Origin of the sequence: Enterobacter sp. WP_7_1 (assembly GCF_003688535.1) — a bacterium.
Classification (GTDB): Bacteria; Pseudomonadota; Gammaproteobacteria; order Enterobacterales; family Enterobacteriaceae; genus Enterobacter; species Enterobacter asburiae.
In genome coordinates this window covers 1-55,996 of record NZ_REFK01000002.1, presented here as the reverse complement: position 1 = coordinate 55,996, position 55,996 = coordinate 1, and the positions used below count along the sequence as shown (strand labels likewise).

Sequence of the window (55,996 nt, the reverse complement as noted above, 5' to 3'; positions counted from 1 at the left end):
ATCAGATGGCTGATTTCACGTGGCGTAAACTCTTTCCCGGTCGGCAGCTTCGCGTTAAGGAACAGCGTCTGGCCCAGCGTCATTTCGAACAGGGTACGCACCGGCATCACCACGAACGCCTGTTCGTCTTCTACCGCTTCCTGCAGGGCTTCCAGCGAGGTGAAGAACGGGATCACCGACGTGCCGTCGTCTTTCTCCCAGTGCAGCAGATCCAGCGCGCTGTCTTCTACGACCTGCTCACCTTCCGCCGCGGTGCCCGGCACCCAGACGGTGGATTCCAGCAGCGTGCGGAAAAATGCCGGACGATGGGCGGGCTCGGTCGCCGCCTGCTCCAGCAGGGTTTCTAATTCGTTTTTGGTTTCGGACATAACAATTCCAGATGTCGAATTTCCCCCTCCCCCCTGCCCTCTCCCCATGGGAGAGGGTTAGGGTGAGGGCAAAGAGCATTACTCAGCCGTCAGCAGGTTCGCCACGGTACGCACGCCCAGACCTGTCGCGCCCGCGGACCACTGCTCAACCGCCGCTTTACGGTAGGTTGCGGAGCAGTCGATGTGCAGCCAGCCTTCGTGGTAGTTCTCAACGAAGTGGGACAGGAAGCCTGCCGCCGTGCTTGCACCCGCCGGGTACGCCGCGCTCGCGGTGTTGTTCAGCTCGGCAAAGTTGGACGGCAGCTGGCTGCGGTGGAACTCGGCTAGCGGCAGACGCCAGAACGGCTCGTTTTCCGCAGCGGCGCTTGCCAGCAGGCGAGCGGCCAGCTTGTCGTCGAAGCTGAACAGCGCATGGTAATCGTTGCCCAGGGCGGTTTTCGCCGCGCCGGTCAGGGTTGCCATGTCGATAATCAGCTCCGGCTTCTGCGCAGACGCGTCGATCAGGCCATCGGCAAGCACCAGGCGGCCTTCGGCGTCGGTGTTCATCACTTCGACGTTTTTGCCGTTGCGATAGCGAATGATGTCGCCCAGCTTGAAGGCGTTACCGCTCACCATGTTGTCCGCGCAGCAGAGATACAGCTTCACGCGCTTGTTCAGACCGCGGGTGATGGCAAACGCCAGCGCGCCGGTGATAGTTGCCGCGCCGCCCATATCGGACTTCATGGAGTCCATGAACGCGCTCTGCTTCAGGCTGTAGCCACCGGTATCGAAGGTGATGCCTTTACCCACCAGGCAGGCAAATACTGGCGCCGCTTTATCGCCGGTTGGGTTGTAATCCAGCGCCAGCAGGACCGGAGGACGCTCAGAACCACGGCCCACGGTGTGGATGCCCATGTAATTCTGCTCGCGCAGATCTTCACCTTTGGTGATGCGGTAGGACATTTTCTCGCCCGCCACGCCGCACAGCAGATCAACCGCGCGCTGCGCCAGCTGTTCCGGACCAAGCTCTTCCGCCGGGGCGTTGATGGTGTCGCGGACCCAGTCGATAATTTGCAGGCGGCTTTCCAGCTCTTTTTGACTGGCAGCGTCAAGGTTCGCCCACTCAATTTTGCGGGTGCCTTTCGGCCCTTTGTAGCCAGCCCAGAATGCCCAGCTGCGGTCGGTATCCCAGCCTTCGCCTTCCAGGGATACATGCTTAATGCCCAGGCCATCAATTTTACGCGCGGCGCGCTGGATCAGGCCCAGATCGTCTTTGCCCGTCAGGTGCAGGGTAATACCGTCGTTGTTAATGCTGTAGGTGGCTTTTTCGCCCCAGCGTGCGTCAGCAGGCTGATTCGAGAGCGTAATCTTCATCGCTTCGGTCATTTTATTTATCCTTATTAGCAACTAGCAAACGGGCCGCCTGAAGGCAGCCCGTTATGTTATTTATTCTGCTTCATCTAACCAGACTAACAGAATCGCCTCCAGAATTTTTTCATTGGATGCGTTTGGATCGTCGTCGAAATCCTCTAAATCGCAGATCCACTGATGCATGTCGGTGAATCGTACGGTCTTAGGATCGAGATCCGGGTTCGCGTCGTAGAGCGCTTCGCCGATTTCACGGCTGTCTGTCCACTTAAGTCCCATATCAATGCTCGCGTGCGTGGTTGATGGTGTAGCGTGGGAATTCCACGACCAGATCTTCATCGGTCACCGCGGCCTGGCAGCTCAGGCGGCTGTCAGGCTCCAGACCCCATGCTTTATCCAGCATGTCGTCTTCGTCTTCGGTGCTCTCGGCGAGAGAGTCGAAACCTTCACGCACGATGCAGTGGCAGGTAGTGCAGGCACAGGATTTTTCACAGGCGTGTTCCACTTCGATACCTGCACGCAGGGCAACATCGAGAATGGTTTCACCGGTCTTCGCTTCCAGAACAGCGCCATCCGGACAGAGGTCCGCATGAGGCAAAATAACAATCTTTGGCATATTAAACCTCGTCCACGGACTGGCCTTTCAGCGCGACGCGGACAGATTTGTCCATGCGGCGAGCAGCAAAGTCCTGGGTTTGTTTATCAACGTTTTTAATGGCTTCTTCTATTGCGTCAGCGTCATTACCTTCTGCTACTGCGCTTAAGCGCGCGGCAGCGTCGTCAATCACATGGCGCTCTGCGGCGCTTAACAGCGCGGCATCGGCAGCGAGCGCGCCGTTCAGGCTCTCCAGCACGCGGGCGGCTTCAACTTTTTGTTCAGCCAGCATACGCGCCTTCACATCCTGCTCGGCGTAGCTCATTGAGTCCTGAATCATGGAGGCGATTTCGCCATCGGTCAGGCCGTAGGACGGCTTCACCTGAATGGACGATTCCACGCCGGTGGATTTTTCCATCGCCGTGACGCTCAGCAGACCGTCGGCATCCACCTGGAAGGTAACGCGGATATGCGCCCCGCCCGCAGGCAGCGCCGGGATGCCGCGCAGCGCAAAGCGCGCCAGAGAGCGGCAGTCCTGCACCAGCTCGCGTTCGCCCTGCATCACGTGGATGGACATCGCGGTCTGACCGTCTTTGAAGGTCGTGAACTCCTGCGCGCGCGCCACCGGAATAGTGGTGTTACGCGGGATCACTTTCTCTACCAGGCCGCCCATGGTTTCTAACCCGAGCGACAGCGGAATGACGTCCAGCAGCAGCATTTCGCTGTCCGGCTTGTTGCCGACCAGAATATCAGCCTGGATTGCGGCGCCCACGGCAACCACTTTGTCCGGGTCGATGGAGGTCAGCGGCGTGCGGCCAAAGAATTCGCCCACGCGCTCGCGCACCAGCGGCACGCGGGTCGAACCGCCCACCATGACCACTTCCAGCACCTCGTTCGCCTCAACGCCCGCATCTTTCAGTGCGCGACGGCAGGCCAGCAGGGTGCGCTTCACCAGCGGGGCAATCAGATCGCTGAACTGGTCGCGGGCGATCTCACCCTGCCAGCCCGCAACGTTTACGGTAACCGTCTGCGCATCGCTCAGGGCGATTTTGGCGTCAATGGCCGCATCCAGCAGCTCACGCTGCACGCGCGCATCGCTGCGATCGCTGATGCCCGCCTGCTCGCGAATGTAATCCGCCAGCAGATGGTCGAAGTCATCGCCGCCCAGCGCGGAATCCCCGCCGGTCGCCAGCACTTCAAATACCCCGCGGCTTAAGCGCAGGATCGAGATATCAAAGGTACCGCCGCCGAGATCGTAAACCGCAATCACCCCTTCCTGACCGGAGTCGAGGCCGTAGGCAATCGCCGCCGCCGTCGGTTCGTTCAGCAGGCGCAGCACGTGCAGGCCTGCCAGACGCGCGGCGTCTTTGGTGCCCTGACGCTGTGCATCGTCAAAATAGGCCGGAACGGTGATGACTACGCCGTCCAGATCGCCGCCGAGCGTCGCCGTCGCGCGCGCGGCCAGCGCTTTGAGGATGTCGGAGGAAACGCGAATCGGGTTCAGCAGACCGGCCGCGGTCGCAATCATCGGCAGGCCGTTTTCACTGGCCTGCAGCTGATACGGCAGATGCGGATAGCGGGTCTGAATATCGGCCAGCGAGCGGCCCATCATGCGCTTTACGGAGCTGATGGTGTTGGCCGGATCGCGCGCGGCGTTGGCGCGGGCGTCATAGCCGACCGCGTGACCCTGCTGCTGGTAGTGGACCACGGAAGGCAGCAGATGGCGGCCCTGCTCGTCGGCCAGCGTTTCCGCCTGGCCGCTGCGCACGGTCGCCACGAGGGAATTGGTGGTGCCCAGATCGATACCCACCGCCAGACGACGCTGATGCGGTGCGGCACTTAAGCCAGGCTCACTAATTTGTAATAAGGCCATAATTGCTTCCGAAATTAAAAATCGAGCAGCTTTTCTTCGAGTTGTTCAGCACTGCTTCGCAGTTTATCGAGAAAACGGAGTTTGCGCACAGTGTCTGCCGCCGCGTCCCAGGTCTCGTTGTTCAGTTGCTCCACCATCTGCTGATGGCGGGTATCGAACATGCCCTTCACGCGCGTGATGAAGCTTTCCAGACGCGCTTCGTCTTTGGCCTGTTCAATCTCATCCAGCTCTTCACGAAGCTCCAGCTGTTCTATCAGAAACGCGGTGTCGCGCACGGTATGCTGTTCGCTCGCCAGATCGAAACCGTGGAGCGAGAGCAGGTACTCGGCACGGCTCAGCGGATGACGCAGCGTCTGCCAGGCCTGGTTGATGGTCGCAGAGTGCGATACCGCAGCCAGCTGTTCTGCCTGAGTACCACTAGCGAATTTGTCCGGGTGATACTGACGCTGAAGATCCTGAAAACGGATCGTCAGCGCCTGGAGATCAATCGGGTATTGAGCGGGTAGTCCGAAGAGAGTGAAGTAATCCATAACAATCTCAGGGGTAGCCTGTTAGAACAAACCCCACGCGTAGCGGGTAACGCCACGGTGGGGTTTCGGATGACGCGCGGTTAAACGTGGAAGCTTTCGCCGCAACCACACTCGTCTTTGACGTTCGGGTTCGTGAATTTGAACCCTTCGTTCAGGCCTTCTTTAACGAAGTCCAGCTGAGTGCCGTTGAGGAATTGCAGGCTTTTGCCATCGACCACCACCTTCACGCCCTTGTCTTCAAACACGGTGTCATCAGACGCCGGCTCGTCAACAAACTCCAGTACGTAAGCCATACCAGAACAGCCGGAGGTACGTACGCCCAGTCGCAGGCCAAAGCCTTTACCACGGTTCGCCAGAAAAGAGCTTACTCGCGCGGCAGCGCTGTCGCTAAGGGTAATCGACATACTCAAACCTCAATTATTTTGCTTCACGTTTGCTTTTATAGTCCGCAATGGCGGCTTTGATCGCGTCTTCTGCCAGAATTGAACAGTGAATTTTCACCGGTGGCAGTTCGAGTTCTTCAGCAATATCGGTGTTCTTGATTGCCTGTGCTTCGTCCAGAGACTTGCCCTTCACCCATTCGGTGACCAGGGAGCTGGACGCGATAGCAGAACCGCAGCCGTAGGTCTTGAAGCGCGCGTCTTCAATGATACCTTCATTGTTGACTTTAATCTGCAACTTCATCACGTCGCCACACGCCGGTGCGCCAACCATGCCGCTACCGACAGATTCGTCGCTGTTGTCAAATGAGCCAACGTTGCGCGGGTTCTCGTAATGATCGATGACTTTTTCGCTGTATGCCATGATTGAATTCTCCTTATGTACCGATTAGTGATGTGACCATTCAATGCTGTTCAGATCCACGCCCTGCTTGAACATTTCCCACAGTGGAGAAAGGTCGCGCAGACGGCCGATGGAGTTGCGAACCAGCTTGATGGTGTAGTCAATCTCTTCTTCGGTAGTGAAACGACCTAAAGAGAAACGGATAGAGCTGTGTGCCAGCTCGTCGGTCATGCCCAGCGCGCGCAGCACGTAGGATGGCTCCAGGCTTGCAGACGTACAGGCAGAACCGGAAGAAACGGCCAGGTCTTTCAGCGCCATGATCAGCGATTCGCCTTCAACATAGTTGAAGCTGACGTTGAGGATGTTCGGTGCGCCCTGCTCGAGATCGCCGTTCAGATACACTTCTTCCATATCTTTCACGCCGTCCCACAGACGGTTACGCAGCGTGCGCAGGCGTGCCATCTCGGTTTCCATCTCTTCTTTCGCAATGCGGTACGCTTCGCCCATGCCCACGATCTGGTGAACAGGCAGCGTGCCGGAACGCATGCCGCGCTCGTGACCGCCGCCGTGCATCTGTGCTTCGATGCGGATACGCGGTTTACGACGAACGTACAGCGCGCCGATCCCTTTCGGGCCATAAATTTTGTGGCCGGAGAAGGACATCAGGTCCACTTTCAGCTGGCTCAGATCGATAGGCAGTTTGCCCACGCTCTGGGTCGCGTCAACGTGATAGATGATACCGCGCGCGCGGCACATTTCGCCGATGGTTGCGATGTCCTGAACGACGCCGATTTCGTTGTTAACGTGCATGATGGAAACCAGAATGGTGTCATCACGCATGGCCGCTTCGAGCTCTTTGAGGTCGATGATCCCGTTGCTCTGCGGCGCCAGGTAAGTCACTTCGTACCCTTCACGCTCCAGCTGGCGGCAGGTATCCAGCACGGCTTTGTGTTCGGTTTTGCTGGTGATGATGTGTTTGCCTTTTTTCTGATAAAAGTTGGCTGCACCTTTGATCGCCAGGTTGTCGGATTCGGTCGCACCGGAGGTGAATACAATCTCACGCGGGTCGGCACCCACCAGGTCGGCAATCTGATTACGGGCGATATCAACCGCCTCTTCAGCATGCCAGCCAAAACGGTGTGAACGGGAAGCTGGGTTACCAAAGTTTCCGTCCAGGGTCAGACACTGCATCATTTTCTCGGCAACACGCGGGTCCACCGGCGTGGTTGCGGAGTAATCGAGATAAATCGGTAATTTCATTGCTCTTTAAACTCCGTACATCGCTTCAATGCAAGGAATCAGGCAACCGGCTGGATGTACGACCGAGTACGCGGGGCGTGACCGCCCCGGCCTGATTCTGAAATCTTTATCGTTTTATTACGCGCGCAGTTTGACGTCGATAGCGTCCTGCGCGCGGGTGCTGCGTTGGGAATCCTGACCGTGCTGACGACCAGAGACATCCAGAACTTCCTGGTTATTGACCAGTTCACCCAGGGTGATGTTGTTCAGGAAGCCGGTGAGACGGTCGCTCAGATCGCGCCACAGCGCGTGGGTCAGGCATTTATCGCCGCCCTGGCAGCCGCCTTTACCCTGGCAACGGGTCGCGTCAACGGATTCGTCAACTGCGCTAATCACTTCACCAACTGCAATACTGCCCGCGTCTTTACCCAGCAGATAACCGCCGCCTGGGCCACGAACGCTGGAAACCAGTCCATTTTTACGCAGTCTGGAGAACAGCTGTTCCAGGTAAGAGAGGGAGATCCCTTGTCGTTCAGAAATATCAGCCAACGGAACCGGGCCCGCTTCGGAGTTGAGCGCAACGTCCAGCATCGCGGTCACGGCATAACGCCCTTTAGATGTCAGTCTCATGTCTTACTTAACCTCAAACTCGCCCCTGCCCGGGGTTTTTTATTGTAAAATGGGGGTATTGCATAGCAGGGCCAAGTCTGACATTCCTGACTAAAATGGTCAACTATTTACTTGACTGTTTTAGTCAGGTATTTAACGTTCCGTGCCTTCATAACCCAGGTGCGGCCTGATGCCCTCACCCTAGCCCTTTCCCGCGGGGAGAGGGGGAAATCGACACTACTCTTTATTCTTCTGCTCAATCGACGCCAGAATCCCGCGCAGGATGTTCAGCTCCTGGCTTTCCGGGCGCGCGCGGGTAAACATGCGGCGCAGCTTGTTCATCACCTGGCCCGGGTGACCTTCACGAATAAAGCCGGTTGAGAGCAGCGTCTGCTCCAGATGACCGTAGAAGCGCTCAAGGTCGTCCACCAGCGGGTAGGCCGTCTCTTCTTTCTGTTCGACAGGTTTCTCCTGCGTCGCCAGCCACGCCATACGCACCTCATAGGCGATAACCTGCACCGCCATCGCCAGGTTCAGCGAGCTGTATTCCGGGTTCGCCGCGATGGCGACGTGATAGTGGCACTTCTGCAGCTCGTCGTTGGTCAGGCCAACGCGCTCGCGGCCAAACACCAGCGCAACCGGTGCCTGCTCCGCTTCTGAGACGCTTTTCAGGCCGCATTCGCGCGGGTCCAGCATCGGCCACGGCAGCGTGCGTGAACGCGCGCTGGTACCAACAACAAGGCTGCAGCCGGCCAGCGCTTCGTCAAGGGTATCGACGATCTGGGCGTTGCCGATCACGTCGCTGGCACCGGCCGCCAGGGCAATAGCCTGCGAGTCAGGTTTCACCAGCGGATTAACCAGCCACAGGTTCGTTAAGCCCATGGTTTTCATAGCGCGGGCAACGGAGCCCATGTTGCCGGTGTGCGATGTTTCGACCAGCACGATTCGAATGTTTTGCAGCATAATTTTTAATGTCTGAATTCAGCGTCTGAAGAATATTCCGGCATATTATCATAAACGGGAGACATAATCCGATCCCACTGCTATACTCTGCGCCGATTTTCCTGTTCTTTAACATCCAGTGAGAGAGACCGATGCATCCGATGCTGACCATCGCCGTGCGCGCAGCGCGCAAGGCGGGTAATGTAATTGCCAAACACTACGAAACGCCAGACTCCGTAGAAACCAGCCAGAAAGGCAGCAATGATTTCGTGACTAACGTCGATAAAGCCGCAGAAGCGATTATTATCGAAACGATCCGCAAATCTTACCCGCAGCACACCATCATCACCGAAGAAAGCGGTGAACATGAAGGTACCGATCAGGATGTTCAATGGGTTATCGATCCACTGGATGGCACCACCAACTTTGTTAAACGCCTGCCACACTTCTCTGTGTCTATCGCAGTACGCATTAAAGGCCGTACTGAAGTCGCCGTTGTTTACGATCCAATGCGTAATGAACTGTTCACCGCTACCCGCGGTCAGGGCGCACAGCTGAACGGCTACCGTCTGCGCTGCAGCAACGCACGCGATCTGGACGGCACCATCCTGGCGACCGGTTTCCCGTTCAAGGCGAAACAGCACGCGACCACCTATATGAATATCCTGGGCAAACTGTTTACCGAATGCGCTGACTTCCGCCGCACCGGTTCTGCCGCGTTGGATCTGGCTTATGTAGCAACAGGCCGCGTTGACGGTTACTTCGAGCTGTCACTGAAGCCGTGGGACTTTGCTGCGGGCGAGCTGATCGCACGTGAAGCAGGCGCCATCGTGTGTGATTTCACCGGCGGCCATAACTATATGTCTACCGGCAACGTCGTTGCGGGTAACCCACGCGTTGTGAAAGCCATGCTGGCCAACATGCGTGATGAACTGAGCGATGCGCTGAAGCGTTAATCCAGTTAGTTAAGCCCGGTGGCGCTACGCTTACCGGGCCTACAAAATCCCTCAGTACGCTAGAAAGGCCGCAATCCCCTTCCCACCGGCACGGCGCTCATCCACATCGTCACCGCCGCCACCAGCAGAATCATCCCGCCCGCCAGCGCAAGCGTTGTCCACCCTACCTGCCGCCACAGCACCGGCGTTTTATTGCCGCTGAGTCTGACCGCAAGCTGACGGAAGCTGTGAACCAGCAGCGCTAAAGACGAAATGGTGAGAGACGTCCCTGCCGCCATCGCCAGCGCGGAAAGCATTCCCCAGCCAAACACGCCAATCACCTTACTGAACAGCAGCACCATGATGGCCCCCGAGCACGGGCGCATGCCCATCGAGAGAACAATCATCAGCCGCGCGCGCCAGTCGTCACCGCTCTGCAACTGTTCCTGCGTGGGCAAATGCTGATGCCCGCAGCCGCAGTTTTCATCATGAACATGATGCGGCGTAAAGGTTTTGAATTTCGGTTTTTGCAGCAGCACGCGCAGCTTTTTCAGCGCCCGCCAGCAGAGGATCAGCCCCAGCACGCCCACCAGCGCGTAACTCCCCTTTTCCAGCCAGAAACTGCTCATGTGCAGCTGGCGCGCGGGAAGCTGCAGCAGCGAAAGCACGACCACGACGAGCGCAATCGCCACGCCGCCCTGAAGCAGCGAGGAGGCCAGCGTCAGCCCGATACTCGATTTCAGCTTCGACGGATGGGTGGCGAGCCAGGTCGTTATCACGATTTTTCCGTGCCCCGGCCCCAGCGCGTGCAGAACGCCATAGATAAAGCTGAACGCCAGCAGGGATCCGCCCGCTTTGGTCGGGTTCTCCGCCACCGCCTTCAGCAGACCGCTCATCTGCTGGTTGACCTCACGCTGCCAGACGATGCTTTTCATCATGACCTGCGGCCAGGCCTGCCATAGCCAGAGCGAACCGCAAACGGCTAGCAGGAGAAAGAGCGCCAGCGGCCAGAGGTGCAGCCAGCGGCGCGGTTTCCGAACCGGAGAAGAGATCACTGACATTGTAACGTCACCTCCTGCGCGAACTGTTTACCCAACTCCATGTCCTCAGGGGGTGCATCTTCTTTATCAAGCGAGACCGCAAAGTTCAGCGTCTCTTCGCTGGGTTTCGGGGTGTGCACGCCAATTTTGCAGTTTTTTTGCAGAGCGTCCGGCAGCCGTACGTCGCCGTCTTTGTCATAGCGCATGTCGACATAGTAGGTAGGATCAAAGGTAGAAAAGCGGTACGTTTGCCCCGCCAGCGGCTGCGGATGCGCCAGCGGAAGCACAAACGTCAGCACCGCCTGATGCCCGTCACGCGTCATACCGTATTCCGTTGGCCGGTTCAGAAATTTGACCTTCTGCCCGTTGTGCCAGAATTCCGTGAAGTAGTGCTGGCCGAGCACGTTGGCCATCACTTCCGCCGCCAGCTTTTTCCAGATTTCATCGCCGGGCTTCGCGTTTCCCGCATCATAGAGCAGATCGGCCGAGGTGATTTCATCCATCGTCCAGCGCATCTTCAGGCCGCTCAGCTGCGTGCCGTCGGTAACCAGCTCGGTCTGGAGGTCAATAAAACTGTGAGGGTGTGCGCTGGCGGTGAAGCTGATAACCGCCAAAAATAACGCCATCGCACTTTGTTTAACTGTTTGCATCAATTCCTCACGTCAAAAATTCTGTGATGTTCCCCAGCAATCCTGAGTGAAAGGCCTGCCGGCGCGCTTTTCAGCGCTCATCCTTTAGCTATTCTTATCAAACATTCACACTGGATACCCGACAGATGATGACGACGCTTGAAATTCCATCTGTGCTTTCCAGTTCGCAGCGCCGCTGCCAGGTGCTTTTGATGCTTTACCTGCCCGATGCTGCCGTCACCGCACAGAGCATAACTGCTGCCAACGGGGTGGACGACGCGATGGCACGGCAAGATATAGCCGAGACGCGCGATGAAATCCAGCGCTATCACCGGCTGGACATCGTTACGCACCACGACGGCAGCTACCGGATTGAAGGCACAGCCCTGAATCAGCGTTTATGCCTGCTGCACTGGCTGCGCCGGGCGCTGCGGCTTTGCCCGCAGTTTGTCTCGCACCAGTTTACCCCCGCATTAAAAACCGCGCTTAAACAACACGGTATTGCGCGGCCGCTTTACGATGATGCGAACCTGCGGGCGCTGATCGGCTTCTGCTCCCGCAAGCTGCAGCGCCAGTTTGAATGCCGCGACGTCCAGTTTTTACAGCTCTATCTGCAATACTGTCTTATTCAGCACCAGCTCGGGAATACGCCGCAGTTTTCTCACGTTCAGCGCAGCTGGACCCAGTCGAGAGGGGAATATTTTACGGCCCAGGAGATCGTGCGTCACTGGAGACGTCGCGTGCCGCAGGGCGCGCACGGGGATGAACAGCTGTTTCTGGCACTGCTGTTTATGATGCTCCGCACGCCCGATCCGGTGCTCGATAAACACCAGCAGGATCAGCGCCTGCGTCGGGCCATCGTGCGCATGGTCGCCCGTTTTCGCTCGCAGACCGGGATGAACTTCAGCGATGAACAAGGGCTGACCGATCAGCTGTATATCCATCTTGCTCAGGCGCTGGACCGCTCGCTGTTTGAGATCGGCATCGACAATAGCCTGCCTGAGGAGATCCATCGCCTCTATCCCCGGCTGTTACGCACCACAAAGGAAGCGCTGTTTGAGCTGGAAGCGGAGTTTGGGCTGCGTTTTTCAGATGAAGAGATGAGTCTTGTCGCGGTGATTTTCGGCGCCTGGCTGATGCAGGAGACCGATCTGCACGAAAAACAGGTGATCCTGCTTACGGGAGACGATAAAGCCAGCGAGGATCTGATTGAACAGCAGCTTCGCGAGCTGACGCTGCTGCCGCTCAACATTCGCTATCTGACGCTGCAGGCCTTCCAGAAAGAGGGGGCACCGCGCGAGGCCGCTCTGGTTATCACCCCCTACCCTACCGTCCTGCCGCTGTTCTCGCCGCCGCTGATTCATGCCGTTGAGACATTGAACGCGCAGCAGCAAGAACATATTCGCGCCATGCTGGAATCATAGCGACGCGCGAGCGGCCACTTTAGGGCGAACAACGATGGCGGGTAAGGCGACCAGCGCCATCACCCAGAAGACGCCATGCCCCAGATGCTGGTAGAGGAACCCCGCAAAGACCGTCATGATCGCGATACTTCCCCCCATTGCGACCGCCGAATAGACGGCCTGCAGGCGAATTACGTCTCCGCCCTCGCGCGCTGCGATATAGCGCATCGCCGCCAGATGACACACGGTAAAGGTGCCACAGTGAAGAATTTGCGCCACTATCAGCCACGGCAGGTCGGTCGTCCAGCCCATAATGCCCCAGCGCGCCACGCCGCACACGGCGGAAAGCAGCAGCAGGTCTCGCGCGCCAAAGCGACGGAACAGCTTCTTGCTCAGGGCGAAGATAATGACTTCGGCCACTACCCCCAGCGACCAAAGATAGCCCACTGCGGAAGCTGAGTAACCCGCCCCCTGCCAGTAGATGGCGCTGAACCCATAGTACGCGGCATGCGCTCCCTGAAGCAGACAGACACAGGCCAGAAAACGCCAGCTCTGGGCCACCAGGCTCCGCCAGGCGGGCCAGCCTGCGCTCTCCTGATGGCGGCTTTCCCCTTTCGGCATCACCGACGGACGCAGCAGCATGCCCAGCAGCATTGAGGCAATACCGATACTCAGCAGGGCGAGAATGGCGCGGTAATCGTAAAGGCTCACCAGTTTGCCCACCAGCGCGGAGCCAATCACAAAGGCAATAGAGCCCCACAGGCGCACGCGGCCATAGTCCATGGTGATCTGCTTTTGCCAGGTGTTCGCCAGGGCATCCGTCAGCGGTACCAGCGGTGAGAAGAACAGGTTAAAGCCGACCATCACTACCATCAGCCAGGCAAACTGGTGGCTGACCCAGAAGCAGGCAACGAAGACTAGCGTCAGCAGAGCAAGAATGCGCACGGCCTTGATCAGCAAGGAGGGATCGCTGACGCGCGGGGCAATCAGCAGGCTGCCGAGGAAACGCGCCACCAGCCCTGCCCCCAGCAGGACACCGATGGTCTCAGGAGTCAGGCCGATACCCTTGAGCCAGACGCTCCAGAAAGGCAGAAAAATACCGTAGCTAAAGAAATAGGTGAAATAACTGAGCGCCAGCCAGCGCGTGGAATGCAAGACCATGAATCCCTCCCGAAATCGAGGCCATAGTCTGGCGTTAAATCAAAGCCTGCGCAAGCAACTATTAACAAGTGAATAACACGCACATTTTACAGGGCCATAGCGGCCCTGCGAAACGTCTAGCGTACAAAGACCTGATTAATGCGTTTGGAAACCAGGAAGTAGGGGATCCAGATCAATGCGCCAACAATGGAGGAAAGCGCATTGCGAATATCAGCCGTATCCAGCCTTGCGTCGAAGAGCCAGGCAGGTATGCCCACAAAATAGAGCATAAAAACAACGCCCATTAAATAGTAGGGAATGATGACCTTACGGATACCCGACTTTCTTTTAAAGAAATACCAGCCTGCGGCCGCGGTCAGTGCCACATCAATTATCATTACAGCGATACCCACGGCCCCAAACAGGTTAATTCCCCCTGACTGGAAAAAGTGGAACACCGCCGCAAAGTAATTCCATGCCCCAATGGGCGTCATGATGAGGTTAATCACCAGGCCCGCCGCCGGGAGATAAAGCAGCCCGTTAATTTTCTTTTCGTCTGCACGCTCACACTGATTGCACAGCCCGGATTCTTTATTTGCCTCTTCTTGCTGACATGATATGCACTGCATAAATTTCCCTTGCCAAAGAAAAAAGACAATTTTACACGAAGTCTGAATTTAACATCACGCGAACGCCTGATTTATGAAGAAAAGCTGAATGGAAGACTCTGGATTTGTGTATTAATTTTAGATTGGGTCCCCTGAAAAATGAGCCAGCCATGAACACTCTACGTTATTTCGATTTCGGTCAGTCACGTCACCTGCTGCTGCTGATTGGCCGCATCGCGCTTGTCGTGCTGTTTATTATCTTTGGTTATCCAAAACTGACGGGGTTTAGCGGCACCGTACAATATATGACCTCGCTGGGTACGCCGATGCCCATGCTGGCGGCCATTATTGCGGTGGTGATGGAAGTGCCTGCCGCTATCCTGATCGTCCTGGGCTTTTTCACCCGCCCTCTCGCGGTACTGTTTGTATTCTATACGCTGGGCACGGCGATTATCGGTCACCACTACTGGGATATGACCGGTGATGCGGTCGTGCCGAATATGATTAACTTCTATAAGAACGTCAGTATTGCTGGCGCCTTTATTTTGCTGGCGATTGTCGGACCTGGAGCCATTTCCCTCGACCGGCGTTAAGCCATAAAAAAAGGCCGCAAGCGCGGCCTTTTTTATTTCTGCCAGGCAGAGGAATTATGCGTATACCGGGAAGCGTGCGCAGATATCCAGAACTTTACCTTTGACGCGCTCGATTACCGCTTCGTCATTGATGTTGTCCAGAACGTCACACATCCAGCCAGCCAGCTCTTTCACTTCCGCTTCTTTAAAGCCGCGGCGAGTTACGGCCGGAGAACCGATACGGATACCGGAGGTCACGAACGGGCTCTTCGGATCGTTTGGCACGCTGTTTTTGTTCACGGTGATGTTGGCGCGGCCCAGGGCTGCGTCAGCTTCTTTACCGGTCAGGTTCTTATCAACCAGATCCAGCAGGAACAGGTGGTTTTCAGTACCGCCGGATACCACTTTGTAGCCACGATTCAGGAACACTTCCACCATCGCTTTGGCATTCTTAGCAACCTGCTGCTGATAAACCTTGAACTCTGGCTCCATCGCTTCTTTCAGCGCTACCGCTTTAGCCGCGATAACGTGCATCAGCGGGCCGCCCTGCGCGCTTGGGAATACGGCGGAGTTCAGTTTTTTGTACAGCTCTTCGTCACCGCCTTTCGCCAGGATCAGGCCACCGCGTGGACCCGCCAGGGTTTTGTGGGTGGTGGTGGTCACAACGTGAGCGTGTGGAACCGGGTTCGGGTAAACGCCAGCGGCAATCAGGCCCGCAACGTGCGCCATGTCGACGAACAGGTAAGCACCGATGCTGTCCGCGATTTCACGCATTTTTGCCCAGTCAACGATACCGGAGTAAGCGGAGAAGCCACCGATGATCATCTTCGGTTTGTGCTCTTTAGCCTGCTTCGCCATGTCTTCGTAGTCAATTTTACCGGACTCATCAATACCGTAAGGGATGATGTTGTACAGTTTGCCGGAAAAGTTAACCGGGGAGCCGTGAGTCAGGTGGCCGCCCTGCGCCAGGTTCATACCCAGAACGGTATCGCCCGGCTGCAGCAGCGCGGTGTAGACCGCGAAGTTAGCCTGAGAGCCAGAGTGCGGCTGCACGTTTGCGTAGTCAGCGCCAAAGAGTTCTTTCGCACGGTCGATAGCCAGCTGCTCAACGATATCAACGTACTCGCAACCGCCGTAGTAGCGTTTGCCCGGGTAACCTTCAGCATATTTGTTAGTCAGCTGAGAACCCTGCGCCTGCATGACGCGCGGGCTGGTGTAGTTTTCGGAGGCGATCAGTTCGATGTGCTCTTCCTGACGTACTTTTTCCTGCTCCATAGCCTGCCACAGTTCGGCATCATAATCGGCAATGTTCATTTCACGCTTTAACATCCGCATCTCCTGACTCAGCTAACAAGTAAATTTTGGCCTGAAAAGGCAGTCCTGTTGGACGACGGGCAACAGTATAACTGATTAGTTCTGTGATAACAGGTCTTGACAAACGATTTTACGCAAACGTTTTCCTACGCGCCACGCAAGGGTTTGAGGAATAAAGCTCTCGTCATTTCCAGCGGATTTCTTTTCAGGTTTGTGATGCATATTTTTCATCTTGCAAAGAACCATTTACAACGCAGGGGTATTTTTTATAAGATGCATTTAAAATACATCATTAAAGTCACATCAGAAGGATGCGCTCATGCTCGACGCCCAAACCATCGCTACCGTTAAAGCCACCATTCCCCTGCTGGTGGAAACCGGCCCTAAACTCACCGCCCATTTCTACGATCGCATGTTCACGCATAACCCGGAGCTCAAAGAAATTTTCAACATGAGCAACCAGCGTAACGGCGATCAGCGCGAAGCGCTGTTCAACGCCATCGCGGCCTATGCCAGCAATATTGAAAACCTGGCTGCGCTGCTGCCCGCGGTGGAAAAAATCGCTCAGAAACATACCAGCTTCCAGATCCAACCCGAGCAGTACAACATTGTGGGTGGCCATCTGCTGGCCACGCTGGACGAAATGTTCAGCCCGGGCCAGGAGGTGCTGGACGCGTGGGGTAAAGCCTACGGCGTGCTGGCAAACGTGTTTATCAACCGTGAAGCACAGATCTACAGCGAAAACGCCAGCAAGAACGGCGGCTGGGAAGGCACGCGCGCCTTCCGCATCGTCGCGAAAAACCCGCGCAGCGCATTGATTACCAGCTTTGAATTTGAGCCGGTGGACGGACAGCCGGTTGCCGATTACCAGCCAGGCCAGTATCTGGGCGTGTGGCTGAAGCCTGAAGGTTTCCCGCATCAGGAGATCCGCCAGTATTCTCTTACCCGCAAGCCAAACGGTAAAGGCTTCCGCATTGCGGTGAAGCGTGAGGACGGCGGTCAGGTCTCCAACTGGCTCCACAACGAAGCTAACGTGGGCGACGTGGTCCATCTGGCCGCGCCGGCGGGTGATTTCTTCATGGCGGTTGAAGCGAATACCCCGGTTACGCTGATCTCTGCGGGCGTCGGCCAAACGCCAATGCTGGCGATGCTCGATACGCTGGCGAAAGCCAACCACGGTGCGCAGGTCAACTGGTTCCACGCTGCGGAAAACGGCGACGTGCACGCCTTTGCGGATGAAGTGAAAACGCTCGGGGCGTCCCTGCCGCGCTTTACCGCGCACACATGGTATCGCCTGCCGACGGATGCAGACCGCGCGGCCGCGCGGTTTGACAGCGAAGGTCTGATGAATTTAAGCCTGATGGAAGGGGCGTTTAGCGCGCCGGACATGCAGTTCTACGTCTGCGGGCCAGTGGCGTTTATGCAGTATGCCGCGAAGCAGCTGGTGGAGCTGGGTGTGAACAAAGACAATATTCACTACGAATGTTTCGGGCCCCATAAGGTGCTGTAATGAAAAAGCCCCTCGTTCGAGGGGCTTTTTTTCGCCGGGTTGTTGCACCTTACCCGGCCTACAAAACCGTTGGCAATGTTAAATCGCGGCGTCGTCTTCTTCACCGGTACGGATACGGATCACGCGCGCCACGTCAAAGACGAAGATTTTACCGTCGCCGATTTTGCCCGTCTGCGCGGTGCGGATAATGGTATCCACGCAGGTATCGACGATATCGTCGCTGACCACGATTTCAATTTTTACTTTCGGCAGAAAGTCGACCATGTACTCTGCGCCACGGTAAAGCTCGGTGTGGCCCTTCTGACGACCAAAACCTTTCACTTCCGTCACGGTCATCCCGGTGATGCCGACTTCCGCCAGCGCTTCACGCACGTCATCCAGTTTGAAAGGTTTAATAATCGCATCAATTTTTTTCATGGTGGGTCCTTAAACTCTTGCCTGTAAGCTGCCTCGTAATCGATTGCTCACAGTACCATACGGCATTACTCTTTAAAATCGTTTGCTTCCAGCTCGTGGCGCGACAGCAGCTTGTAGAACTCGGTGCGGTTGCGTCCGGCCATGCGCGCCGCGTGGGTCACATTGCCTTTGGTGATCTGCAATAGCTTGCGCAGATAGTTCAGCTCGAACTGATTCCGCGCTTCCGCAAACGTCGGCAGAGCCGTGTTTTCCCCTTCCAGCGCCTGCTCCACCAGCGCATCGCTGATCACCGGTGAGGAGGTCAGCGCCACGCACTGCTCAATCACGTTCACCAGCTGGCGCACGTTACCCGGCCAGCCTGCGGCCATCAGCCGCTTCATCGCATCGGTGGAAAACGCGCGCACGAACGGTTTATGGCGATCGGCCGCCTGGCGCAAAAGATGGTTCGCCAGCAGCGGAATGTCTTCCGCACGCTCCGCCAGCGCGGGGATCTTCAGATTCACCACGTTCAGACGGTAGTAGAGATCTTCGCGAAACTCGTTGCGCGCCATCACTTTTGGCAAGTCGCGGTGGGTGGCGGAAATAATGCGCACGTTAATATCGATATCGCGGTTGCTGCCCAGCGGGCGAACTTTTCGCTCCTGCAACACGCGGAGAAGTTTAACCTGCAGCGGTGCGGGCATGTCGCCAATCTCGTCCAGGAACAGCGTGCCGCCTTCCGCGGCCTGGAACAGCCCCTCCCGACTGCTAACCGCGCCGGTGAATGCGCCGCGGGCGTGACCAAACAGTTCAGATTCGAGCAGCTGTTCCGGAAGCGCGCCGCAGTTAATGGCTATAAAGGCGTTTTTACTGCGCGGGCTGGCGTTATGGATCGCCTGGGCCAGGATCTCTTTTCCGGTTCCGCTCTGGCCGTTGATGAGCACGCTGACGTCGGACTGCGCCACCATCCGGGCCTGTTCAAGCAGACGCAGCATAATCGGGCTGCGGGTGACGATGGACTCCCGCCACGCTTCATCCCCCGCCGGGGCAGCATGTTCCAGCGCGCTGTCGATAGCTTTATAAAGCGCGTCTTTGTCCACCGGCTTGGTCAGGAAGCTGAAGACCCCCTGCTGGGTCGCGGCAACCGCATCCGGAATCGACCCGTGCGCCGTCAGGATAATCACGGGCATACCCGGCTGCTGCTTCTGGATCTCCGCAAACAGCTGCAGGCCGTCCATTTCGTCCATCCGCAGGTCGCTTATCACCAGATCGATTTTCTCGCGGGTGAGGATCTTCAGCCCCTCCAGCCCGCTTTCAGCGGTCACGACGCTGTAGCCTTCGCTCGCCAGACGCATCCCCAGCAGCTTTAACAGCCCGGGATCGTCATCCACCAGTAAAAGATGGGCAGGTTTACGGCTCGTCATGCTTCACATCCTCTTGTTTCGGCGTATCGCTGTCCGGTGCCGCGGATGAACTCCCCGGCTGATATTTACGCGACGAGAGCTGCCTTTCGATATCGGTCAGGTTTTCCAGCTTGCGCGTCGTGGTATCCAGCTGCGTACGTAAATGTTGCTGCTGTTGACGCAGCGTATCAAGCTCGCTGTCGGTTGACTGCTGCAGCTTGCTGTAGCGGGAGCGCTCTTCAGACAGCTGAAGCTGTAATGTCTGCCCATCGCGCCAGAGCTGGTATACCGGACGTACCTGCACGGGAAGATTGACCACGTACGTGTCCAGTCGGGTCACATTGACGCGGCGTTCAACGGGAGTGATTTTCGCATCTGCGAGTAAAATCCCACGCTTGAAAGCGTCCTGCCAGGTGTCGTCATCCAGCATCGCCGCCTTCGAGCGGGCGTCTACCGGCGCAAGACGCTGGGCGCAATCTATTCCACGCAGCCAGAACAGCGGGTTGCTTTCAACGTCATGTCCTGACAGGTTCCAGATGTCTTCACAGCGGGTTGAGAGAAAATCTGCCAGCTGGTTATCGGGCCATTTATCTTCCTGTTTATCGCTAATGGCACTTTGTGGCGCATGGGAAACACACCCTGCCAGAAATAAACAGGGCAGGCTCAGGCTAAGCGTTTTGCTGGAAAACACCGCGCGTACGGCGCGGAAAAAGACGTGTGACATACTCACCAGACATAGATTCATTTTATTGATTTTTCCGGCTCAGGGGCAGTTCGATACGGAAGCAAACATCTGAACGTTCGTCCGCGGCAATGTTTAGCTCACCCTGCATGCGTCGTATGCAGTCCCGGGCGATGCTCAAGCCCAGACCGCTTCCTTTAACCGCGCCTTTCCGCTGATGACTCCCCTGGAAAAAGGGTTCGAAGATCATGGTTTTTTCGTCATCGGGGATCGGGGTGCCGGTGTTTGCGACGTCAATAAACACCCGTGAACCATTCGTATTACTTCGGATATAAATGTTACCGGATTCAGTACCATAGTGCACCGCATTGGAGTAAAGATTATCCAGTACGCTCATTAGCAGCATAGGCTCAGCCAGGCACGCAGGCGCATTGAGCTCGACGCCGGTATGCATCATTTTAGCTCTTGCTGGCAAGCTGTGGGCGGAGATCACCATATCCACCAGCGGCTCAATCTCAACGTTTTCCAGTACGACCGCCCCGTCTGCCAGCTTGCGGTTGTAGTCCAGCAGTTGCTCAATCAGCTTTTGCAGATTGCGGCTGCTGTTATCCAGGATCTCGACAATTTCTTTCTGTTCTGGCGTAAGGGGGCCGGCCACTTCGTCCGCCAGCAGCTCCGTTCCTTCACGCATGCTGGCCAGCGGCGTTTTAAGCTCATGAGAGATATGGCGCAGAAACTGATGGCGCTGAGATTCGAGCCACGCCAGGCGCTCGGACAGCCAGATAATGCGCTGACCTACTGATCGCAGCTCGCGGGGACCTTTAAAGGCGACCGTATCCCCGAGCGATTTCCCCTCCCCCAGGCGGTTGATCATACGCTGAATGCCCTTCACCGGGCCGATGATCATGCGGGTAAAGAGCAGAACCAGCCCAAGACTCACCAGGAACAGCACCAGCGCCTGCCAGCCGAAGAACTGGCCGCGCTCGGCAATCTCCTGCTGGAGCTGCTGGCCGCGAGAGAAAATTACCGTGCGCGTAGACTGCACCATCTCGGTGTTGGCGCTGGCAAAAGCTTCAAGGCGCGCGGCGGCGGCGGCATCCGGCCCGCTGTTGCTGCACTGCAGCTGCGCGAGATCGTTCAAATCCTGACGTAACGCCTGATAGAGCTTGTCGTCAGGCAAAACCCCCGCATGAGCGTCCAGCATTTCGCTGTAGCGTTTACGCTGACTCTGATAAACCTTTTCCAGCGTCCTATCGTCAAGCACGCAATACTGACGATAGCTACGCTCCATCTCCAGCGCGGCGTTGGTCATCGCTTCACTGCGTCTGGCATCGATGAGCGTTGTGCGGTTGGTCAAAGCCGCCTGCGCGCTCAGCGCGTTCAGGCTTTGCCACGCCTGCCAGGCAAGGATCAGCAGCGGCAGCAGGATCAGCAGGAAGGCCATCATGACGAGCTGCCGCAGGGAGCGGGGGAAAACGGGCCAGCGTTTCAACGCATTACTCTCTTAATGGGGATTTACGCAGAGCGTAACTGAGTCTGCCCTTCAGATACAACAAAGCCGGGTAAAAACCCGGCTTTGTCATGGAATGAGGCGGTGCCTAACTCGACGTTTCGCCCTGGCCTGATAAAGCATCGCTATGATCAGTAGTTGGACGGCAGGCACCTTTTTGTGCGTCATTCGAAGTTTATGTAGCGCGTCCCGAAGGGGCTGACATAAGAAGGTGAATGAGCCACTGGTTAATATTATGCAACACCCGTGCCAGGATGCAAAACAAAATATTAACAGTTTGAAATATATGAGTTTTACTCGTTTAGCCTGTTAATTATCGGTTGAATGATTTTCAGGCTAAGTGTCGCTATTAAGCAACACCTTAACGGGAACCTTTACTGCCACATATAAATCAATGAGTTAAATGTCGCCTTTTGGAGACAGTCATATTGCGGGTCTGTCGCGTAATTGCGACACAAATAAAAAAGCCCGGTGGAACTTTCGCTTACCGGGCCTGGAAGGGTGTGGGGCTAAAACTTAACCCAACTGTTTACGCGCGTTGCGGAAGATACGCATCCACGGGCTGTCCTCGCCCCAGTTTTCCGGGTGCCAGGAGTTGCTCACGGTACGGAACACGCGTTCCGGGTGCGGCATCATGATGGTCGCGCGACCGCTTTCGCTGGTCACCGCCGTAATACCGTTGGCGGAGCCGTTCGGGTTAGCCGGGTAGGTTTCTGTCACCTTGCCGAAGTTATCGACAAAGCGCAGCGCCACCAGGCCTTTGCTCTCCAGCTGAGCCAGATGCGCAGCGTCGCGCACTTCTACCTGACCTTCACCATGGGAAACGGCGATTGGCATCTGAGAACCGACCATCCCCTGCAGCAGCAGAGACGGGCTTTGGGTCACTTCCACCAGGCTGAAGCGCGCCTCGAAGCGGTCAGACTGGTTGCGCACAAAGCGCGGCCAGGCTTCGCTGCCCGGGATCAGTTCGCGCAGGTTAGACATCATCTGACAGCCGTTACACACGCCCAGCGCAAGGGTCTGCGGACGGTGGAAGAAGGTTTCGAACTCGTCGCGCACGCGGCTGTTGAACAGGATGGACTTCGCCCAGCCTTCGCCCGCGCCCAGCACGTCGCCGTAGGAGAAGCCGCCGCACGCCACCAGCGCCTGGAAATCTTCCAGACCGGTACGCCCGGCCAGCAGGTCGCTCATGTGGACGTCGATAGCGTCAAAGCCCGCGCGGTGGAAGGCAGCCGCCATCTCAACGTGGGAGTTAACGCCCTGTTCGCGCAGCACGGCCACTTTTGGACGCGCGCCGGTCGCAATGTACGGCGCAGCAATGTCTTCGTTAATGTCGAAGGAGAGCTTCACGTTCAGGCCTGGATCCTGGTCATTCGCTTTCGCGTTATGCTCCTGATCGGCACATTCCGGGTTATCACGCAGGCGCTGCATCTGCCAGGTGGTTTCCGCCCACCACATGCGCAGCGTGGTGCGGCTTTCGCTGAACACGGCGTGACCGTCTGCTTCAATCACGAAGCGGTCGCCCTGAACGGCCTTACCCAGATAGTGCACGCAGTCTGCCAGACCGTGCTTCGCCAGAATCGCTTCAACCGCGTCGCGATCCGCCGCGCGCACCTGAATCACGGCGCCCAGCTCTTCGTTGAACAGCGCCGCCAGACGGTCTTCGCCAAGCGTCGCAATGTTCGCTTCCACGCCACAGTGGCCGGTGAAGGCCATCTCTGCCAGGGTCACCAGCAGGCCGCCGTCGGAACGGTCGTGGTAGGCCAGCAGCTTACGCTGCGCCACCAGCGCCTGAATCGCGTCGTAGAAGCCTTTCAGCTGGGCCACGTCACGCACGTCGGCTGGCTTGTCGCCGAGCTGGCGGTAAACCTGCGCCAGCGCGGTAGCACCCAGCGCGTTGTGACCTTTACCCAGGTCAATCAGCAGCAGGGCGTTGTCTTCGGTCGCAAGCTGCGGCGTAACGGTGTGGCGCACGTCTTCCACGCGGGCAAACGCGGTGATGACCAGCGACAGCGGAGAGGTCATCTCGCGCTGCTCGCTGCCTTCCTGCCAGCGGGTTTTCATCGACATGGAGTCTTTGCCCACCGGAATGGTCAGGCCGAGGGCAGGACACAGCTCCTCGCCCACCGCTTTCACGGCTTCATACAGGCCAGCATCTTCGCCAGGGTGACCGGCTGCGGCCATCCAGTTTGCGGAGAGCTTGATACGTTTGATATCGCCAATCTGCGTCGCGGCGATGTTGGTCAGCGCTTCACCGACCGCCAGACGGGCAGAAGCAGCGAAGTCCAGCAGCGCCACCGGGGTACGCTCGCCGAGGGCCATCGCTTCGCCGTAGTAGCTGTCGAGGCTCGCGGTGGTCACGGCGCAGTTAGCAACCGGGATCTGCCACGGGCCGACCATCTGGTCGCGCGATACCATACCGGTCACGGTGCGGTCGCCGATGGTCACCAGGAAGGTTTTCTCTGCCACAGCTGGCAGGTGCAGCACGCGGTTGACCGCTTCTGCCACGGTGATGCCCTGGCGATCCAGCGCTTTGCCGGCCGCTTTGCGGGTGGTTACGTCGCGGGTCATCTTCGGCGTTTTACCGAGCAGCACGTCCAGCGGCAGATCGATCGGCTGGTTATCAAAGTGGGTGTCGCTTAAGGAAAGGTGCAGCTCTTCGGTCGCTTCACCGATGACGGCATACGGCGCGCGCTCGCGGCGGCACAGCTCGTCAAACAGCGGCAGCTGATCCGCAGCAACCGCCAGCACGTAGCGCTCCTGGGATTCGTTACACCAGATTTCCAGCGGGCTCATGCCCGGCTCATCGCTCAGGATATCGCGCAGGTTGAAACGCCCGCCGCGGCCGCCGTCGCTTACCAGCTCCGGCATGGCGTTGGACAGGCCGCCCGCGCCCACGTCGTGAATGAAGAGGATCGGGTTAGCGTCGCCCAGCTGCCAGCAGCGGTCGATCACTTCCTGGCAGCGGCGCTCCATCTCAGGGTTGTCGCGCTGCACGGAGGCGAAGTCGAGATCCGCATCAGACTGGCCGGAGGCCATAGAAGAGGCCGCGCCGCCGCCCAGACCAATGTTCATCGCCGGGCCGCCCAGTACGATCAGCTTCGCGCCGACGACGATCTCGCCTTTCTGCACGTGATCGGCACGGATGTTGCCGATCCCGCCCGCCAGCATGATCGGCTTGTGGTAGCCTCGCAGCTCTTCGCCGTTGTGGCTGTCCACTTTCTCTTCATAGGTACGGAAGTAACCGTTCAGCGCCGGACGACCAAATTCGTTGTTAAACGCCGCGCCGCCCAGCGGGCCTTCGGTCATGATATCCAGGGCAGTCACAATGCGCTCTGGCTTGCCGAAATCTTCTTCCCACGGCTGTTCAAAGCCCGGGATACGCAGGTTGGAGACGGAGAAACCGACCAGACCCGCTTTAGGTTTAGCGCCACGACCGGTCGCACCTTCATCACGGATTTCACCGCCGGAGCCGGTCGCCGCACCCGGCCACGGGGAGATCGCCGTCGGGTGGTTGTGGGTTTCCACTTTCATCAGGATATGCGCGGGCTCCTGATGGAAGTCATAGCGCCCTGCTTCGCGATCGGCGAAGAAGCGGCCCACCTCGGAACCTTCCATTACCGCGGCGTTGTCTTTATAGGCAGACAGCACGTGGTCCGGGGTTTGCTCCATGGTGTTTTTGATCATTTTGAACAGCGACTTCGGCTGCTGTTCGCCGTCAATAATCCAGTCGGCGTTGAAAATCTTGTGGCGGCAGTGCTCAGAGTTAGCCTGTGCGAACATGTAGAGTTCGATGTCGTTCGGGTTACGGTTGAGCTTAACAAACGCATCCTGCAGGTAGTCGATTTCGTCTTCTGCCAGCGCCAGGCCGAGACGCAGGTTGGCGTCAATCAGCGCCTGACGGCCCTGCCCCAGCAGGTCTACGCTCTGTACCGGCGCAGGCTGATGGTGAGAGAAAAGCTTCTGCGCGTCATCGAGAGAGGCAAATACGCTCTCCATCATGCGGTCGTGCAGTTCAGCCGCAACCGCCTGCCACTGCGCCTCGCTCAGGGTAGAGGCTTCCACGTAGTACGCCACGCCGCGTTCCAGACGGTTAATCTGGTTCAGGCCACAGTTGTGGGCGATGTCGGTGGCTTTGGAAGACCAGGGGGAGATGGTGCCCGGACGAGGCGTCGCAAGGATCAGTTTGCCGGTTGGCGTGTGGCTGCTCAGGCTTGGACCATACTTGAGCAGGCGTTCCAGCTGTACGCGCTCCTCTGCATTCAGGGGGGCATTCAGGTCAGCAAAATGGACATACTCAGCGTAAATATTGCTTACCGGAAGGTCGGCCGCCTGAAAACGTGCCAGCAGTTTAGTGATACGGAAGGCAGACAGTGCAGGCGAACCACGCAGAATTTCCATCATAAGTCTCTCGTCTTCGAAGCGCCGGGGCGCTTACAGTGTGCGCAAGGGGGGAAAACGGGCGTCATTATAGAGAATCCTGAGCGCCGACGAAACCGTTTGCGTCGAAATAAAATTTGCACAGAGATTTAACAATAGATGTGACCTGTCTCTCTAATTGGTTGCCAAGTGGCGTAAGTTTACGCAAAATGCCGCTCATTCAATGGCAAACCTTATGATTAACATGGCTACAGCAGACTGAGGCAACCGGCGTCGCAGAGAATTAACTAATTGAAAAAATTAAAGATTAATTATCTGCTCATCGGCATTGTAACGTTGCTGCTGGCAGTGGCCCTCTGGCCTTCCATCCCCTGGTTCGGCAAAGCCGAAAACCGTATCGCCGCCATTCAGGAGCGGGGGGAATTGCGCGTCAGTACCCTCAACTCCCCGCTGATTTACAGCGACGTCAACGGCAAAATCATTGGCCTGGATTACGAGCTGGCACAACAGTTCGCCGATTATCTTGGCGTGAAGCTTAAAATCACCGTCCGCCAGAATATCAACGAGCTGTTTGACGACCTCGATAACGACGATGCCGATATGCTCGCCGCCGGGCTGGTGTATAACAGCGAGCGCAGCAAGAACTACCAGCCAGGCCCGACCTACTACTCCGTTTCTCAGCAGCTGGTTTACCGCGTCGGGAGCCTGCGCCCGCGCTCGCTGGCTTCAATTAACGATCGGCAGCTGACGATTGCGCCCGGCCACGTGGTGATTGACGATCTGCGGGAGCTTAAGGAGAAGAAATATCCCGACCTGAGCTGGACGGTGGATCCGAAACTCGGCACGACGGAGCTGCTGGAGCAGGTAAAAGATCAGAAGGTGCCGTACACCATCGCCGATTCAGTCGCGATCAGCCTGTTCCAGCGCGTTCATCCTGAAATCGCCGTGGCGCTGGACGTCACCGACGAGCAGCCCGTGACCTGGTTTAGCCAGCTTGATGACGATCAGACCTTCTCTGCCGCGATGCTTGATTTCTTCAACACCATCAATGAAGACGGTACCCTGGCGCGGCTGGAGGAGAAGTACCTCGGGCACGGCGATGACTTTGACTACGTTGACACCCGCAGCTTCCTGCGCGCGGTAGACAGCGTCCTGCCGGACCTGCAGCCGTTGTTCGAAAAATACGCCCAGGAGATTGACTGGAAGCTGCTGGCGGCTATTTCGTATCAGGAATCCCACTGGGACACCCAGGCCACGTCGCCCACGGGCGTACGCGGTTTGATGATGTTAACCAAAAATACCGCGCTGAGCCTGGGCGTCAATGACCGTACCGATGCCGAACAGAGCATCAGCGGCGGCGCGCGCTACCTGCAGGATATGATGGCCAAAGTACCGGAAACGGTGCCGGAGGAAGAGCGGATCTGGTTTGCGCTGGCGGCATACAATATGGGCTACGCGCATATGCTTGATGCGCGAGCGTTGACGGCCAAAACGAAAGGTAATCCGGACAGCTGGTCAGACGTTAAGCAGCGCCTGCCGCTGCTGAGCCAGAAGCCATGGTATAACAAGCTGACATACGGCTACGCGCGCGGACATGAAGCCTACGCCTACGTGGAAAATATCCGTAAATATCAGATTAGCCTGGTCGGGTATCTGCTGGAGAAAGAGAAAGAGGCGACGGAGGCCAAACAGCTGGCTCAAAGTTACCCGGTCGTGGCGCCGGACGAGCTCAATCGTCCGACAGCTTCAATTCTGCCTTTTGCTGCTTTTTCTGCTGACGGCGCATTCGAAAGAAATCGCTTAATAGCCCCGAACACTCTGGTGCAAGCACCCCACCGATAGTCTTCACCTGGTGATTCATACCCGGGTGACCCAGCACGTCCATCAGCGAACCGGCCGCACCGGTTTTTTCATCCCGCGCCCCGAAGACCAACGTCCCGATCCGGCTGTGCACCATCGCGCCGGAGCACATCACGCACGGCTCCAGCGTCACGTACAGCGTGGTATCAAGCAGGCGATAGTTTTGCAGCACCAGACCGCCCTGGCGAAGCGCCATGATTTCGGCATGCGCAGTAGGATCGTGGCGACCAATAGGACGGTTCCACCCTTCGCCAATCACCTGGTTGTTATGAACCAGCACCGCGCCCACGGGCACTTCGCCCTCTTCCCAGGCGCGTTGAGCCAGCGTCAGCGCGTGGCGCATCCAGTATTCATGATTGTATTCAGGGTTGGACAACGGTTGATACTCCAGTCGAAAAGCGGGCGGCATTATACACGCCAGTTTTAGAGAAGACTATTCGAGTTGCTGAAGTTCGCCTGAGGGCGTGACGCGCCAGCGGTGCTGGCAAAAATAGAGCAGCGGGTTGTCCTGCTTGCTGTCGCTGTAGCCGCTGTACAGGCGCAGCGGCGTACCGATGCGTTTTTCCAGCTGGACCACTTTTTCATGCCCCAGGCAGCGCAGGGTCAGCACCCAGCCGCCGTAGCCGCGGGCAATTTGCGTGGCGATAAGATTCACGCGCGGAAGCCAGGGGGTATCAAAATAGACCAGCTCCACCAGCGTCTGCGGGGAGCCGGTAATCAGCCAGATGTCGGCATCGTTCGCATCGAGGTAGCTGGTCAGGCGCGCCTGCACCACCGGAAAGGCGGCGACGTGGCCGCGGAACCAGTGCGCAAAATCCTTTTCGAGCTGCTTGAGCCGCGCTTCGCTGTGCCCAAAGGTACATCCCCACAGCAGCAGGCTCATCGGCCATCGCGCCGCCCGGCCTTTAACAAGCAGCGCGATACCGATAACCGGCAAGAGCGGCAGCACGAGCAGCGCATTCAAAGGCTGACGCCGCAGCAGGTAACGCATAAACGTACCAAACATATCCTGCTGATGCAGCGTTCCATCCAGGTCGAAAAAGACAACGCGACGCCCGTGATTTGCCAAACCTTACTCCTCTGGGTCGTTGAAACCTAACAGCCAGGTAAACAGGAACCCGGCGATCACCGCTACTAAATAGCCTAACAGATAGAGCATCACTTTTCCGGTCACGATGGTTAATGCCAGCGGTAAACCGGAAAGACCAAAGGTGATAACGGTAGCGACTTTCCAGTAGCTAATGAGCGCCCCGCCCACCGCGCCGCCCAGACAGGCGGCGAGGAACGGTTTACCCAGCGGCAGCGTAACGCCGAAAATCAGCGGCTCACCGATGCCGAGCAGTCCGACCGGGAGCGCGCCTTTAATCATTTTTTTCAGACGCGCGTTGCGGGTTTTCATCAGTACGGCAATCGCCGCGCCCACCTGCCCCACGCCCGCCATCGACAGGATAGGCAGCAGCGCGTTATAGCCGTGCGACTGCACCAGCTCGACGTGGATCGGCACCAGCCCCTGGTGCAGACCGGTCAGCACCAGCGGCAGGAAGGTACCGGAAAGCACAGCGCCAACCAGCAGCCCGCCGCGGTCAATAGCCAGAGACGCACCGTGAGCGATGGCTTCAGAGATCCACCCGCCTAACGGCTGGAGGGCCACAATCGCTACGCTACCGGTAATTAACGTGGTCAGCAGCGGGTTGAGGATCAGCTCGATCGAGCCAGGCAGGATCGCGCGCAGCCTTTTCTCGATCCAGCACATCAGGATGACCACCAGCAGCACGGCAATCACCCCGCCGCGCCCGGGCTGGAGCGCCTCGCCAAACAGCGTTATCTGCGCCAGCTGCGGGCTGGACAAGATACCCGCCATGACCCCGCCCATCGCCAGCGATCCGCCAAACACCTTCGCGGTATTCACCCCGACCAGAATGTTCATGATGGCGAAAACAGCGCTGCCGAAGATCCCGAGAATCCCCAGCAGGTTCGGATACTGCGTGGCGAAATCCCCCACAATATCCGGTCGCTTGAGGATGTTGATGATCCCGGTGATCAGGCCTGAGGCAATAAACGCCGGGATTAGCGGAATGAAGACGTTTGCCAGCTGACGCAGCGCATCGCTCATGGGGGCTTTGTATTTGGCCTTTGCCTGCGCTTTGGTGCGCTCCGCATCGTCCATCGACGCGCTCGCGCTAACGCCCATCAGCGCGCGCATGGCATCGACAACCTGCGCCGCTTTCCCCGGCCCGACGATCAGCTGGTGCTGCTGCCCTTGTTTCACGTAGCCGCTGACGCCGGACAGTTGCTTCAGGCGCGGCACGTCAAGCTGGTCGTCGTTATGCACCTCGACGCGCACGCGCGTCATGCAGTTTTCGAGACGCTGAATATTTTTTTCCCCACCGATCCCCTGCAGGATATCGCTGGCGAGCGCTGCTGTTTTGTCCATAGACGCCTCTGTTAGTTTTCTAATGCCGCCCGTAAGAAGCCGTTATGCGCAGCGAGTTTGGCTCTCGCGGCCGCCGCATCCAGCCCGCTTAAGATCATCAAAATAGCCGGTTTAACATCGTGCTCGGTCTGCTTGAGTACCGCTTCTGCCTCTTCACGGCCTGCGCCTGTCGCCTCCATCACCATGCGGCAGGCTCTGTCCACCAGCTTGACGTTGGTGGCCTGCATATCCACCATCAGGTTCTGATACACCTTGCCGAACTTCACCATCGCGCCGGTGGAGATCATATTGAGCACCAGCTTTTGCGCGGTCCCGGATTTCAGGCGCGTGGAGCCGGTGAGCGCTTCCGGTCCGACAACCGGAGAAATGGCGATAGCGGCCACCTGCGCAATCGGGGAGCCCGGATTACAGGAGATGGCGACCGTCGTGCAGCCCGTCCGGTTGGCGTATTCCAGCCCGCCAATGACGTACGGGGTGCGCCCGGATGCCGCCAGCCCGACCACCAGATCCTTCGCGGTCAGATTAAGATCCTTCAGGTCATCCTCGCCCAGCTGTGCATTGTCTTCCGCTCCTTCAACGGCTTTCAGCAGCGCGCCGGGCCCACCGGCAATCAGCCCAACGACCAGACCGTGCGGAACCCCAAAGGTGGGCGGACATTCTGACGCATCCAGAACCCCAAGACGCCCGCTGGTGCCCGCCCCCATGTAGATAATGCGACCGCCGGCCTTGAGGGCTTCCGCCGCCGCATCGACCGCTTTCGCCACCTCGGGTAATGTCTCTTTCACTGCCTGCGCGACCAGCGTATCCTGTTGATTAAAGCGGTTAACCAGCTCCAGGGTTGAGAGCGCATCCAGATCCATGGTTTGCGGGTTACGCGTTTCAGAAACAAGTGAGCCAAGATTCATTTTTGTACCTCAAGAATTTTTAATTCATAATAATCACACTATAATGGAATATAAAATTCATTCAGGCGAGCAAAATTCGTATTTGCGCAGATAATCACATTTTCGCCAGGAGACCGTATGAACTGTTTAATTCGCATTCGCCAGCGCTATGCAGGCTTTGCCCAAAGCGACAAGAAGCTGGCGGATTTTCTGCTTTCTCAACCCGACCATGCACGCCATCTCAGCTCGCAGCAGCTGGCGAGTGAAGCCGGCGTGAGCCAGTCCAGCGTGGTGAAATTTGCCCAGAAGATTGGCTTTAAGGGGTTCCCCGCCCTCAAGCTGGCGATAAGCGAAGCGCTGGTGAGCAACCCCAACCCGCAGTCAATGCCGGTGCATAATCAGATCCGCGGCGATGACCCGATGCGGCTGGTTGGCGAAAAGCTGATCAAAGAGAACGTGGCGGCTATGCACGCGACGCTCGATGTGAACACCGAAGAGAAGCTGCTGGAGAGCGTGGCGATGCTGCGCGGCGCGCGGCGGATCATTCTGACCGGTATCGGCGCGTCCGGACTTGTGGCGCGTAACTTTGGCTGGAAGCTGACGAAAATTGGGCTTAACGCCATCGTCGAGCAGGATATGCACGCCCTGCTGGCGACCGTACAGGCGATGGATCCTGACGATCTGCTGCTGGCCATCTCCTACTCCGGCGAGCGCCGTGAAATCAATATGGCAACCGATGAAGCGCTGCGCGTCGGCGGTAAAATTCTGGCGATCACCGGTTTTACGCCGAATGCCCTGCAGCAGCGGGCAACGCGCTGTTTATATACCATTGCCGAAGAGCAGGCCACGCGCAGCGCGGCTATCTCGTCCACCAGCGCGCAAATGATGCTGACGGACCTGCTGTTTATGGCGCTGGTGCAGCAGGATCTGGAGCGCGCACCCGAGCGCATTCGTCACAGCGAAGAACTGGTAAAGAAACTGGTTTGACGCGTATAATGCCCGCCCGGTTTGTGTTGTTTCTGAGAATTTCCTGATGGCGCTGTTAATTACCAAAAAATGCATTAATTGCGATATGTGCGAGCCCGAATGCCCGAACCAGGCGATTTCGATGGGCGACAGCATTTATGAGATTAACAGCGACCGCTGCACGGAATGCATCGGCCACTATGAAACGCCGACCTGTCAAAAAGTGTGCCCGATCCCGAATACCATCCTGAAGGATCCGGCCCACGTCGAGAGCGAAGAGCAGCTATGGGATAAGTTTGTCCTGATGCACCACGCGGACAAGCTTTAACTTTCGATGATCACCGTCGCGCTGGCATAGTGGCGTTCATCCGCGATCGTTACGTGCATGTGATTCACCCCCAGCTTTTCCGCCAGCTTTTGCGCTTCTCCCCACAGACGCAGGCTCGGTTTGCCCAGCTCATCGTTAAACACTTCGAACTGATTAAACGCCAGGCCGTTACGAATGCCGGTCCCGAAGGCTTTGGCCGCCGCCTCTTTTACCGCAAAGCGCTTTGCCAGAAAGCGCACCGGCTGCTGATGCGCTTCCCAGATGGCCCACTCGTTATCGCTCAGCACGCGTCTTGCGAGGCGATCGCCGCTACGGGCGATCACCGCTTCAATGCGGGCTATTTCAACGATATCGGTGCCTAAGCCCAGAATGGCCATTACTGACGCGCTTCCTGCATCAGGCGTTTCATTTCTGAAACCGCCTCTTTCAGGCCGCTCATCACCGCGCGGCCAATGATGGCGTGGCCGATGTTCAGTTCGTGCATTTCCGGCAGAGCGGCAATGGCCTTCACGTTATGGTAGGTCAGGCCGTGACCGGCGTTCACCTTCAGTCCCAGACTTGAAGCATACGTGGCCGCTTTGGCAATACGCTCCAGCTCTTTGGCCTGTTCGGCATCATTTTTGGCATCGGCATAGCAGCCGGTGTGGATTTCGATATACGGTGCGCCCACGTCGGCCGCCGCTTTAATCTGGGCGAAATCGGCGTCGATAAACAGAGAAACCAGGATACCGGCATCCGCCAGGCGCTTGCAGGCATCGCGCATTTTGTCGAGCTGACCGGCCACATCCAGACCGCCTTCGGTGGTCACTTCCTGGCGTTTTTCCGGCACCAGGCAGCAGAAGTGCGGCTGGGTCTCGCAGGCAATCGCCAGCATCTCTTCGGTGACCGCCATCTCCAGATTCATTCGGGTGTCCAGCGTCTGACGCAGAATGCGCACGTCGCGATCGGTGATATGGCGACGGTCTTCACGCAGGTGAACGGTAATGCCGTCGGCGCCAGCCTGTTCAGCGATAAACGCCGCCTGAACCGGATCGGGATACGCCGTGCCGCGCGCATTACGCAGCGTGGCGATGTGGTCGATGTTGACGCCTAACAGTAATTCAGCCATGACAATCCTCGGTATTTTGGTTCATTTCTCTTCCCCCTCTCCCTCCGGGAGAGGGCTGGGGTGAGGGGTAAAACGTTAACGTTTCGGCACAAACTGCCTGAATAATTCGCGGCTCTTTAAGGGCTTGCCGCCAAGATACGGCTTGAGGGCAATCCGGGTAAAGCGTTTTGCTGCGCGCAGGGTGTCCAGATCGGGAAACTCGCGCTCATACAGCGCCCGGAGCTGGCGCCCGGTAAAGGTGCTGTTGTCTATCACGATACTGGCAATGAAGCCTTTTTCTTCGCGGTAGCGGTAGGTCATGGTGTCTTCTATCTCGTCACCACTGCCCGCGCAGTGCAGAAAATCTACGCCGTATCCGAGGTGGCCCAGCAGCGCCAGTTCAAAACGACGCAAGGCGGGTTCGGGCGTGCCGGTTGCGCCAGCCAGCGCCTGGATACAGTGCAGATAATCGAAGAAAAGTTCAGAGAAGCGGGTCTCATGTTCAAGAACGCGTGAGATGAGTTCGTTGACATACAGACCGCTGTAGAGCGTGATGCCGGAAAGAGGAAGCGCCAGGGAGACGGCTTCAGCGCTGCGCAGGGTTTTCACTTCCCCTCGCCCACCAAAGCGTACCAGCAGCGGCGTGAAAGGCTGTAGGGCACCTTTCAGGTTAGAACGTTTGGAACGTGCGCCTTTCGCAACAAGGCGCACGCGGCCCGACTCTTCCGTGAAGACGTCCAGCATAAGGCTGGTTTCGCTCCAGGGACGACTATGCAGGACAAAGGCGCGCTGCCATCCATCCATATGCTCGTCGTCTTAAGTTACTGGTCTTCGCCGTAACCGAGGCTGCGCAGAGCACGCTCATCATCGGCCCAGCCAGATTTCACTTTCACCCACAGCTCGAGGTGAACCGGCGCTTCGAACATCTCCATCATGTCCTTACGGGCTTCAATACCGATGGTTTTGATCTTGGCCCCTTTGTTGCCGATCACCATCTTCTTCTGCCCTTCGCGCTCAACGAGGATCAGGCCGTTGATATCGTAGCCACCGCGCTCGTTGGTCTGGAAACGCTCGATCTCTACCGTTACGGAGTAAGGCAGTTCAGCACCCAGGAAACGCATCAGCTTTTCACGGATGATTTCAGACGCCATAAAGCGCTGAGAGCGATCGGTGATGTAGTCTTCCGGGAAGTGATGAATCGCTTCCGGCAGATGCTTACGCACGATGCCCGCGATGGTATCCACGTTCAGGCCGGTCTCAGCAGACAGCGGAACGATGTCGAGGAAGTTCATCTGGCTACCGAGCCACTGCAGATGCGGCAGCAGGTCGGCCTTTTCCTGCACGTTATCAACTTTGTTGACCGCGAGGATGACCGGCGTTTTGCCGTCACGCAGCTTGTTCAGCACCATCTCGTCGTCCGGCGTCCAGCGGGTGCCTTCCACAACGAAAATCACCAGCTCTACGTCGCCGATCGAGCTGCTCGCCGCCTTGTTCATCAGGCGGTTGATTGCGCGCTTCTCTTCCATGTGCAGGCCCGGGGTATCGACGTAGATCGCCTGATACGCGCCTTCAGTATGGATGCCGACGATGCGGTGACGCGTGGTCTGCGCCTTACGCGAGGTGATTGAAATCTTCTGCCCAAGCAGATTATTCAGCAGGGTGGATTTGCCAACGTTCGGACGTCCGACGATGGCAATAAATCCGCAATAGGTTTTATCTTCGCTCATTCCAGCTCCAGCATTTTTAACGCCTGTTCGGCGGCAGCCTGTTCAGCCTTACGACGGCTTGAACCTGTGCCCACCACCGGTTCACTCAGGCCACTGACCTGGCAATGGATGGTAAATTCCTGATCGTGCGCTTCGCCACGCACCTGTACCACCAGATAAGACGGCAGCGGCAGATGACGACCCTGCAAATATTCCTGCAGACGCGTTTTCGGATCTTTTTGTTTATCGCCCGGGCTAATTTCGTCCAGACGGGTCTGATACCAGTTCAGGATCAGCTTTTCTACGGTCTGGATATCGCTGTCCAGGAACACACCACCAATTAATGCTTCGACCGTATCGGCAAGAATAGATTCACGACGGAAGCCGCCGCTTTTCAGTTCACCCGGTCCAAGACGCAGACATTCGCCCAGTTCAAACTCGCGCGCGATTTCCGCAAGGGTATTACCCCGAACCAGCGTGGCACGCATGCGGCTCATATCCCCTTCATCCACACGCGGGAAACGGTGATAAAGCGCATTCGCAATCACGAAACTTAAAATAGAGTCGCCTAAAAACTCGAGACGCTCATTATGTTTGCTGCTGGCACTGCGGTGGGTTAATGCCTGTTGCAACAACTCCTGATGATGAAAAGTGTAGCCCAGCTTCCGTTGAAGCCGATTAATTACGATGGGGTTCATGCGATACCAATAAATGAATGCGTCAAAAATGCAGCACACGAAACCGACCTGAGAAAACCAACGCGGTTTCGTGTGCCGTGGCACCCTTGCAGGGCCAACCTTAAACTTCGGGGGAATATTCTATACACAACGACAGGGGATGTCGTTAGTTCGAAGAGATTTATCGTGGAAATAATTCACGTAGCCGCTAATTAAAGCGGCTACGCGTTCATTTATTGAGAATTAATGGATTCCGCCGATACGATTCAGGCGTACACCGGTCGGCCATTCGCCTTCCTGCTTCTCAAAACTCATCCAGATGGCGGTGGCTTTTCCGACCAGATTCGCTTCCGGCACAAAGCCCCAGTAACGGCTGTCCGCAGAGTTATCGCGGTTGTCACCCATCATGAAGTAATGTCCTGGCGGTACAATCCAGCTCGCCAGCTGCTGGCCCGGCTGGCGATAGTACATACCCAGTTGATCCTGCGCAATTGGCACAGTGAGGATTCGGTGCGTCACATCGCCCAGCGTCTCTTTGCGCTCAACCAGACGGATGCCGTCCTCTTTGGTTTCACCTTTCGGTACCTGGAAGAATCCGCTGGTCGCTTCGCCGCCGTTACGACGGGCGAAGGTCTGCACAAAATCACTTGGCTCAACGTTTGAGTAAGTGATTGGCAGCGCGTTTTCACATGCGGTACCGGAGCTGCAGCCCGGCTGAACGGTGACTTCTTTCGCAACCGGATCGTAAGTCACTTTATCACCCGGCAGACCTACCGCGCGCTTGATGTAGTCCAGGCGCGGATCTTCCGGATATTTAAACACCACGATGTCGCCACGTTTCGGATGACCGGTTTCGATCAGCGTCTTTTGGTAGATAGGATCTTTAATGCCGTAGGCAAACTTCTCTACCAGAATAAAATCACCAATCAGCAGCGTTGGCATCATTGAACCTGATGGGATTTGGAACGGCTCGTAAATAAACGAACGTACCACCAGCACAATTGCCAGCACCGGAAATACCGAGGCGCCCGTTTCCAGCCAGCCCGGTTTCGGGCCGACTTTCTTCAGGGTTTTCGCGTCAATCCCATCTCCAGTGGCTGCCTGAGCGGCAGCCTGACGTTCACGACGTTTTGGGGCGAAGATAAACTTATCCAGACACCACAGCAGACCTGTCACCAGGGTAGCAATGACCAGGATCAGGGCAAACATGTTCGCCATGCCAACTCCTTAGGGTTATTTGCCGTCTTTACCAACATGAAGGATGGCAAGGAATGCTTCCTGCGGCAGCTCGACGTTACCGACCTGCTTCATACGCTTCTTACCTTCTTTCTGCTTCTGCAGCAGCTTTTTCTTACGGCTGACGTCACCGCCATAGCACTTCGCCAGAACGTTTTTGCGCAGCTGTTTCACGGTTGAACGCGCGATAATGTGGTTGCCAATGGCCGCCTGGATCGCGATATCGAACTGCTGACGCGGGATCAGATCTTTCATCTTTTCAACCAGCTCGCGGCCGCGGTACGGCGCATTGTCGTTGTGGGTGATCAGCGCAAGCGCATCCACGCGCTCGCCGTTAATCAGCACGTCCACACGCACCATGTTGGAGGCCTGGAAGCGTTTGAAGTTGTAATCCAGTGACGCATAGCCACGGGAGGTCGACTTCAGACGGTCGAAGAAGTCGAGTACCACTTCCGCCATCGGGATCTCATAGGTCAGCGCCACCTGGTTACCGTGGTAAACCATGTTGGTCTGCACGCCACGCTTCTCAATACAAAGCGTAATGACGTTCCCCAGGAATTCCTGCGGCAGCAGCATGTGACACTCTGCAATAGGCTCACGCAGCTCCTGAATGTTGTTCAGCGGCGGCAGCTTGGACGGGCTATCGACGTAGATCACTTCTTTCGAGGTGGTTTCAACTTCATAGACTACGGTCGGCGCCGTGGTGATCAGATCCAGATCGTATTCACGCTCCAGACGTTCCTGAATGATCTCCATGTGCAGCAGACCGAGGAAGCCACAGCGGAAGCCGAAGCCCAGCGCCGTTGAGCTTTCTGGCTCGTAGAACAGGGAAGCATCGTTCAGGCTCAGTTTACCGAGCGCGTCACGGAAGTTTTCGTAGTCGTCAGAGCTGACAGGGAACAGACCCGCGTAAACCTGCGGTTTCACCTTTTTAAAGCCTGGCAGCGCTTTATCTGCCGGGTTACGGGCGCCGGTCAGGGTATCGCCCACCGGCGCGCCGAGGATGTCTTTAATGGCGCAGACCAGCCAGCCTACCTCGCCACATCTCAGCTCGGTACGGTCAACCTGTTTTGGCGTGAAGATGCCCAGACGGTCGGCGTTGTAGACCTGTCCGGTACTCATTACCTTGATTTTGTCGCCTTTACGCATGGTGCCGTTTTTAATACGCACCAGAGAGACAACGCCCAGATAGTTATCGAACCAGGAGTCGATAATCAGCGCCTGCAACGGGCCATCCGGATCGCCTTCCGGGGCCGGAATGTCACGTACCAGGCGTTCCAGCACGTCGGTCACGCCCACACCGGTTTTCGCGGAGCAGCGCACGGCATCGGTCGCGTCAATGCCGACGATATCTTCAATCTCTTCCGCTACGCGTTCAGGGTCGGCGGCTGGCAGGTCGATCTTGTTCAGAACCGGCACAACTTCGAGATCCATTTCCATCGCGGTGTAGCAGTTTGCCAGGGTCTGGGCTTCAACGCCCTGCCCGGCATCCACCACCAGCAGCGCGCCTTCACAGGCCGCGAGCGAGCGTGAAACCTCATAGGAGAAGTCAACGTGGCCTGGGGTGTCGATAAAGTTCAGTTGATAGGTTTCACCATCAGCCGCTTTGTAATCAAGCGTAACGCTCTGCGCTTTAATGGTGATACCGCGTTCGCGTTCCAGGTCCATGGAGTCCAGAACCTGGGCTTCCATTTCACGATCAGACAGGCCACCGCAAATCTGGATAATACGGTCAGACAGCGTCGACTTACCGTGGTCAATGTGAGCAATGATCGAAAAGTTACGTATGTTCTTCATATAGTTAAATAATTATGCCTTACGAATTCCTGGAGGCCGCTGTTCTTAGCCTGACGTTTTTCAGTGCGAAAACGCAGCATTCTACACTACATCCTCGCTACCTGGAAATGCACTTAGAAGCAGGTATAGCGTGAAGAAAGGCCGTTTTCTGTTTTAGGGTGTAAAAAATGATAAAGCCCGATGGATCACCGGGCCTCAGAAGAGAGCGTTTCAACACGAAGCTGGTCTGGCGCCAGCCCAACGCTGAGAATGACAGGCTGCCACTCCTCGCGTGCGGCGAGCGTCGGAGAGAGCCCTTTGGCAAGCCAAAATCCCCCCACGCCACCCAATGCGGCCCCGCACATAGCGGCCACATCGGTACCAAACAGCATCTGAAACAGGCCGCCCATGATAAACAGGCCGACCAGCGGAGAGAGATACACCAGCATAGCGGAGCTGAGCAGGCTGCCTTCCGCGATGCCCAGTTCTACCTTCTGCCCCGCCATCAGCGGCTGTTCGCTTGGCACAGAAATCGTGTGCGATGTTTGTGGCCCGAGCTTATTCAGCACGCGGCTGCCGCAGCCGGCGCGGGATGCGCAGCTATTACATGAGGCTTTTACATCGCAGCTCACCAGCGCGATGCCGTTCTGCCACGAGACAACCGTCGCCCACTCTTTGATCATTGTGCAGCCCTAAATTTAATGCTGTCGGAGATGCGCTTCGCAGTCTGCGGAGGGAGTTCTCCCACAATGGTGATCTCTGCGTTATCGCGTACCGTTGTACTCACCGTACGACGCCCGGTACGCAGCATTTGTTCGGCGCTGTTTGCCGTTGCGCGATTGATATTCACCGAGAAGCTGAACAAGCCGTCGGAATAGAGGCGCGATTCCACCGGCGTTTCAATCGTTGGCAGCTGACGACGGCTGCTGGACACTTCGCTAAATCCTTGTGGGATCCAGGCAGGTACCCAGTTGAAATTAACGGAATCCCCGGCAGGAACAGAAAGCAGCGGCGGCAGGCTGGCCTTAGCCAGATTCTGCATGCTGTTGCCGACCTGATTGTTCACGCTGAAGGAGATAACCCGGAACTGTTCCAGCGTTTCACCGTCACGGTCGAGCAGGTCAACACGCATGGGGAGTTTGGTTTCGGCATCAATCCAGACGATATAGCTGTATCGCGTTCCGTCCCGGGCAACAACGCGAATTACCTCGCACAGTCTGTCCGCGATGCGGGTACGCCCTACCGAAATAAAATCGTAGTAAGGGGCAAGCCGTTTAAAGTCGGTGTAAATGAGTGACGGCAGGGAATCAACGATATAGTCGCCATTCAGCGTGAAAGGCTCCAGGCCTGGCTCGAAATAGCTGATTTCGTTACCACGCTGGACAACTTCCCGACGCGGGCCATCCATCTGTAGAAGCTGGGCGAGCGGCTGGTTATCAAGACGGGCATGGCGATAGCGTAACGACTCGACGCCCTGCTTATTGATGCTGATAAATGCCAACTCGTAATTGAGTGACTGGCTGGCCAGATTCATTTGCTGCAACAACGCCCCGGATGAAACATCAGCCGAGGCGTTGGCAGAGAAGAACAGGCTACCCGCCATCAGAGACATGGCGAACCAAAGTTGCTTCATTACTGCGATTGCGTTCCTAAAGTTTGGTTTCCGGGCACCTGCACAGCAGCTTGCTGTGTCTGCGCCTGCTCAAACTGAAGCTGTTCAGAGTGCAGACGACGCTGCAACTCGTAATCCTGCAACATCGCATTAATGCGACGGCGCTGCTCCTGAACCTGCTGTTGCTGGCCGCCGCTGGCGGATGCATCAGCCGGTACGCCCAGGCTTACCGGGCTGGCTTTGCCCATCATCGGCAGTGTGTTAAACACTGGCGCTTCTGGCTGCTGATTAGTTTCAGACTGAGTATTATAGTGCTGGACGCCAACAATAACTGCAAGCGATACGCATGCAGCCACACCCATTTGGGTAAGCTGGCTGGCCCACGGACGCACCTTTTGCCAGAACGGCATTTTCTGCCACTGGTGAGGCGCGGGTTGAGCTTCAGGAATCAGCGGAGTGGTCTGATGAACAGGCTCATTCTCAATCGCCGCCATGACGCGGGCTGAGATATCGAAATGGAGAACCTCGCCGGTGTCACCGCGAAGGGTGTCACGGATGAGATGGTAACTCTCCCAGGTCTCTTGCATTTCGGGTGAATGAGACAGCTCGTTGAGCAGCTCACTATCCACCGTTTCACCATCCATTAAAGCGGAAAGTTTTTCTTTCTGCATGCCTAATACCTTTTCCAGTATCCCGCTATCGTCAACGCCTGATAAGCGGTTGAACTTTATTATCAATAGCTTCTCGCGCACGGAAAATTCGTGAACGTACCGTGCCGACCGGACAATCCATGATAGCGGCTATCTCTTCATAGCTCAGACCATCCAGCTCCCGTAACGTAATTGCCATACGTAAATCTTCCGGGAGCGACTCGATCGTGCGAAAAACGATTTGTCTCAGTTCTTCTGACAACATTAAGTTCTCAGGGTTCGAAATTTCTTTCAATGCGCCGCCACTTTCGAAGTTTTCGGCGTCGATTGCGTCCACATCACTTGAAGGCGGACGACGGCCCTGAGCGACCAGATAATTCTTTGCCGTATTGACCGCAATACGGTACAGCCAGGTATAAAAAGCACTATCTCCCCGGAAAGAATCCAGCGCGCGATAGGCCTTAATAAAAGACTCTTGCACCACATCAGGCACATCGCCTGACGGTACATAGCGGGAAACCAGGCTCGCCACCTTATGCTGGTAGCGGACCACCAGTAGGTTAAAGGCTTTCTGATCTCCCTTCTGGACCCGTTCAACCAGGACCTGGTCCGTTAACTGCTCGCTCATCCGAGGTAATGTCTCCCCAAACCTAAATTCCACGCGTTATCGAAACGCCACTCTAAAATACCGCACTTTGAGCAAGCACCATTTAGAGTGTCTGATCTTCAATAAGTTCCGTAACGCCTTTGTTTTTGTTCATCGCGCCGCAGACCGTTCATTTTCTCTCATTATAAGTCTGTTCACGATACGCACCACTTTCTGACAAGAAACATCTTTTTCCCGCCAGAAGAGTAACGCAACACAGGCTTTATTTCACCACAAAATCTGACGCTAACGATCTGCTTCGCAAAATAATTTCACTCATTTACCCTCCGTTTACCTCCGCTTACGCGTTTAGCCATTGCGACAGCCTCTAAAAAAATACGTGCGATATATCGCATTCAGGTGCTATTCTGCCCCAACACTGTTTAGTAAATTAAACAACAATCATGAACACAACACCTGAACTCCATTGTGATGTACTGATCATCGGCAGCGGTGCTGCCGGTCTCTCTCTGGCGCTGCGCCTGGCCGAGCATCAAAACGTTATCGTTCTGAGTAAAGGACCGATAAGTGAAGGTTCCACGTTTTATGCCCAGGGTGGCATTGCCGCCGTGTTTGATGAGACAGACAGCATTGCGTCTCATGTCGAAGATACGCTCATTGCCGGGGCTGGGATCGTGGATGCACACGCCGCAGAGTTTGTCGCCAGCAATGCCCGCCACTGCGTTCAGTGGCTCATCGACCAGGGCGTCTTGTTCGATACTCAGGTTCAACCCAACGGTGAAGAGAGCTACCACCTGACTCGCGAAGGTGGCCATAGCCACCGCCGCATCCTGCACGCAGCGGATGCCACCGGAAAAGAAGTTGAAACCACGCTGGTTAGCAAAGCGCTGAACCATCCTAATATTCGGGTTCTCGAGCGAAGCAATGCCGTTGACCTGATTATCTCTGACAAGATTGGCCTGCCCGGTACGCGTCGCGTGGTTGGCGCCTGGGTCTGGAACCGCAATAAAGAGAAGGTGGAGACCTGTCAGGCGAAGGCTGTGGTGCTGGCGACGGGCGGCGCCTCCAAGGTGTATCAGTACACCACGAACCCGGACATTGCCTCCGGCGACGGTATCGCTATGGCCTGGCGCGCAGGCTGTCGGGTGGCAAACCTCGAGTTTAATCAGTTTCACCCCACCGCCCTGTTCCACCCTCAGGCGCGCAACTTCCTGCTGACGGAAGCCCTGCGCGGTGAAGGCGCTTATCTGAAACGTCCTGACGGCTCCCGTTTTATGCCCGACTTTGACGCCCGCGGTGAACTGGCCCCGCGCGATATCGTTGCCCGCGCCATCGATCATGAAATGAAGCGTCTTGGCGTAGACTGCATGTATCTCGATATCAGCCATAAGCCAGCAGAGTTCATTCGCCAGCATTTCCCGATGATTTACGAGAAGCTGCTCAATCTTGGCATTGATTTAACGCGCGATCCGGTGCCCATTGTGCCAGCGGCACACTATACCTGCGGTGGCGTAATGGTTGACGATCATGGACGTACTGACGTAGACGGTCTGTATGCTATCGGTGAGGTCAGCTATACCGGACTTCACGGCGCGAACCGTATGGCCTCTAACTCGCTGCTTGAGTGTCTGGTGTACGGCTGGTCAGCAGCGGAAGACATCACCAAGCGCATGCCTTACGCCCGCGAGACAGAGCAGTTGCCAGCCTGGGATGAAAGCCGGGTGGATAACCCGGACGAGCTGGTCGTGATCCAGCACAACTGGCATGAGCTACGGCTGTTTATGTGGGACTACGTGGGGATTGTGCGCACCACGAAACGCCTGGAACGCGCCTTGCGCCGCATCACCATGCTGCAGCAGGAAATTGATGAGTATTATGCCAATTTCCGCGTATCCAATAACCTGCTGGAGCTGCGCAATCTGGTGCAGGTGGCCGAGCTGATTGTTCGCTGCGCGATGATGCGTAAAGAGAGCCGCGGGCTGCACTATACTCTGGACTACCCGGATCAGCTTGCTGAGTCCGGCCCGTCGATACTCGCCCCGCAGGTTTACATAAACAGATAAAATGCCTGGGTCAGAGCCGTGTAATCTTCGGAATAACGCTGGTCTGGCCCACGGATCACCATCCGGTCATTAAAGCATTCACCCTCTTTTGGCGAGAGCGCCAGCAGCACGCGGTGCGGCAGTCGTCCTTCCGTATCCGAAATATCGGTACGCAGACGTAACGTCCAGCCGATCTCCAGCGCGATACTGATAAACGTGTTGCCGGTACTCTCAGGCAGGACCACACAGAAAAAACCTTCTTCGGAGATGAGTTCTGCCGCACTGGTGAGCAGCGCTTTATGATCGAGGGAGCCGGTATAACGTGCCTGTTCACGCTCGGGTGTCCCGCACTCAACGCCGGGTTCGTAGTAGGGAGGGTTGCTGACGATCAGATCGTAACGCGCGGTTTGTTCAGGTGCCCAGGCGAGCACATCTGCGCATTCCACCTTCATTCGGGCTGCCCACGGAGATTCGGCCATATTGTCACTCGCCTGCTCTGCGGCCTGCGCGTCCAGTTCGACGGCATCAATGATGACATGTTCTTCCGTACGCTGCGCCAGCATCAGGGCCACCAGCCCGCTGCCGGTACCGATATCAAGAATACGCTTAACACCTGCGACAGGCGCCCACGCTCCCAGTAAAATACCGTCTGTACCGACCTTCATGGCACAGCGATCGTGGGCGACAAAAAATTGTTTGAACGTAAAACCATCGCGGCGCAGCTGCGCTTTGAGTTGAGACATGTCGGGGCAACCTTCTAAGTGAAACTGGAGTAGCATAGGGGAAAGCGAAGTGGCCGAAAAGCGATATCCATACAAACAGATGAAGATTACAGCCGTAACGTCTATAATCAGCGCCCCACACAGAGGTAGAACATGACTGTAACGACTTTTTCCGAACTTGAACTCGATGAAAGCCTGCTCAATGCACTTGAGAGCAAAGGCTTTACACGCCCGACCGCCATTCAGGCAGCGGCCATTCCGCCTGCGCTTGAGGGCCGCGATGTGCTCGGTTCTGCGCCAACCGGCACGGGGAAGACAGCAGCCTATTTGCTGCCTGTGTTGCAGCATCTGCTCGACTTTCCGCGTAAAAAATCTGGCCCGCCGCGTATTTTAATCCTGACGCCTACGCGCGAACTGGCAATGCAGGTTGCCGATCACGCGCGTGAACTCGCGGCAAATACTCATCTGGATATCGCCACCATCACCGGCGGCGTTGCGTACATGAACCACGCCGAAGTGTTCAGCGAAAACCAGGACATCGTCGTTGCGACGACGGGCCGCCTGCTGCAGTACATTAAAGAAGAGAACTTCGACTGTCGTGCGGTTGAAACGCTGATCCTCGACGAAGCCGACCGCATGCTGGACATGGGCTTCGCACAGGATATCGAGCACATTGCCGGTGAAACGCGCTGGCGTAACCAGACGATGCTGTTCTCTGCCACCCTCGAAGGGGAAGCGATCAAAGACTTCGCAGAGCGTCTGCTGGAAGATCCGGTTGAAGTCTCGGCAACGCCGTCCACCCGTGAGCGTAAGAAGATCCACCAGTGGTACTACCGCGCGGACAACCTCGAGCACAAAGTAGAATTGCTGAAACATCTGCTGAAGCAGGAAGATGCTCTGCGCACAATCGTTTTTGTTCGCAAGCGCGAGCGCGTGCACGAGCTGGCTGAAATGCTGCGTAACGCCGGGATCAACAACTGCTATCTTGAAGGCGAGATGGCGCAGATCAAGCGTACCGAAGGCATTAAGCGCCTGACCGATGGCCGCGTTAACGTGCTGGTTGCGACTGACGTTGCCGCACGCGGGATCGACATCCCTGACGTCAGCCACGTCATTAACTTCGATATGCCGCGCAGCGGAGATACCTATCTGCACCGTATTGGCCGTACCGGCCGCGCGGGCCGCAAAGGGATTGCGATTTCACTGGTCGAAGCGCATGACTACCTGCTGCTGCAGAAGATTGGCCGCTATGTTGATGAGCCGCTGAAAGCGCGCGTTATTGACGAACTCCGCCCGACCACGCGCGCGCCGAGTGAAAAGATGACGGGTAAACCGTCCAAGAAAGCACTCGCGAAACGTGCTGAGAGAAAAGAGAAAGAAAAAGAGAAACCGCGCGTGAAGCAGCGCCACCGCGATACCAAAAATATTGGTAAGCGCCGTAAGCCAAGCTCTGCCGCACCAGAGACGAAAACTGAAGAGTAAAAAAAAGCCGGGGAAATCCCCGGCTTTTTTATTCCCCCCCTGCTAAAGCCGTTACAGGCTTTCAGTAAAGGTACGGGCGATAACGTCGCGCTGCTGTTCTGGAGTCAGTGAGTTAAAGCGAACCGCATAGCCGGACACGCGGATGGTCAGCTGTGGGTATTTTTCTGGGTGCTCAACGGCATCCATCAGCGTTTCGCGGCGCAGCACGTTTACGTTCAGGTGCTGACCACCTTCCACGCGCACTTCCGGCTGCACTTCCATAGGAACTTCACGGTATTCGATTTCGCCCAGTTTGTTTACCGGTACGATTTCATCTTCAGCAAAACCCGCTTTCGCAACGACGCAGCGCGCTTCGTTCTTCTCGCTGTCCAGCAGCCAGAAAGAATTGAGCAGATCGTCATTTGCAGCTTTAGTAATCTGGATACCTGTAATCATGTGTTGCCTCCCTTAGGCTACATTAACTCGTGTCGGCCTCTCGCGGCCAATTGGTAAAACCATTGTTTCTTGTGTGTATATATAACATTCACACCCCGGTGATTTATTGATTTAAATCAACAAAAACACCAACCACATAAAGAGTGTGGTTTGAATTTATTGTTTTAGATCAATTTCACAACCTTACCAATTCAACTTACCCTGTATCTTTTCAAAATAAATTTAGCCACTTAGCACGTATTTCAGCGCGTAATTTTGCTCACCGGGGTGAAACAGGTAAGCTAGTCAGAGATTGAGATTCGCAGGAGAGCGAGATGACGACACCTTTAACCTGGCATGACGTGCTGGCAGAAGAAAAGCAGCAGTCTTATTTTATCAATACGCTCAGCACCGTTGCCGCTGAGCGTCAGTCCGGACAGACGATTTACCCGCCGCAGAAAGATGTGTTCAACGCCTTTCGCTACACCGAACTGAGCGATGTGAAAGTGGTCATTCTTGGCCAGGATCCCTATCACGGCCCCGGGCAGGCGCATGGGCTGGCGTTTTCCGTCCGTCCGGGCGTGGCTATACCCCCTTCTTTGCTCAACATGTATAAAGAGCTTGAGGGAACCGTGCCCGGTTTTACCCGGCCAAACCACGGCTACCTGGAAAGCTGGGCGCGCCAGGGCGTGCTGTTGCTGAATACGGTGCTTACCGTACGGGCGGGCCAGGCGCACTCGCACGCCAGTCTGGGCTGGGAGACGTTTACCGATAAAGTCATCAGCCTTATCAACGAGCATCGTGAAGGGGTAGTGTTTTTACTCTGGGGTTCTCACGCGCAGAAGAAAGGGGCGATTATCGATCGTCAGCGTCATCACGTGCTGAAAGCACCGCACCCGTCACCGCTGTCTGCGCATCGCGGTTTCTTTGGCAGTAATCATTTTGTTCTGGCGAATGAATGGCTGGAAAAACGTGGCGAAACGCCGATTGACTGGATGCCTGTATTACCGGCAGAGAGCGAGTAGTTTGAGTTTGTATGCCCGGTTCACCGGGCATACAAAAAACACAATGGATTATGCCTTGTTCTGACGCCACCACTCGGCCAGCAGTACGCCGGTCGCAACGGATACGTTCAGACTTTCTACATTGCCTGTTCCGTCGATAGAGACGCTCAGATCCGCACTGGAGAGCGCCGCGTCAGACAGACCATCACGTTCCTGACCCAGCACCAGCACCATTTTGCGCGGCAGCGTCGCTTTAAACAGCGGCGTACCGGCATGGCTCGAGGTGGTCACGATGGAATAGCCCGCTTTACGGAACTGCTCAAGGGCATCCAGAACGCTGTCGCCGGTGATTGGCTGTACGTGCTCGGCTCCGCCTTCCGCAGTACGGATCGCGGCGCCGGATTCCAGCAGCGCGGCATCCTGCAACAGCACGCCTTTCACGCCAAAGTGCGCGCAGCTGCGCATCATTGCGCCCAGGTTGTGCGGGTTGCCCACATCTTCCAGAGCCAGCACACAGTCATCGGCATCCGCCTGGCTGACCCACTGCTGCACGGTCGTGCCGTTACGCTTTTTGATCAGGAAGCAGACGCCGCCGTGGTGTTCAGTACCGGAGGCTTTAGTCAGCTCGGCATCATCCACCACGTGGTAGGCTTTACGGTTCGCGGCCATCCAGCGCAGCGCTTCTTTGAAGCGCGGGGTCACGCTCTGGATAAACCAGGCGCGAACGATACACTCAGGACGGCTCAGGAACAGCGCCTGGCAGGCGTTCTCGCCATACACGCGGGTCTCTTCCGCACGCTGACGGCGCAGCACTTCCGGATCGATAAAGCTTTTACCGCTGATACCGCCGTGATCGGCTTTTTCCGGCGTCTCATCGCCAGGGGCGCGAGAAACGGTGCGCCACGGGGAGGCATTATCACGTGAGAAGTCATCACGCGGACGATCGTCGCGTGGTCGGTCACTGCGTGGGCGGTCATCGCGTTTGCGATCGTCACGTTTGCGGTCATCACCGCGGTTATTTCTGTCATCGCGGGCGGGGCGACGGCCACCGTCTGCACGAGAAGACGCCGGACGCCCGCCACCTTTTCCGGTACGCGGATTTTGGGTGCGTTTATCAGAGTCATCATCACTGCGGACATACATCACTTTGACCTTGCCGCTTTTGTTTTTCATTTCGTCGTTCATGCTTTTCTCCACCAGCGCTGCGCGAAGCGCGCAGATTACCCGATGTGCCAGCGCATAGCCATAATTTCGTACAAAAGCCTGTGACTATTGTTCTCATTGAATAAAACGCATTGTTGTTTAAAACAGGCTCATTGATAATATGTAACATATTAGAAACATTATCGGCGTTCTGCCGCTGTCCCACGGCTCTATCAGAGGTTAGTTATGAATACCGTATGTGCCAACTGTCAGGCTCTTAATCGCATTCCGGACGATCGGATGGAAGATGGTGCGAAATGCGGACGATGTGGCCATGAATTATTTGATGGCGATGTCATTAACGCAACGGGTGCTACGCTGGACAAACTCCTCAAGGACGATCTTCCTGTCGTGATCGATTTCTGGGCGCCATGGTGCGGCCCTTGCCGTAGCTTCGCGCCGATTTTCGAAGATGTGGCCGAAGAGCGTAGCGGAAAAATGCGGTTCGTTAAGGTCAATACCGAAGCCGAACCAGAACTGAGCGCACGTTTTCGTATTCGCAGCATCCCGACCATTATGATTTTCAAAAATGGCGAAGTGATCGATATGCTCAACGGCGCGGTTCCAAAAGCGCCTTTTGAAAGCTGGTTAAACGAGTCGCTCTAACATTCTCGGGGCACGTCTTGTGCCCCGCTCCCGCCTCTGCGAAAATAGCGTTTTTCCTGCATTTCGCCCATGACTGATAACGCTGTCCTTAAATTACGCGCCGAACGCCTTGCGCGCGCCACCCGACCGTTCCTCGCCCGTGGCAACCGTATTCGCCGCTGTCAGCGCTGCCTGCTGCCGCTGAAGGTTTGTCTGTGCGAGACGCTCGCTCCGAGTACGGCGGAAAGCCGTTTTTGTCTGGTCATGTTCGATACCGAGCCGATGAAACCCAGCAATACGGGGCGTCTTATCGCCGATATTCTGCCGGATACCGCCGCGTTTCAGTGGTCCCGTACGGAGCCGCCTCAGGCCCTGCTCGATTTAGTGGCCAGCCCCGACTATCAGCCTATGGTCGTTTTCCCCGCGTCTTATGCAGGCGCAGAGCGCCAGGTGCTTTCAACGCCGCCATCCGGTAAACCACCGCTGTTTATCATGCTGGACGGTACCTGGACCGAAGCGCGAAAAATGTTTCGCAAAAGCCCCTATCTCGACGCGCTGCCGGTGATTTCTGTCGATCTTTCCCGCGTCTCAGCCTACCGCCTGCGTGAAGCGCATGCTGACGGGCAATACTGCACTGCCGAAGTGGCAATTGCGCTTCTGGATTTAGCGGGAGATACCGCTGCGGCTGGTGCCCTGGGCAACCATTTCTCATGCTTCCGGGAGCGCTATCTGGCGGGAAAAACCGTTCATAAGGGCAGCATCACAGCGCCCGAGCCAGAAAGCGTTTAAAATCATCAGGTCGCTTGCATTCACAGGAGGCCTGCATGAGCCAGCGAGGGTTAGAAGCGCTACTTCGTCCTAAATCCATTGCCGTTATCGGCGCATCAATGAAACCGGATCGTGCTGGCTATCTGATGATGCGCAATCTGCTGGCCGGGGGCTTTAATGGCCCCGTCATGCCCGTCACGCCGTCTTATAAGGCCGTTCAGGGAGTGCTTGCATGGCCTGACGTACAAAGCCTGCCCTTCGTGCCGGATCTTGCCGTACTCTGTACAAACGCGAAGCGTAACCTGGAACTGCTGGAATCACTCGGCAAGAAGGGGTGTAAAACCTGCATTATTCTCTCGTCCCCCCCTGAACAGAAAGCCGAGCTGTTGGCCTGCGCCAGCCGCTATCAAATGCGAATTCTTGGGCCAAACAGTCTGGGCCTGCTCGCCCCCTGGCAGGGGCTGAATGCCAGTTTCTCCCCGGTTCCAATCCGCAAAGGCAAACTCGCATTTATCTCGCAGTCGGCTGCGGTATCGAACACCATCCTCGACTGGGCGCAGCAGCGTGAAATGGGATTCTCCTACTTCATTGCCCTGGGCGACAGCCTGGATATCGACGTTGATGAGCTACTGGATTTTCTGGCGCGTGACGGCAAAACCAGTGCGATCCTGCTTTATCTTGAGCACCTCAGCGACGCGCGTCGTTTTGTCTCGGCTTCGCGAAGCGCTTCGCGCAATAAACCGATCCTGGTGATCAAAAGCGGACGCAGCCCTGCGGCACAGCGTCTGCTGCATTCTCATTCCGGCATGGATCCCGCCTGGGACGCCGCCATTCAGCGCGCGGGGTTGCTGCGGGTACAGGATACGCACGAGCTTTTTTCCGCCGTTGAGACGTTAAGCCATATGCGCCCGTTGCGCGGTGAGAAACTAATGATTGTCAGTAACGGTGCGGCGCCTGCCGCGCTCGCGCTGGACGAGCTGTGGCGGCGCTTCGGCAAGCTGGCAACGCTGAGTGAAGAGACGCTGCAGCGCCTGAAAGAAGCGCTTCCGACCAGCGTGACGCCCGGCAATCCGCTTGATTTGCGTGATGACGCCAGCAGCGACCGCTATATCAGGGCGATATCCATTTTGCTGGATAGCCAGGATTTCGATGCGCTGATGATTATCCACTCTCCCAGCGCGGTCGCGCCGGGCAGTGAAAGCGCGCGCGCGCTCATTGATGCCGTGCGCAATCATCCACGCGGTAAATACGTTACCCTGCTCACCAACTGGTGCGGTGAGTTTTCCTCTCAGGAGGCGCGGCGCTTGTTCAGCGAGGCCGGGCTGCCAACCTACCGCACGCCGGAAGGCACCATCACCGCATTTATGCATATGGTGGAATATCGCCGCAACCAGAAACAGCTGCGTGAAACACCTGCTTTGCCGGGGAATCTGACGGCGAACACCGTCGACGTTCACCGGCTGTTGCAGCAGGCTATTGAAGAAGGCGCGACCTCGCTTGATACGCATGAGGTCCAGCCCATTCTGGGCAGCTACGGGATGCAAACTCTGCCGACCTGGATCGCCAGCGACAGCGCAGAGGCCGTGCATATAGCCGAACAGATTGGCTATCCGGTGGCTCTGAAGCTCCGCTCCCCGGATATCCCGCATAAGTCTGATGTTCAGGGGGTCATGTTATACCTGCGTACGGCGACTGAGGTGCAGCAGGCAGCTGATGCTATTTTCGACCGGGTCAAAATGGCCTGGCCGCAGGCAAGGATCCACGGATTGCTGGTGCAAAGCATGGCCAACCGCGCGGGAGCTCAGGAATTACGGGTGGTGGTCGAACACGATCCCGTCTTCGGACCGCTCATCATGCTGGGAGAGGGTGGCGTTGAGTGGCGTCCGGAGGAGCAGGCCGTGGTGGCGTTACCGCCGCTGAACATGAACCTGGCGCGTTATCTGATCATCCAGGCGATCAAAAGTAAAAAGATCCGTGGCCGGAGTGCGCTGCGCCCGCTTGATATTGCCGGGTTAAGCCAGTTCCTGGTGCAGGTCTCTAACCTGATTGTGGATTGTGCCGAGATCCAGCGGCTGGACATTCATCCGCTGCTCGCCTCAGGCAATGAGTTCACGGCGCTGGACGTGACCCTGGATATTGCGCCATTCGAAGGAGACAGAGAGAGCCGTCTGGCGATCCGCCCGTATCCCCTGCAGCTGGAGGAGTGGGTTGAGATGAAGAATGGGGAACGCGCCTTGTTCCGCCCTATTCTGCCGGAAGATGAGCCCCAGCTGCGGGCCTTTATCTCTCAGGTCACGAAAGAGGATCTTTATTATCGCTATTTTAGCGAAATCAACGAATTTACCCACGATGATTTAGCCAATATGACCCAGATCGACTACGATCGAGAAATGGCGTTTGTTGCCGTTCGTCGCTCCGATAAGGGAGATGAGATCCTTGGCGTCACGCGTGCGATTTCTGACCCGGATAACGTCGATGCGGAGTTTGCGGTGCTGGTGCGCTCAGATCTTAAAGGCCTGGGTCTGGGAAGACGGCTGCTGGAAAAACTCATCAGTTATACGCGAGATCACGGATTGTTACGCCTCAATGGCATTACTATGCCTAACAATCGCGGTATGGTGACCCTGGCGCGAAAACTTGGATTTGACGTTGATATTCAGCTGGACGAAGGTATTGTGGCCTTGTCCCTCAGTCTGACATCAGCAGACAAACGCGAGTAAGCTACTGGAAATGTTACCCACTTTGGACGGGACTGGTGGTATCATTGTCCGCTTATGTTGTTTGCATGGTACAGACAACCCTTCAATGAACAGAGAAGAAACGCACTGTGATGTTGTCAAAATTTAAGCGTAATAAACATCAACAACACCTTGCTCAACTACCGAAGATTTCTCAGTCAGTTGATGATGTAGAGTTCTTTTACGCTCCCGCTCATTTTCGGGAGACGCTTCTGGAAAAGATTGCCAGCGCCACGCGACGCATTTGCATTGTGGCGCTGTATCTTGAACAGGATGAAGGCGGGCGCGGGATCCTGAACGCGCTCTATGAAGCCAAACGTCAGCGCCCGGAACTTGATGTTCGCGTGCTGGTAGACTGGCATCGCGCTCAGCGTGGTCGTATTGGCGCTGCCGCGTCAAACACCAATGCTGACTGGTATTGCCGTACGGCGCAGGAAAATCTTGGCGTTGATGTGCCTGTTTATGGCGTCCCGGTTAATACCCGTGAAGCGCTCGGCGTTCTCCATTTCAAGGGCTTCATCATTGATGACAGCGTGCTGTACAGCGGCGCAAGTCTGAATGATGTTTACCTTCATCAGCTCGATAAATATCGCTACGACCGCTACCATCTGATCCGTAATCCGCAGATGGCCGATATCATGTTTAACTGGGTTGATAAAAATCTGGTCCATGGACGCGGTGTTAATCGCCTTGACGATCCCGAGCGCCCTAAAAGCCCGGAAATCAAAAACGATGTTCGCGCCTTCCGCCAGGAACTGCGTGATGCGGTCTATCATTTCCAGGGCGATGCGAACAACGAAGAGTTATCCGTTACCCCGCTGGTAGGGCTCGGCAAATCAAGCCTGCTGAACAAAACGATCTTCCATCTGATGCCGTGCGCGGAGCAGAAACTCACCATCTGTACGCCGTACTTCAACCTTCCAGCCGTGCTGGTGCGTAATATCATTCAGCTGCTGCGCGACGGTAAAAAAGTGGAAATCATCGTTGGTGATAAAACCGCAAACGACTTCTTCATTCCTGAAGATCAGCCGTTCAAAATCATCGGTGCGCTGCCTTATCTCTATGAGATTAACCTGCGCCGTTTCCTGAGCCGTTTACAGTATTATGTAAACACTGACCAGCTGGTTGTGCGTCTCTGGAAAGACGAAGACAACACTTACCATCTGAAAGGAATGTGGGTCGACGATGAGTGGATGCTGCTGACCGGTAACAACCTGAACCCACGCGCGTGGCGACTGGATCTGGAAAACGCTATCCTGATCCATGACCCGCAGCATGAGCTAGCCGCAAAACGTGAGCGTGAGCTGGAGCTGATTCGCACACATACCACTGTGGTGAATCACTACCGCGAACTGCAGAGCATTGCCGATTATCCGGTGAAAGTCCGCAAGCTTATCCGCCGCTTACGTCGTATTCGTATCGACCGACTTATCAGCCGTATTCTGTAATGTCCAGGCCCTGCCACCCGCAGGGCTTTTTTATGGAGCCCGTTGATGCGTATTCCTCTGTTACTGAGCGTCCTCTTTCTGAGCGGCTGTAGCCATATGGCCAACGATAACTGGTCCGGACAGGATAAAGCCCAGCATTTCCTAGCTTCCGCGATGTTGTCCACAGCCGGCAATGAATATGCGCAGCATCAGGGATACAGCCGGGATCGTAGTGCGGCAATTGGGTTGATGTTCTCAGTCAGTCTTGGAGCATCAAAAGAACTGTGGGATAGCCGCCCCGCAGGGAGCGGCTGGAGCTGGAAAGATTTCGCCTGGGATGTCGCCGGCGCAACGACCGGCTATGCCGTGTGGCAGATGGCGCGCTATTAAAGTCGTATACCTTTCCCTTTGCGATGCAGCATCAGGGAAACAACAAAGGCCAGTGCGCCCATTATCGTTACGTACCAGAAGAATGTCGTTTCACTTCCCCATGATTTAAGCGATAACGCAACGTACTCCGCCGATCCGCCAAACAACGCATTAGCTACCGCATAAGAGAGCCCTACCCCTAAAGCACGTACCTGCGCCGGGAACATTTCGGCTTTCAGTATTCCGCTAATAGAGGTATAAAAACTGACAATCACCATCGCCAGCATCACCAGCGCAAACGCGGCATACGGCGAAGTCACATGCTGAAGGGCAGACAGAATAGGTACGGTACATAACGCCGACAGCCCGCCAAAAATCAGCATCGACGTACGTCGACCGATTTTATCCGAGAGCGCACCGATAATAGGTTGTATAAGCATAAAGACAAACAGCGCCACGGTCATGACTACGCTGGCAACGTTTGCGTGCATGCCGGTGGTGTTCACCAGGTACTTCTGCATATAGGTCGTGAACGTGTAAAAACTGAGAGATCCGCCCGCAGTAAAGCCCAGCACCATAAGGAAAGCTTTACGGTTACGCCATAACCCTTTGAATGTTCCCGCCTCCTTCAGCGTTCTGACTTCCTTCTGAGAGGTTTCATCTAACTGACGGCGTAGCCAAAGTGCGACAACCGCCAGTACTGCGCCCATCGCGAAAGGAATTCGCCATCCCCAGGCGTGAAGTTGTTCATCCGTCAGAATTTGCTGCAGGATCACCACCACAAGAATGGCCAGCAGTTGACCACCAATCAGCGTGACATACTGGAATGAGGCGTAAAAACCTTTACGTCCTTCCAGTGCAATCTCACTCATGTAGGTCGCACTGGTACCGTATTCACCGCCCACCGATAATCCCTGAAATAAGCGGGCCAGTAATAGTAGCGCCGGTGCCCAGGTACCAATCGATTCATATCCCGGTAAGCAGGCGATCACCAGAGAGCCAAAGCACATCATGCACACCGAGATCAGCATAGAAGCCTTACGGCCGCGACGATCCGCAATGCGACCGAACAGCCAGCCCCCGATGGGTCGCATTAAAAACCCTGCAGCAAAAACCCCCGCTGTTTGTAGCAGCTGCGTTGTGGTGTTGCCGGATGGGAAAAAAATATGTGCGAAGTAGAGTGAACAGAATGAGTAGACGTAAAAGTCGAACCATTCAACCAGATTCCCTGAAGAGGCGCTGACGATTGCCCATACCCTTCTTCGGGTATCACTGTTAGCCAGCGTCCCGTTTGATGTAATGCTTTCTGTCATTGTGATTATGCTCCTGCCATAAACAGCGGCGTATTGAGCCATGAGACTCAATTACCTCGTAAATGAAATGTTATAATTTTGTTATAAATAACATTGAGACAAAGATCACACATTCCATTAGCAGGATAAGGGATTAAGAGAAAGGCCAGACAGGGAAACAAAAAGCAAAAAACCCCGCACCTTACGGTACGGGGTTCTTCTAATTGATGCCTGGCAGTTCCCTACTCTCACATGGGGAGACCCCACACTACCATCGGCGCTACGGCGTTTCACTTCTGAGTTCGGCATGGGGTCAGGT

The 55,996-nt window shown here is 56.3% G+C and carries 56 protein-coding genes and 1 rRNA gene (1 of these 57 cut by a window edge); 15 read left to right on the top strand and 42 right to left on the bottom strand.

Going from position 1 to position 55,996, the window contains the following annotated elements; translation table 11 throughout:
* The 11 genes from sseB to trmJ form a co-directional block, all read right to left on the bottom strand.
* Positions 1-368 carry the 5' portion of an enhanced serine sensitivity protein SseB gene (gene sseB / locus BJ885_RS09680; RefSeq protein ID WP_029741156.1) on the bottom strand. Its footprint begins 409 nt before the window's first position, so only the first 368 of its 777 coding nucleotides appear in the window; it begins with the start codon at positions 366-368; its stop codon lies off the left edge, out of view.
* 78 nt (positions 369-446) lie between these two features.
* Positions 447-1,733: an aminopeptidase PepB gene (gene pepB / locus BJ885_RS09675; RefSeq protein WP_121931822.1), complete on the bottom strand. Its 1,287-nt coding sequence runs from the start codon at positions 1,731-1,733 to the stop codon at positions 447-449.
* Between the two features lie 60 nt (positions 1,734-1,793).
* Positions 1,794-1,994, bottom strand: coding sequence for a Fe-S cluster assembly protein IscX (gene iscX / locus BJ885_RS09670; RefSeq protein WP_003860650.1), 201 nt, complete (start codon positions 1,992-1,994; stop codon positions 1,794-1,796).
* 1 nt (position 1,995) lies between these two features.
* Positions 1,996-2,331 (bottom strand): ISC system 2Fe-2S type ferredoxin, encoded by a 336-nt coding sequence (gene fdx, locus BJ885_RS09665; RefSeq protein WP_003860652.1) that lies wholly within the window; start codon positions 2,329-2,331, stop codon positions 1,996-1,998.
* Between the two features lies 1 nt (position 2,332).
* Positions 2,333-4,183: a Fe-S protein assembly chaperone HscA gene (gene hscA, locus BJ885_RS09660; protein ID WP_121931821.1), complete on the bottom strand. Its 1,851-nt coding sequence runs from the start codon at positions 4,181-4,183 to the stop codon at positions 2,333-2,335.
* Between the two features lie 14 nt (positions 4,184-4,197).
* Positions 4,198-4,713 (bottom strand): co-chaperone HscB, encoded by a 516-nt coding sequence (gene hscB, locus BJ885_RS09655; RefSeq protein WP_121931820.1) that lies wholly within the window; start codon positions 4,711-4,713, stop codon positions 4,198-4,200.
* Positions 4,714-4,793: 80 nt separating this feature from the next.
* Positions 4,794-5,117, bottom strand: coding sequence for an iron-sulfur cluster assembly protein IscA (iscA, locus tag BJ885_RS09650; protein WP_003860659.1), 324 nt, complete (start codon positions 5,115-5,117; stop codon positions 4,794-4,796).
* 13 nt (positions 5,118-5,130) lie between these two features.
* Positions 5,131-5,517, bottom strand: coding sequence for a Fe-S cluster assembly scaffold IscU (gene iscU / locus BJ885_RS09645; RefSeq protein WP_003860661.1), 387 nt, complete (start codon positions 5,515-5,517; stop codon positions 5,131-5,133).
* Positions 5,518-5,541: 24 nt separating this feature from the next.
* On the bottom strand, positions 5,542-6,756 hold the full coding sequence (iscS, locus tag BJ885_RS09640; RefSeq protein WP_008502157.1) for a cysteine desulfurase: 1,215 nt from the start codon (positions 6,754-6,756) through the stop codon (positions 5,542-5,544).
* Between the two features lie 117 nt (positions 6,757-6,873).
* Complete coding sequence (gene iscR / locus BJ885_RS09635) at positions 6,874-7,365, bottom strand: Fe-S cluster assembly transcriptional regulator IscR (protein WP_023308826.1); 492 nt, start codon at positions 7,363-7,365, stop codon at positions 6,874-6,876.
* Between the two features lie 216 nt (positions 7,366-7,581).
* Positions 7,582-8,307: a tRNA (cytosine(32)/uridine(32)-2'-O)-methyltransferase TrmJ gene (gene trmJ / locus BJ885_RS09630; protein ID WP_029741152.1), complete on the bottom strand. Its 726-nt coding sequence runs from the start codon at positions 8,305-8,307 to the stop codon at positions 7,582-7,584.
* A gap of 131 nt (positions 8,308-8,438) precedes the next feature.
* Between trmJ and suhB the strand changes: the two genes are divergently transcribed.
* Positions 8,439-9,242: an inositol-1-monophosphatase gene (suhB, locus tag BJ885_RS09625; protein WP_023308828.1), complete on the top strand. Its 804-nt coding sequence runs from the start codon at positions 8,439-8,441 to the stop codon at positions 9,240-9,242.
* Positions 9,243-9,301: 59 nt separating this feature from the next.
* Here suhB and BJ885_RS09620 read toward each other — a convergent pair whose 3' ends face one another.
* Positions 9,302-10,282, bottom strand: coding sequence for a nickel/cobalt transporter (locus BJ885_RS09620; protein WP_121931819.1), 981 nt, complete (start codon positions 10,280-10,282; stop codon positions 9,302-9,304).
* Positions 10,273-10,911 (bottom strand): DUF1007 family protein, encoded by a 639-nt coding sequence (locus BJ885_RS09615; protein WP_121931818.1) that lies wholly within the window; start codon positions 10,909-10,911, stop codon positions 10,273-10,275. Before BJ885_RS09615 ends, BJ885_RS09620 begins: the two co-directional genes overlap by 10 nt.
* 125 nt (positions 10,912-11,036) lie before the next feature.
* Here BJ885_RS09615 and csiE point away from each other — a divergent pair, with 125 nt between their 5' ends.
* Positions 11,037-12,314, top strand: coding sequence for a stationary phase inducible protein CsiE (csiE, locus tag BJ885_RS09610; RefSeq protein WP_121931817.1), 1,278 nt, complete (start codon positions 11,037-11,039; stop codon positions 12,312-12,314).
* Here the strand turns inward: csiE and BJ885_RS09605 are convergent.
* Entirely contained in the window at positions 12,309-13,454 is a 1,146-nt protein-coding gene (locus BJ885_RS09605) for a 3-phenylpropionate MFS transporter (protein ID WP_029741148.1), read from the bottom strand. The two genes, csiE and BJ885_RS09605, sit on opposite strands and share 6 nt — an antisense overlap.
* A 116-nt stretch (positions 13,455-13,570) precedes the next feature.
* A complete protein-coding gene (locus BJ885_RS09600; protein WP_121931816.1) occupies positions 13,571-14,062 on the bottom strand; it encodes a DUF2569 domain-containing protein in 492 nt (163 codons plus the stop codon).
* A 149-nt stretch (positions 14,063-14,211) separates the two neighbouring features.
* Here BJ885_RS09600 and BJ885_RS09595 point away from each other — a divergent pair, with 149 nt between their 5' ends.
* Positions 14,212-14,634 carry a DoxX family protein gene (locus BJ885_RS09595; RefSeq protein WP_047647053.1) on the top strand — a complete coding sequence of 141 codons (423 nt, stop codon included), beginning with the start codon at positions 14,212-14,214 and terminating at the stop codon, positions 14,632-14,634.
* A gap of 54 nt (positions 14,635-14,688) precedes the next feature.
* Here the strand turns inward: BJ885_RS09595 and glyA are convergent, their stop codons facing one another.
* A complete protein-coding gene (glyA, locus tag BJ885_RS09590; RefSeq protein ID WP_008502165.1) occupies positions 14,689-15,942 on the bottom strand; it encodes a serine hydroxymethyltransferase in 1,254 nt (417 codons plus the stop codon).
* A 304-nt stretch (positions 15,943-16,246) separates the two neighbouring features.
* Between glyA and hmpA the strand changes: the two genes are divergently transcribed.
* Entirely contained in the window at positions 16,247-17,437 is a 1,191-nt protein-coding gene (gene hmpA, locus BJ885_RS09585; RefSeq protein ID WP_121931815.1) for an NO-inducible flavohemoprotein, read from the top strand.
* 78 nt (positions 17,438-17,515) lie between these two features.
* Here hmpA and glnB read toward each other — a convergent pair whose 3' ends face one another.
* The 5 genes from glnB to purL form a co-directional block, all read right to left on the bottom strand.
* On the bottom strand, positions 17,516-17,854 hold the full coding sequence (glnB, locus tag BJ885_RS09580; protein WP_003860685.1) for a nitrogen regulatory protein P-II: 339 nt from the start codon (positions 17,852-17,854) through the stop codon (positions 17,516-17,518).
* Between the two features lie 65 nt (positions 17,855-17,919).
* Positions 17,920-19,257 carry a two-component system response regulator GlrR gene (gene glrR, locus BJ885_RS09575; RefSeq protein ID WP_121931814.1) on the bottom strand — a complete coding sequence of 446 codons (1,338 nt, stop codon included), beginning with the start codon at positions 19,255-19,257 and terminating at the stop codon, positions 17,920-17,922.
* Positions 19,244-19,981 (bottom strand): two-component system QseEF-associated lipoprotein QseG, encoded by a 738-nt coding sequence (gene qseG, locus BJ885_RS09570; protein ID WP_029741143.1) that lies wholly within the window; start codon positions 19,979-19,981, stop codon positions 19,244-19,246. The genes glrR and qseG overlap by 14 nt, the downstream gene beginning before the upstream one ends.
* Before the next feature lies 1 nt (position 19,982).
* The gene (gene qseE, locus BJ885_RS09565) at positions 19,983-21,410 is read right to left on the bottom strand and encodes a two component system sensor histidine kinase QseE/GlrK (protein ID WP_121931813.1); all 1,428 of its coding nucleotides are present in this window, start codon (positions 21,408-21,410) and stop codon (positions 19,983-19,985) included.
* Between the two features lie 534 nt (positions 21,411-21,944).
* Positions 21,945-25,832, bottom strand: a complete 3,888-nt coding sequence (gene purL / locus BJ885_RS09560) for a phosphoribosylformylglycinamidine synthase (protein WP_047647049.1) — start codon at positions 25,830-25,832, stop codon at positions 21,945-21,947.
* 267 nt (positions 25,833-26,099) lie between these two features.
* On the opposite strand from purL, the gene mltF reads away from it, so the two are divergent.
* Entirely contained in the window at positions 26,100-27,650 is a 1,551-nt protein-coding gene (mltF, locus tag BJ885_RS09550) for a membrane-bound lytic murein transglycosylase MltF (protein WP_029741140.1), read from the top strand.
* On the opposite strand, the gene tadA is transcribed toward mltF, so the two are convergent.
* The 4 genes from tadA to murQ are packed head-to-tail and all read right to left on the bottom strand — an operon-like array spanning position 27,538 to position 31,007.
* Entirely contained in the window at positions 27,538-28,077 is a 540-nt protein-coding gene (gene tadA, locus BJ885_RS09545; RefSeq protein ID WP_032659480.1) for a tRNA adenosine(34) deaminase TadA, read from the bottom strand. The genes mltF and tadA overlap by 113 nt on opposite strands.
* Before the next feature lie 24 nt (positions 28,078-28,101).
* Positions 28,102-28,737, bottom strand: a complete 636-nt coding sequence (gene yfhb, locus BJ885_RS09540) for a phosphatidylglycerophosphatase C (RefSeq protein WP_121931812.1) — start codon at positions 28,735-28,737, stop codon at positions 28,102-28,104.
* 3 nt (positions 28,738-28,740) lie between these two features.
* The gene (locus tag BJ885_RS09535; protein WP_047647048.1) at positions 28,741-30,102 is read right to left on the bottom strand and encodes a PTS transporter subunit EIIC; all 1,362 of its coding nucleotides are present in this window, start codon (positions 30,100-30,102) and stop codon (positions 28,741-28,743) included.
* Positions 30,103-30,113: 11 nt separating this feature from the next.
* On the bottom strand, positions 30,114-31,007 hold the full coding sequence (gene murQ, locus BJ885_RS09530) for an N-acetylmuramic acid 6-phosphate etherase (protein WP_121931811.1): 894 nt from the start codon (positions 31,005-31,007) through the stop codon (positions 30,114-30,116).
* A gap of 117 nt (positions 31,008-31,124) precedes the next feature.
* Between murQ and BJ885_RS09525 the strand changes: the two genes are divergently transcribed.
* Both BJ885_RS09525 and BJ885_RS09520 read left to right on the top strand, forming a co-directional pair.
* Complete coding sequence (locus BJ885_RS09525; protein WP_023308844.1) at positions 31,125-31,973, top strand: MurR/RpiR family transcriptional regulator; 849 nt, start codon at positions 31,125-31,127, stop codon at positions 31,971-31,973.
* A 46-nt stretch (positions 31,974-32,019) separates the two neighbouring features.
* On the top strand, positions 32,020-32,280 hold the full coding sequence (locus tag BJ885_RS09520) for a YfhL family 4Fe-4S dicluster ferredoxin (RefSeq protein ID WP_008502177.1): 261 nt from the start codon (positions 32,020-32,022) through the stop codon (positions 32,278-32,280).
* Here BJ885_RS09520 and acpS read toward each other — a convergent pair.
* The 12 genes from acpS to rseD all read right to left on the bottom strand — a co-directional run bounded on the left by acpS (position 32,277) and on the right by rseD (position 41,711).
* Entirely contained in the window at positions 32,277-32,657 is a 381-nt protein-coding gene (gene acpS / locus BJ885_RS09515; protein ID WP_023294331.1) for a holo-ACP synthase, read from the bottom strand. The genes BJ885_RS09520 and acpS overlap by 4 nt on opposite strands.
* Complete coding sequence (pdxJ, locus tag BJ885_RS09510) at positions 32,657-33,388, bottom strand: pyridoxine 5'-phosphate synthase (protein WP_032659491.1); 732 nt, start codon at positions 33,386-33,388, stop codon at positions 32,657-32,659. Before pdxJ ends, acpS begins: the two co-directional genes overlap by 1 nt.
* A 75-nt stretch (positions 33,389-33,463) precedes the next feature.
* On the bottom strand, positions 33,464-34,171 hold the full coding sequence (gene recO, locus BJ885_RS09505; RefSeq protein ID WP_029741134.1) for a DNA repair protein RecO: 708 nt from the start codon (positions 34,169-34,171) through the stop codon (positions 33,464-33,466).
* A gap of 17 nt (positions 34,172-34,188) precedes the next feature.
* On the bottom strand, positions 34,189-35,094 hold the full coding sequence (gene era / locus BJ885_RS09500) for a GTPase Era (protein ID WP_023308847.1): 906 nt from the start codon (positions 35,092-35,094) through the stop codon (positions 34,189-34,191).
* Positions 35,091-35,771, bottom strand: coding sequence for a ribonuclease III (gene rnc / locus BJ885_RS09495; RefSeq protein WP_003860711.1), 681 nt, complete (start codon positions 35,769-35,771; stop codon positions 35,091-35,093). The genes era and rnc overlap by 4 nt, the downstream gene beginning before the upstream one ends.
* A gap of 222 nt (positions 35,772-35,993) precedes the next feature.
* Complete coding sequence (gene lepB, locus BJ885_RS09490; RefSeq protein WP_023308848.1) at positions 35,994-36,968, bottom strand: signal peptidase I; 975 nt, start codon at positions 36,966-36,968, stop codon at positions 35,994-35,996.
* A 15-nt stretch (positions 36,969-36,983) separates the two neighbouring features.
* Positions 36,984-38,783: a translation elongation factor 4 gene (gene lepA / locus BJ885_RS09485; RefSeq protein ID WP_032659499.1), complete on the bottom strand. Its 1,800-nt coding sequence runs from the start codon at positions 38,781-38,783 to the stop codon at positions 36,984-36,986.
* A gap of 185 nt (positions 38,784-38,968) precedes the next feature.
* Complete coding sequence (gene rseC / locus BJ885_RS09480; protein WP_023308850.1) at positions 38,969-39,445, bottom strand: SoxR-reducing system protein RseC; 477 nt, start codon at positions 39,443-39,445, stop codon at positions 38,969-38,971.
* On the bottom strand, positions 39,442-40,395 hold the full coding sequence (rseB, locus tag BJ885_RS09475; protein ID WP_023308851.1) for a sigma-E factor regulatory protein RseB: 954 nt from the start codon (positions 40,393-40,395) through the stop codon (positions 39,442-39,444). Before rseB ends, rseC begins: the two co-directional genes overlap by 4 nt.
* Positions 40,395-41,045, bottom strand: a complete 651-nt coding sequence (gene rseA, locus BJ885_RS09470; protein ID WP_008502186.1) for an anti-sigma-E factor RseA — start codon at positions 41,043-41,045, stop codon at positions 40,395-40,397. The genes rseB and rseA overlap by 1 nt, the downstream gene beginning before the upstream one ends.
* A 31-nt stretch (positions 41,046-41,076) precedes the next feature.
* Positions 41,077-41,652 (bottom strand): RNA polymerase sigma factor RpoE, encoded by a 576-nt coding sequence (gene rpoE / locus BJ885_RS09465; protein ID WP_006176728.1) that lies wholly within the window; start codon positions 41,650-41,652, stop codon positions 41,077-41,079.
* Positions 41,649-41,711: a rpoE leader peptide RseD gene (gene rseD, locus BJ885_RS23475; RefSeq protein WP_229255512.1), complete on the bottom strand. Its 63-nt coding sequence runs from the start codon at positions 41,709-41,711 to the stop codon at positions 41,649-41,651. The genes rpoE and rseD overlap by 4 nt, the downstream gene beginning before the upstream one ends.
* Before the next feature lie 363 nt (positions 41,712-42,074).
* On the opposite strand from rseD, the gene nadB reads away from it, so the two are divergent.
* The gene (nadB, locus tag BJ885_RS09460; protein ID WP_047647045.1) at positions 42,075-43,694 is read left to right on the top strand and encodes an L-aspartate oxidase; all 1,620 of its coding nucleotides are present in this window, start codon (positions 42,075-42,077) and stop codon (positions 43,692-43,694) included.
* Here the strand turns inward: nadB and BJ885_RS09455 are convergent.
* The gene (locus BJ885_RS09455) at positions 43,679-44,416 is read right to left on the bottom strand and encodes a tRNA(1)(Val) (adenine(37)-N(6))-methyltransferase TrmN (RefSeq protein ID WP_059347153.1); all 738 of its coding nucleotides are present in this window, start codon (positions 44,414-44,416) and stop codon (positions 43,679-43,681) included. The genes nadB and BJ885_RS09455 overlap by 16 nt on opposite strands.
* 132 nt (positions 44,417-44,548) lie before the next feature.
* On the opposite strand from BJ885_RS09455, the gene srmB reads away from it, so the two are divergent.
* Positions 44,549-45,877: an ATP-dependent RNA helicase SrmB gene (srmB, locus tag BJ885_RS09450; RefSeq protein WP_023308854.1), complete on the top strand. Its 1,329-nt coding sequence runs from the start codon at positions 44,549-44,551 to the stop codon at positions 45,875-45,877.
* 51 nt (positions 45,878-45,928) lie between these two features.
* On the opposite strand, the gene grcA is transcribed toward srmB, so the two are convergent.
* On the bottom strand, positions 45,929-46,312 hold the full coding sequence (grcA, locus tag BJ885_RS09445; protein WP_029741127.1) for an autonomous glycyl radical cofactor GrcA: 384 nt from the start codon (positions 46,310-46,312) through the stop codon (positions 45,929-45,931).
* Positions 46,313-46,626: 314 nt separating this feature from the next.
* Here grcA and ung point away from each other — a divergent pair, with 314 nt between their 5' ends.
* On the top strand, positions 46,627-47,316 hold the full coding sequence (ung, locus tag BJ885_RS09440; RefSeq protein WP_047647042.1) for a uracil-DNA glycosylase: 690 nt from the start codon (positions 46,627-46,629) through the stop codon (positions 47,314-47,316).
* 48 nt (positions 47,317-47,364) lie between these two features.
* Here ung and BJ885_RS09435 read toward each other — a convergent pair whose 3' ends face one another.
* Positions 47,365-48,480 (bottom strand): tRNA/rRNA methyltransferase, encoded by a 1,116-nt coding sequence (locus BJ885_RS09435; protein WP_121931810.1) that lies wholly within the window; start codon positions 48,478-48,480, stop codon positions 47,365-47,367.
* A gap of 204 nt (positions 48,481-48,684) precedes the next feature.
* Here BJ885_RS09435 and trxC point away from each other — a divergent pair, with 204 nt between their 5' ends.
* From trxC to BJ885_RS09405, 5 genes are all read left to right on the top strand, one after another.
* Positions 48,685-49,104: a thioredoxin TrxC gene (trxC, locus tag BJ885_RS09425; protein ID WP_023308858.1), complete on the top strand. Its 420-nt coding sequence runs from the start codon at positions 48,685-48,687 to the stop codon at positions 49,102-49,104.
* A 69-nt stretch (positions 49,105-49,173) separates the two neighbouring features.
* Positions 49,174-49,872, top strand: a complete 699-nt coding sequence (gene tapT / locus BJ885_RS09420; RefSeq protein WP_121931808.1) for a tRNA-uridine aminocarboxypropyltransferase — start codon at positions 49,174-49,176, stop codon at positions 49,870-49,872.
* A gap of 35 nt (positions 49,873-49,907) precedes the next feature.
* The gene (gene pat, locus BJ885_RS09415; protein ID WP_121931807.1) at positions 49,908-52,571 is read left to right on the top strand and encodes a bifunctional acetate--CoA ligase family protein/GNAT family N-acetyltransferase; all 2,664 of its coding nucleotides are present in this window, start codon (positions 49,908-49,910) and stop codon (positions 52,569-52,571) included.
* A gap of 110 nt (positions 52,572-52,681) precedes the next feature.
* The gene (gene pssA, locus BJ885_RS09410) at positions 52,682-54,037 is read left to right on the top strand and encodes a CDP-diacylglycerol--serine O-phosphatidyltransferase (RefSeq protein ID WP_121931806.1); all 1,356 of its coding nucleotides are present in this window, start codon (positions 52,682-52,684) and stop codon (positions 54,035-54,037) included.
* A 45-nt stretch (positions 54,038-54,082) separates the two neighbouring features.
* Entirely contained in the window at positions 54,083-54,406 is a 324-nt protein-coding gene (locus BJ885_RS09405; protein WP_121931805.1) for a YfiM family lipoprotein, read from the top strand.
* Here the strand turns inward: BJ885_RS09405 and BJ885_RS09400 are convergent.
* Positions 54,403-55,698 (bottom strand): MFS transporter, encoded by a 1,296-nt coding sequence (locus BJ885_RS09400; protein WP_121931804.1) that lies wholly within the window; start codon positions 55,696-55,698, stop codon positions 54,403-54,405. The two genes, BJ885_RS09405 and BJ885_RS09400, sit on opposite strands and share 4 nt — an antisense overlap.
* Positions 55,699-55,906: 208 nt before the next feature.
* Positions 55,907-55,996, bottom strand: a 5S ribosomal RNA gene (gene rrf / locus BJ885_RS09395); the annotation flags it as partial.

Excerpts from the sequence above, each read along its gene's own strand:
- fdx (WP_003860652.1), bottom strand. The coding sequence starts at position 2,331 with ATGCCAAAGATTGTTATTTTGCCTCATGCGGACCTCTGTCCGGATGGC.
- qseG (WP_029741143.1), bottom strand. The coding sequence starts at position 19,981 with ATGAATCTATGTCTGGTGAGTATGTCACACGTCTTTTTCCGCGCCGTA.
- BJ885_RS09435 (WP_121931810.1), bottom strand. The coding sequence starts at position 48,480 with ATGAACGACGAAATGAAAAACAAAAGCGGCAAGGTCAAAGTGATGTAT.
- BJ885_RS09525 (WP_023308844.1), top strand. The coding sequence starts at position 31,125 with ATGAACTGTTTAATTCGCATTCGCCAGCGCTATGCAGGCTTTGCCCAA.
- BJ885_RS09600 (WP_121931816.1), bottom strand. The coding sequence starts at position 14,062 with ATGCAGTGCATATCATGTCAGCAAGAAGAGGCAAATAAAGAATCCGGG.
- lepA (WP_032659499.1), bottom strand. The coding sequence starts at position 38,783 with ATGAAGAACATACGTAACTTTTCGATCATTGCTCACATTGACCACGGT.
- BJ885_RS09605 (WP_029741148.1), bottom strand. The coding sequence starts at position 13,454 with ATGGTCTTGCATTCCACGCGCTGGCTGGCGCTCAGTTATTTCACCTAT.
- tadA (WP_032659480.1), bottom strand. The coding sequence starts at position 28,077 with ATGCCGCCCGCTTTTCGACTGGAGTATCAACCGTTGTCCAACCCTGAA.
- trxC (WP_023308858.1), top strand. The coding sequence starts at position 48,685 with ATGAATACCGTATGTGCCAACTGTCAGGCTCTTAATCGCATTCCGGAC.
- glnB (WP_003860685.1), bottom strand. The coding sequence starts at position 17,854 with ATGAAAAAAATTGATGCGATTATTAAACCTTTCAAACTGGATGACGTG.
- hscA (WP_121931821.1), bottom strand. The coding sequence starts at position 4,183 with ATGGCCTTATTACAAATTAGTGAGCCTGGCTTAAGTGCCGCACCGCAT.
- acpS (WP_023294331.1), bottom strand. The coding sequence starts at position 32,657 with ATGGCCATTCTGGGCTTAGGCACCGATATCGTTGAAATAGCCCGCATT.
- pdxJ (WP_032659491.1), bottom strand. The coding sequence starts at position 33,388 with ATGGCTGAATTACTGTTAGGCGTCAACATCGACCACATCGCCACGCTG.
- iscR (WP_023308826.1), bottom strand. The coding sequence starts at position 7,365 with ATGAGACTGACATCTAAAGGGCGTTATGCCGTGACCGCGATGCTGGAC.
- ung (WP_047647042.1), top strand. The coding sequence starts at position 46,627 with ATGACGACACCTTTAACCTGGCATGACGTGCTGGCAGAAGAAAAGCAG.
- BJ885_RS09615 (WP_121931818.1), bottom strand. The coding sequence starts at position 10,911 with ATGCAAACAGTTAAACAAAGTGCGATGGCGTTATTTTTGGCGGTTATC.
- BJ885_RS09520 (WP_008502177.1), top strand. The coding sequence starts at position 32,020 with ATGGCGCTGTTAATTACCAAAAAATGCATTAATTGCGATATGTGCGAG.
- BJ885_RS09400 (WP_121931804.1), bottom strand. The coding sequence starts at position 55,698 with ATGACAGAAAGCATTACATCAAACGGGACGCTGGCTAACAGTGATACC.
- csiE (WP_121931817.1), top strand. The coding sequence starts at position 11,037 with ATGATGACGACGCTTGAAATTCCATCTGTGCTTTCCAGTTCGCAGCGC.
- grcA (WP_029741127.1), bottom strand. The coding sequence starts at position 46,312 with ATGATTACAGGTATCCAGATTACTAAAGCTGCAAATGACGATCTGCTC.
- BJ885_RS09535 (WP_047647048.1), bottom strand. The coding sequence starts at position 30,102 with ATGGACAAAACAGCAGCGCTCGCCAGCGATATCCTGCAGGGGATCGGT.
- rpoE (WP_006176728.1), bottom strand. The coding sequence starts at position 41,652 with ATGAGCGAGCAGTTAACGGACCAGGTCCTGGTTGAACGGGTCCAGAAG.
- pssA (WP_121931806.1), top strand. The coding sequence starts at position 52,682 with ATGTTGTCAAAATTTAAGCGTAATAAACATCAACAACACCTTGCTCAA.
- srmB (WP_023308854.1), top strand. The coding sequence starts at position 44,549 with ATGACTGTAACGACTTTTTCCGAACTTGAACTCGATGAAAGCCTGCTC.
- tapT (WP_121931808.1), top strand. The coding sequence starts at position 49,174 with ATGACTGATAACGCTGTCCTTAAATTACGCGCCGAACGCCTTGCGCGC.
- recO (WP_029741134.1), bottom strand. The coding sequence starts at position 34,171 with ATGGATGGATGGCAGCGCGCCTTTGTCCTGCATAGTCGTCCCTGGAGC.
- pepB (WP_121931822.1), bottom strand. The coding sequence starts at position 1,733 with ATGACCGAAGCGATGAAGATTACGCTCTCGAATCAGCCTGCTGACGCA.
- rseB (WP_023308851.1), bottom strand. The coding sequence starts at position 40,395 with ATGAAGCAACTTTGGTTCGCCATGTCTCTGATGGCGGGTAGCCTGTTC.
- hscB (WP_121931820.1), bottom strand. The coding sequence starts at position 4,713 with ATGGATTACTTCACTCTCTTCGGACTACCCGCTCAATACCCGATTGAT.
- suhB (WP_023308828.1), top strand. The coding sequence starts at position 8,439 with ATGCATCCGATGCTGACCATCGCCGTGCGCGCAGCGCGCAAGGCGGGT.
- BJ885_RS09405 (WP_121931805.1), top strand. The coding sequence starts at position 54,083 with ATGCGTATTCCTCTGTTACTGAGCGTCCTCTTTCTGAGCGGCTGTAGC.
- BJ885_RS09595 (WP_047647053.1), top strand. The coding sequence starts at position 14,212 with ATGAACACTCTACGTTATTTCGATTTCGGTCAGTCACGTCACCTGCTG.
- murQ (WP_121931811.1), bottom strand. The coding sequence starts at position 31,007 with ATGAATCTTGGCTCACTTGTTTCTGAAACGCGTAACCCGCAAACCATG.
- lepB (WP_023308848.1), bottom strand. The coding sequence starts at position 36,968 with ATGGCGAACATGTTTGCCCTGATCCTGGTCATTGCTACCCTGGTGACA.
- era (WP_023308847.1), bottom strand. The coding sequence starts at position 35,094 with ATGAGCGAAGATAAAACCTATTGCGGATTTATTGCCATCGTCGGACGT.
- iscX (WP_003860650.1), bottom strand. The coding sequence starts at position 1,994 with ATGGGACTTAAGTGGACAGACAGCCGTGAAATCGGCGAAGCGCTCTAC.
- rseA (WP_008502186.1), bottom strand. The coding sequence starts at position 41,045 with ATGCAGAAAGAAAAACTTTCCGCTTTAATGGATGGTGAAACGGTGGAT.
- trmJ (WP_029741152.1), bottom strand. The coding sequence starts at position 8,307 with ATGCTGCAAAACATTCGAATCGTGCTGGTCGAAACATCGCACACCGGC.
- nadB (WP_047647045.1), top strand. The coding sequence starts at position 42,075 with ATGAACACAACACCTGAACTCCATTGTGATGTACTGATCATCGGCAGC.
- rnc (WP_003860711.1), bottom strand. The coding sequence starts at position 35,771 with ATGAACCCCATCGTAATTAATCGGCTTCAACGGAAGCTGGGCTACACT.
- hmpA (WP_121931815.1), top strand. The coding sequence starts at position 16,247 with ATGCTCGACGCCCAAACCATCGCTACCGTTAAAGCCACCATTCCCCTG.
- BJ885_RS09620 (WP_121931819.1), bottom strand. The coding sequence starts at position 10,282 with ATGTCAGTGATCTCTTCTCCGGTTCGGAAACCGCGCCGCTGGCTGCAC.
- iscU (WP_003860661.1), bottom strand. The coding sequence starts at position 5,517 with ATGGCATACAGCGAAAAAGTCATCGATCATTACGAGAACCCGCGCAAC.
- iscA (WP_003860659.1), bottom strand. The coding sequence starts at position 5,117 with ATGTCGATTACCCTTAGCGACAGCGCTGCCGCGCGAGTAAGCTCTTTT.
- glrR (WP_121931814.1), bottom strand. The coding sequence starts at position 19,257 with ATGACGAGCCGTAAACCTGCCCATCTTTTACTGGTGGATGACGATCCC.
- pat (WP_121931807.1), top strand. The coding sequence starts at position 49,908 with ATGAGCCAGCGAGGGTTAGAAGCGCTACTTCGTCCTAAATCCATTGCC.
- purL (WP_047647049.1), bottom strand. The coding sequence starts at position 25,832 with ATGATGGAAATTCTGCGTGGTTCGCCTGCACTGTCTGCCTTCCGTATC.
- BJ885_RS09455 (WP_059347153.1), bottom strand. The coding sequence starts at position 44,416 with ATGTCTCAACTCAAAGCGCAGCTGCGCCGCGATGGTTTTACGTTCAAA.
- glyA (WP_008502165.1), bottom strand. The coding sequence starts at position 15,942 with ATGTTAAAGCGTGAAATGAACATTGCCGATTATGATGCCGAACTGTGG.
- rseC (WP_023308850.1), bottom strand. The coding sequence starts at position 39,445 with ATGATCAAAGAGTGGGCGACGGTTGTCTCGTGGCAGAACGGCATCGCG.
- iscS (WP_008502157.1), bottom strand. The coding sequence starts at position 6,756 with ATGAAATTACCGATTTATCTCGATTACTCCGCAACCACGCCGGTGGAC.